Source organism: Streptomyces sp. NPDC048211, from assembly GCF_043202315.1.
Classification (GTDB): domain Bacteria; phylum Actinomycetota; class Actinomycetes; order Streptomycetales; family Streptomycetaceae; genus Streptomyces.
Map to the genome: position 1 here is coordinate 1 of NZ_JBIDAD010000029.1, position 40,912 is coordinate 40,912.

Annotated in this window: 30 protein-coding genes; 16 read left to right on the plus strand and 14 right to left on the minus strand. The window is 72.2% G+C overall.

Annotated elements, in window-relative coordinates; all coding sequences use genetic code 11:
* Positions 1-451 precede the first annotated feature (451 nt).
* Together ACGFZA_RS41120 and ptsP are read left to right on the plus strand one after the other, a co-directional pair.
* On the plus strand, positions 452-901 hold the full coding sequence (locus ACGFZA_RS41120) for a PTS glucose transporter subunit IIA (protein WP_385285407.1): 450 nt from the start codon (positions 452-454) through the stop codon (positions 899-901).
* A gap of 76 nt (positions 902-977) precedes the next feature.
* Complete coding sequence (gene ptsP, locus ACGFZA_RS41125) at positions 978-2,648, plus strand: phosphoenolpyruvate--protein phosphotransferase (RefSeq protein WP_393686124.1); 1,671 nt, start codon at positions 978-980, stop codon at positions 2,646-2,648.
* 81 nt (positions 2,649-2,729) lie between these two features.
* Here ptsP and ACGFZA_RS41130 read toward each other — a convergent pair whose 3' ends face one another.
* Positions 2,730-3,647 (minus strand): hypothetical protein, encoded by a 918-nt coding sequence (locus ACGFZA_RS41130; protein ID WP_385285410.1) that lies wholly within the window; start codon positions 3,645-3,647, stop codon positions 2,730-2,732.
* A 67-nt stretch (positions 3,648-3,714) separates the two neighbouring features.
* Positions 3,715-5,691: an acetoacetate--CoA ligase gene (locus ACGFZA_RS41135; protein ID WP_393686127.1), complete on the minus strand. Its 1,977-nt coding sequence runs from the start codon at positions 5,689-5,691 to the stop codon at positions 3,715-3,717.
* Positions 5,692-5,932: 241 nt separating this feature from the next.
* On the opposite strand from ACGFZA_RS41135, the gene ACGFZA_RS41140 reads away from it, so the two are divergent.
* On the plus strand, positions 5,933-8,284 hold the full coding sequence (locus ACGFZA_RS41140; protein WP_393686129.1) for a glycoside hydrolase family 31 protein: 2,352 nt from the start codon (positions 5,933-5,935) through the stop codon (positions 8,282-8,284).
* A gap of 21 nt (positions 8,285-8,305) precedes the next feature.
* Here the strand turns inward: ACGFZA_RS41140 and ACGFZA_RS41145 are convergent, their stop codons facing one another.
* Entirely contained in the window at positions 8,306-8,848 is a 543-nt protein-coding gene (locus ACGFZA_RS41145) for an NUDIX domain-containing protein (protein ID WP_385285415.1), read from the minus strand.
* A gap of 57 nt (positions 8,849-8,905) precedes the next feature.
* Between ACGFZA_RS41145 and ACGFZA_RS41150 the strand changes: the two genes are divergently transcribed.
* The 6 genes from ACGFZA_RS41150 to glpK all read left to right on the plus strand — a co-directional run bounded on the left by ACGFZA_RS41150 (position 8,906) and on the right by glpK (position 14,455).
* Positions 8,906-9,712: a M15 family metallopeptidase gene (locus ACGFZA_RS41150; RefSeq protein ID WP_393686131.1), complete on the plus strand. Its 807-nt coding sequence runs from the start codon at positions 8,906-8,908 to the stop codon at positions 9,710-9,712.
* A gap of 127 nt (positions 9,713-9,839) precedes the next feature.
* On the plus strand, positions 9,840-10,187 hold the full coding sequence (locus tag ACGFZA_RS41155) for a DUF962 domain-containing protein (protein WP_362556979.1): 348 nt from the start codon (positions 9,840-9,842) through the stop codon (positions 10,185-10,187).
* Between the two features lie 48 nt (positions 10,188-10,235).
* Positions 10,236-10,715, plus strand: a complete 480-nt coding sequence (locus ACGFZA_RS41160; protein WP_385285419.1) for a Zn-ribbon domain-containing OB-fold protein — start codon at positions 10,236-10,238, stop codon at positions 10,713-10,715.
* On the plus strand, positions 10,712-11,902 hold the full coding sequence (locus tag ACGFZA_RS41165; RefSeq protein WP_385285421.1) for a lipid-transfer protein: 1,191 nt from the start codon (positions 10,712-10,714) through the stop codon (positions 11,900-11,902). Before ACGFZA_RS41160 ends, ACGFZA_RS41165 begins: the two co-directional genes overlap by 4 nt.
* A gap of 235 nt (positions 11,903-12,137) precedes the next feature.
* A complete protein-coding gene (locus tag ACGFZA_RS41170; RefSeq protein ID WP_385285423.1) occupies positions 12,138-12,899 on the plus strand; it encodes an MIP/aquaporin family protein in 762 nt (253 codons plus the stop codon).
* Between the two features lie 38 nt (positions 12,900-12,937).
* Complete coding sequence (gene glpK / locus ACGFZA_RS41175) at positions 12,938-14,455, plus strand: glycerol kinase GlpK (protein WP_385285425.1); 1,518 nt, start codon at positions 12,938-12,940, stop codon at positions 14,453-14,455.
* Positions 14,456-14,539: 84 nt separating this feature from the next.
* On the opposite strand, the gene ACGFZA_RS41180 is transcribed toward glpK, so the two are convergent.
* Genes ACGFZA_RS41180 through ACGFZA_RS41195 form a run of 4 tightly spaced genes read right to left on the minus strand, consistent with a single transcriptional unit; the run spans position 14,540 to position 18,877 of the window.
* A complete protein-coding gene (locus ACGFZA_RS41180; protein WP_385285427.1) occupies positions 14,540-15,145 on the minus strand; it encodes an ATP/GTP-binding protein in 606 nt (201 codons plus the stop codon).
* The gene (locus tag ACGFZA_RS41185) at positions 15,126-15,548 is read right to left on the minus strand and encodes a DUF742 domain-containing protein (protein WP_385285428.1); all 423 of its coding nucleotides are present in this window, start codon (positions 15,546-15,548) and stop codon (positions 15,126-15,128) included. The genes ACGFZA_RS41180 and ACGFZA_RS41185 overlap by 20 nt, the downstream gene beginning before the upstream one ends.
* A gap of 9 nt (positions 15,549-15,557) precedes the next feature.
* On the minus strand, positions 15,558-16,001 hold the full coding sequence (locus tag ACGFZA_RS41190; protein WP_385285430.1) for a roadblock/LC7 domain-containing protein: 444 nt from the start codon (positions 15,999-16,001) through the stop codon (positions 15,558-15,560).
* Positions 15,998-18,877, minus strand: coding sequence for a nitrate- and nitrite sensing domain-containing protein (locus ACGFZA_RS41195; protein ID WP_393686136.1), 2,880 nt, complete (start codon positions 18,875-18,877; stop codon positions 15,998-16,000). The genes ACGFZA_RS41190 and ACGFZA_RS41195 overlap by 4 nt, the downstream gene beginning before the upstream one ends.
* A gap of 434 nt (positions 18,878-19,311) precedes the next feature.
* Here ACGFZA_RS41195 and ACGFZA_RS41200 point away from each other — a divergent pair, with 434 nt between their 5' ends.
* Positions 19,312-19,773, plus strand: a complete 462-nt coding sequence (locus ACGFZA_RS41200; RefSeq protein ID WP_393686150.1) for a hypothetical protein — start codon at positions 19,312-19,314, stop codon at positions 19,771-19,773.
* A gap of 60 nt (positions 19,774-19,833) precedes the next feature.
* Here the strand turns inward: ACGFZA_RS41200 and ACGFZA_RS41205 are convergent, their stop codons facing one another.
* The 6 genes from ACGFZA_RS41205 to ACGFZA_RS41230 form a co-directional block, all read right to left on the minus strand.
* The gene (locus tag ACGFZA_RS41205) at positions 19,834-24,654 is read right to left on the minus strand and encodes a hypothetical protein (protein ID WP_393686138.1); all 4,821 of its coding nucleotides are present in this window, start codon (positions 24,652-24,654) and stop codon (positions 19,834-19,836) included.
* An 89-nt stretch (positions 24,655-24,743) separates the two neighbouring features.
* The gene (locus ACGFZA_RS41210; RefSeq protein ID WP_393686139.1) at positions 24,744-25,697 is read right to left on the minus strand and encodes a hypothetical protein; all 954 of its coding nucleotides are present in this window, start codon (positions 25,695-25,697) and stop codon (positions 24,744-24,746) included.
* 178 nt (positions 25,698-25,875) lie between these two features.
* Complete coding sequence (locus tag ACGFZA_RS41215; RefSeq protein WP_393686141.1) at positions 25,876-27,402, minus strand: hypothetical protein; 1,527 nt, start codon at positions 27,400-27,402, stop codon at positions 25,876-25,878.
* Between the two features lie 71 nt (positions 27,403-27,473).
* Entirely contained in the window at positions 27,474-31,127 is a 3,654-nt protein-coding gene (locus ACGFZA_RS41220) for a hydantoinase B/oxoprolinase family protein (RefSeq protein ID WP_393686143.1), read from the minus strand.
* Positions 31,128-31,411: 284 nt separating this feature from the next.
* Positions 31,412-32,833 carry a HEAT repeat domain-containing protein gene (locus ACGFZA_RS41225; protein WP_385285441.1) on the minus strand — a complete coding sequence of 474 codons (1,422 nt, stop codon included), beginning with the start codon at positions 32,831-32,833 and terminating at the stop codon, positions 31,412-31,414.
* Positions 32,834-33,052: 219 nt separating this feature from the next.
* Positions 33,053-33,445, minus strand: coding sequence for an ankyrin repeat domain-containing protein (locus ACGFZA_RS41230; RefSeq protein WP_385285443.1), 393 nt, complete (start codon positions 33,443-33,445; stop codon positions 33,053-33,055).
* A gap of 313 nt (positions 33,446-33,758) precedes the next feature.
* On the opposite strand from ACGFZA_RS41230, the gene ACGFZA_RS41235 reads away from it, so the two are divergent.
* Positions 33,759-33,953 carry a hypothetical protein gene (locus tag ACGFZA_RS41235; RefSeq protein WP_018103962.1) on the plus strand — a complete coding sequence of 65 codons (195 nt, stop codon included), beginning with the start codon at positions 33,759-33,761 and terminating at the stop codon, positions 33,951-33,953.
* Positions 33,954-33,991: 38 nt separating this feature from the next.
* Positions 33,992-35,584 (plus strand): hypothetical protein, encoded by a 1,593-nt coding sequence (locus ACGFZA_RS41240; protein WP_385285444.1) that lies wholly within the window; start codon positions 33,992-33,994, stop codon positions 35,582-35,584.
* Between the two features lie 66 nt (positions 35,585-35,650).
* On the opposite strand, the gene ACGFZA_RS41245 is transcribed toward ACGFZA_RS41240, so the two are convergent.
* Entirely contained in the window at positions 35,651-37,150 is a 1,500-nt protein-coding gene (locus ACGFZA_RS41245; RefSeq protein ID WP_385285446.1) for a PLP-dependent aminotransferase family protein, read from the minus strand.
* A gap of 102 nt (positions 37,151-37,252) precedes the next feature.
* Here ACGFZA_RS41245 and ACGFZA_RS41250 point away from each other — a divergent pair, with 102 nt between their 5' ends.
* From ACGFZA_RS41250 to ACGFZA_RS41265, 4 genes are all read left to right on the plus strand, one after another.
* Positions 37,253-37,915 carry a YitT family protein gene (locus ACGFZA_RS41250; protein ID WP_385285447.1) on the plus strand — a complete coding sequence of 221 codons (663 nt, stop codon included), beginning with the start codon at positions 37,253-37,255 and terminating at the stop codon, positions 37,913-37,915.
* Positions 37,912-38,676: a glycerophosphodiester phosphodiesterase gene (locus tag ACGFZA_RS41255; protein ID WP_393686147.1), complete on the plus strand. Its 765-nt coding sequence runs from the start codon at positions 37,912-37,914 to the stop codon at positions 38,674-38,676. Before ACGFZA_RS41250 ends, ACGFZA_RS41255 begins: the two co-directional genes overlap by 4 nt.
* Before the next feature lie 45 nt (positions 38,677-38,721).
* Positions 38,722-40,098, plus strand: a complete 1,377-nt coding sequence (locus ACGFZA_RS41260; RefSeq protein ID WP_385285451.1) for an MFS transporter — start codon at positions 38,722-38,724, stop codon at positions 40,096-40,098.
* A 274-nt stretch (positions 40,099-40,372) separates the two neighbouring features.
* Positions 40,373-40,747, plus strand: coding sequence for an RNA polymerase-binding protein RbpA (locus ACGFZA_RS41265; RefSeq protein ID WP_003959706.1), 375 nt, complete (start codon positions 40,373-40,375; stop codon positions 40,745-40,747).
* Positions 40,748-40,912 lie beyond the last annotated feature (165 nt).

The window sequence follows — 40,912 nt, forward strand, 5'->3', positions numbered from 1 at the left end:
GGGGCTTTCCTCCGGGCGCTTCCCTTCGGTCTTGCGTTTCCGACTCTATCAGACTCTTTCGTGTCCGATTCCCGGTCGAAGCGGGCCTCGCATTTATCGCTTTCGGGAATTCGCTTTCGCGTTTTCCTTTCCGGCGGGTCAGACACTATCAGGCCTTTTGACTCTCCCTGACCGGCCCCCCGCAAGCATGCGGGTGCCCGATATCGGGTTAGGGTTTGGGCTTAATAGACGCCGCCGACCCCCGACTCAAAGTCGCGTTGGGGCCAGGCAGGAGTACGACAGTACAGGCTGCTCGTAGTCGAGGCAAATCGTTTCCGGTACACCCCTAGGTCCTCGAACCACCAGGACTCGGGCGGAACCGGGACTTCTTATGACTTACGCTGCTGAGCAGTACGCCGTCCCCTACAAGCCGCGGCGGCGCCATTGAAGCTCCACTCTGGGAGGCTCCCCCATGACCACTGTGACGTCCCCTCTTGCCGGACGTGCCATCGGGCTCGCTGCCGTACCCGACCCGGTCTTCTCCGGGGCGATGGTGGGCCCCGGGACCGCCATCGACCCCGTGCGCGAGCCGTCCGAGGCCGTCTCGCCCGTCGACGGAATCGTCGTCTCCCTTCACCCGCATGCCTTCGTGGTCGTGGACAGCGAGGGCCACGGCGTGCTGACCCACCTCGGCATCGACACGGTCCAGCTCAACGGCGAGGGCTTCGAGCTGCTGGTGAACAAGGGTGACACCGTCACGCGCGGCCAGGGCGTCGTCCGCTGGGACCCGGTGGCCGTCGAAGCGGCGGGCAAGTCGCCGATCTGCCCCATCGTGGCGCTGGAGGCGACTGCCGATTCACTGTCCGCCGTCATCGAGGACGGCGACGTGAAGGTCGGCGACGCGTTGTTCGGTTGGCAGTAACGCGTTCGGCGCAGTGACAGCCGACTGGATATCCACCGCGGAGGCATCGGCCGCCGCACGACCGGAGACGGGTGAAATGCAGACAACGCTGCGAGGCGTAGGCGTGAGCCACGGTGTGGCGATCGGCGAGGTACGGCACATGGGCACGGCAGTGCTCGAACCACCGGCCAAGCAGATCCCGGCCGAGGAGGCCGAGCGCGAGCAGGGGCGGGCCCGGCAGGCCGTGGAGGCTGTGGCGGCCGACCTCGTCGCGCGCGGCAACCTGGCCGGGGGCGAGGCCCAGCACGTGCTGGAGGCCCAGGCCATGATGGCCCAGGACCCCGAGCTCATGGCCGATGTGGACCGCCGTATCGCTGTCGGCAGCACCGCCGAGCGCGGTGTGTACGACGCGTTCGCCTCATACCGTGCGCTGCTGGCCGGTGCCGGTGAGTACCTGGCCGGCCGTGTCGCCGACCTCGACGACGTACGCAACCGGATCGTGGCCCGCCTGCTCGGCGTCCCGATGCCCGGTGTGCCGGACAGCGACGAGCCGTACGTGCTGATCGCACGCGACCTGGCTCCCGCGGACACGGCGCTGCTCGACCCCACGCTGGTCCTCGGCTTCGTCACCGAGGAGGGCGGACCGACGAGCCACAGCGCGATTCTGGCCCGGGCTCTCGGTGTGCCCGCCGTTGTGGCGCTCCCCGGCGCCGGTGAGCTGGCCGAGGGAACCGTGATCGCCGTGGACGGCAGCACCGGCGAGATCTTCGTCGAGCCGAGTGCCGAGAAGCGGGCGGAGATGGAGAGTTCCGCCGCCGCGCGCAAGGCGGCGCTCTCGGCGTCGACCGGTCCGGGCGCGACGTCCGACGGGCACAAGGTGCCGCTGCTCGCCAACATCGGCGGGCCCGCCGACGTGCCGGCAGCCGTCGCCGCCGGGGCGGAGGGCGTCGGGCTCTTCCGTACCGAGTTCCTCTTTCTGGACGACAGCAAGCAGGCTCCGTCCGAGGAGAAGCAGATCGCCGCCTACCGTGCGGTGCTCGAGGCCTTCCCCGAGGGCCGTGTCGTCGTGCGGGTGCTGGATGCCGGGGCGGACAAGCCACTGGACTTCCTGACACCTGCCGACGAACCGAACCCGGCGCTGGGCGTGCGCGGGCTGCGCAGTCTGCTGGATCACCCCGATGTGCTGCGGACCCAGCTGACCGCGTTGGCGAAGGCGGCCGAGGGGCTGCCTGTCTACCTCGAGGTCATGGCGCCCATGGTGGCGGACCGGGCGGACGCCAAGGCCTTCGCCGACGCGTGCCGCGCGGCCGGGCTGCAGGCGAAGTTCGGTGCGATGGTCGAGATTCCGTCGGCCGCGCTGCGGGCGCGTTCGGTCCTGCAGGAGGTGGAGTTCCTGTCGCTGGGCACCAACGACCTGGCGCAGTACACCTTCGCCGCCGACCGTCAGGTGGGTGCGGTGTCCCGGCTTCAGGACCCGTGGCAGCCCGCGCTGCTGGATCTGGTCGCGATGTCGGCCGATGCGGCCAAGGCCGAGGGCAAGAGCTGTGGTGTCTGTGGCGAGGCCGCCTCCGACCCGCTGCTGGCCTGTGTGCTGACCGGTCTCGGTGTGACGTCGCTGTCGATGGGTGCCGCGTCGATTCCTTATGTCCGCAGCACGCTGGCGAAGTACACGCTCGCCCAGTGCGAGCGGGCCGCGTCGGCCGCGCGTGCGGCGGACTCCGCCGAGGAAGCGCGCGTCGCCGCGCAGGCGGTGCTGTCGGGCGAGTAGGACACCGCGCGGGACCGCCGGGTCGCGCGACGCGTGAGAAGGGGCTTCCCGCCCATGGTGGCGGGGAGCCCCTTCCGGCTGTCAGCGGTGCTCCTCCGGAGCGTCGGCACCGACGTCGAAGCCCGCGCAGTACTCCACGCCTGATTCCGGGGCGACGGGTTCACCGGTGTCGGCGTCGGTGCAGTAGGCGCTGAACACCTCCCCCTCGGTGAGCGGAACAAGGCTGCCGCCGGTCAGGCGCCAGCCGTGGACCCGGTCCGCGGCCCCAGCGGCGCTCGTCCGCAGGACGACTCCCCCGCGGGTTTCGAGCGCGATCCCGACGGCGAGCACGGTCACGAACTCTGCGCCCTCCGCCGAGTCGAGGTGTGCTGGCCCGGTGGTGTCGCGCTCGGTGTGCAGGGCGGCGAGCAGTTGCTCGTTCTCCGTGGGCGTGCTGCAGACCAGATGGTGCGTGCCGGGGCCGGCCGCCTCCAGGGTGCGCAGCAGCAGGTGGGATGCGCGGTCGAAGGCGGCACGGCCGATGTCCTGTCCGCAGTCCGCGCAGTCCCCCAGCCCGGCCAGGAGCATCGTGGCGTACTCCCAGGTGGCCTGCCGGACCGCCCGGGCGACCAGGAGCGGGATCAGGGTGTCGATGGGCTGTCCGGTGTAGGCGACGGTGGCGCCGCAGGCCGCGACCTCCGCGGTGAACCGGCTGCGGCCGGCCGGGGTGTCGGGGGCGATTCCCGACTCGGTGCAGAACTCCGCGTACTCCTCGGGATCGAAGAGGGCGACGGTCGTGTGCATGCCCTGGGCGGCGAGCGTCCTGAGCAGTCCTTCCACCTGCTGCAGATAGACGGTGTGGTCGTCGAAGGTGAAGGTGCGGTAGCGCCGCATCGCCGCGAAGTCCTGCTCATCGGTCAGGAGGCCGATGGTGCTCGGTGCTTCGCGGCGCAGTGTGCGTCGCATCGTGGTGCCGGTCCGGCCGCGGACGGTGGCCCGCTTGTTCCTGGTCTGCGCCATGATTCCCCCAGTGCGCTGTCGAACATTGCTCACTCAGAGTAATCGCGGGTACTGACAGTGGCGTCGGTCAGCGGCGTTCGCGGGCCAGCTCCTCGTAGAAGTGGAGGAGTTCCAGGTTGTCGATGGAGCCGGGGTTGACGGCCTTGGCCAGGGCGGTTCCCTGGAGCAGGCGTTTGACCGGAACCTCGATGCGCTTGCCGGTGAGGGTGTGCGGGATGCCGGGGACCTCGATGACCTCGTCCGGAACGTGGCGGGGCGAGAGGTTCTCGCGGATGGTGCGCTTGATGCTCTCGCGGAGGTCGTCGTCGAGGGCGGCGCCCTCGGCGAGGTGGACGAACAGCGGCATCCAGTAGCCGCCGTCGGGTTCTTCCAGGCCGATGACCAGGGATTCGCGGATCTCCGGGAGGCGCTCGACGGCTTCGTAGATGTCCGCGGACCCCATGCGGACACCCTGTCGGTTGAGCGTGGAGTCGGAGCGGCCGTGGATGACGACGGAGCCGCGGTCGGTGAGGGTGATCCAGTCCCCGTGGCGCCAGGCGCCCGGGTACGTCTCGAAGTAGCTCTCGCGGTAACGGCTGCCGTCGGGGTCGTTCCAGAAACGGATCGGCATGGACGGCATGGGCTGGGTGACGACGAGTTCGCCGACCTCTCCGGTCAGCGGCTGTCCGGCCGGGTCCCAGGACTGGAGGTCCGTACCGAGGCAGGCGGCCTGGAGCTCGCCGATGTGGACCGGGAGGGTGGGAACCGCGCCGGCGAAGCAGCTGCAGACGTCGGTGCCGCCGCTGACCGAGGCGATCCACAGGTCGTCGGCCACCTCGTCGTGGAGCCAGCGGAATCCGTCGGGCGGGAGTGGCGAGCCGGTGGTGGCGACGCACTGGATGCGGGAGAGGTCGAAGTCCCGCCCCGGGTGGATACCGGCCTTTCGGCAGGCCATGACATACGCGGCGGAGGTGCCGTAGAGGGTGGCGCCCGTCTGTTCGGCGACGCGCCACTGGGCGCTGACGTCGGGGTAGCCGGGGCTTCCGTCGTACAGGACGAGGGTGGTGCCGGTGAGGAGGCCGGAGACGAGGAAGTTCCACATCATCCAGCCGGTGGAGGTGTACCAGAAGAAGCGGTCCTCGGGGCCGAGGTCGCAGTGCAGGCCGAGCTGCTTGAAGTGTTCGAGCAGGATGCCGCCCTGGGACTGGACGATGGCCTTGGGGAGGCCGGTCGTGCCGGAGGAGTAGAGCACCCACAGCGGGTGGGCGAAGGGGACCTGCTCGAAGACCGGTTCCGTGTCCGCTTCGGTGAGGGCGGCCCAGTCCAGGGTGCCTTCGGGCGCGTCGGTGCCGAGCAGGGGGATGTGTACGACGGCGCGCAGGGTGGGCAGTTCCCGGCGCAGTTCGGCGACGGTGTCGGCGCGGTGGTGCTCCTTGCCGCCGTAGCGGTAGCCGTCGACGGTGAACAGGACGACGGGTTCGACCTGCTGGAAGCGGTCGAGGACGCTCCGGGCGCCGAAGTCGGGGGCGCACGAGGTCCAGACGGCGCCGACGGCCGCGGTGGCGAGGAAGGCGACGACCGCCTGCGGGATGTTGGGGAGGTAGCCGCTGACGCGGTCGCCGGGGGTGACCCCGAGGGCGCGGAGTTCGGCGGCGAGGGAACCGACCTGACGGCGCAGCGCGGACCAGGAGACGGGGACCTGGGTGTGGGTCTCGTCGACGTGGAGCAGTGCGGGCGTGTCGGCGCGCAGGGGGTCCTCTGCGGTGCGCAGCGCGTGTTCGGCGTAGTTGAGGGTGGCGCCGGGGAACCACTCGGCGCCCGGCATGGCGCGGTCACCGATGACGGTCTCGTACGGGGTGGCGAAGCGGATGTCGAACCATTCGGCGACGGCCTGCCAGAAGGTGTCGAGCTCGTCGACCGACCAGCGGTGCAGGCTCGCGTAGCCGCCCTCGGCCGGTGCTCCGTGGCGCTCGGCCGCCCAGTTCTGGAAGCGGGTGACGGCTGCGGCCGCGATGCGGTCCGGGCCGGGCTGCCACAGGGGGGCTTCGTCGGCTGCTGAGGTCATGGGGCGGCTCCCTGGCTGTACGGGTACGCGGGGTGTGTGCGTGTGTCGCGCGCACGGGCTGGGGTGTGCGCGTGAGGCGGCTTCACGGACGATGCCATGTGATCGTCTTTCGCACCAGGGTTGCCCGCCCATGGTCGCGTGTCCCGATATGTGGTGCGGCCACGTCTGTCCCGGCCGGTCACGGGTGAACGGAAGTTGAACAGAACCCGATACCGGATCACCGGGTGGCAGGGTGAGCCGCATGGACGGTCGTGACCTGGTGCGCTCGGTGAAGTTGGTCGGTTCGAAGCAGGGGCTGCGTACGGTGCGCTCCGCGTGGCGGCGGGCGCGGGCGGACGCGCGGGCCCTGCCCGCACGCGGCCCTGAGCGGGCGCGGGTGCCGGGGGCCGTGGTGGACGCGGAGCCGGAGCCGGGCGGCGGAGTGGTGAGGTTCGCCCGTTCGGAGCTGCGGATCCGGGTGGCGGTGGGCGGGGCCGTCTTCTGGGGGTGGGACGGCGCGGAGCCGTTGCCGTCGTACGCCCTGCCGGGGGCTGAGCCCGACGCGGATCCGCGGGCGCTGCTGGAGCCGGACAAGGACGGCGGCTGGCAGGTGGTGTCGGAGCGGCTGACGGTGGTGGTGTCGCGGCTGGGGGCGGTGGAGCTGCGGACGCCGGGCGGAATGGTGCTGAGGCGGGAGTTGCCGCCCCGGTGGTGGGAGCCGGTGGCGGGCGGTCCGGCGCGTTGGGTGCAGCGGTCCGAGGTTCCGGCGGACGCGCGGTTCTTCGGACTGGGCGGGCGGGCTGCGGGTCCCCGGCTCAGGGACGGCGTGTACGGACTGTGGAACACCGATCCGGGCGGCCGGTTCGGACCCGGGGACGATCCGCTGTATCTGACCATGCCGGTGCAGGTGGTGGTCTCGGACGCGGGGACGCATCTGGCGTTCCACGACAACTCCTGGGCGGGGCGGGTGGCGCTGCGCGAGGGCGAGGAGGGGGCGGGCTCCGGTCATGACCGGCCGGGGACGTCCGAGGTGCGGATGGACGGGGGGCCGCTGCGCTGCTGGGTGGTGGTGGGTACCCCGGCCCGCGTGCTCCGGGGCTGGTCGGCCCTGACGGGCGCGCCGGCGCTGCCGCCCTCGTGGGCGCTGGGTCCGCAGCATGCGCGGTGGGGGTTCGGGAGCGAGCGGGAGGTGCGACGGATCGCCGCGGGGTACCGGGAGCGGGGGCTGCCGTTGTCGGTGCTCCATCTGGACATCGACCACTTCGACGCGCACCGGGTGTTCACGGTGGACCAGGAGCGGTTCCCCGATCTGCCGGGGCTGGCGAAGGAGTTGCGCGAGGACGGGGTGCGGCTGGTGTCGATCGTGGACCCGGCGGTGGCCGCGGTGCGGGGGAACGCGGTCTTCGACACCGGTACGGCGGTGGGCGCTTCGGGCGCGTTCGTCCGGGACGCCCGCGGGCGTCGCGTACGCGGCGAGGTGTGGCCGGGTGAGTGCGTGTATCCGGACTTCACTGATCCGCAGGTGCGCGCGTGGTGGGGCGGACTGTACGAGGAGCGGCTGGCGCAGGGGTTCTCCGGTGTCTGGCACGACATGAACGAGCCGGTCTCGTTCGCGGCGTTCGGTGAACCGACGCTGCCCCGTTCGTCCCGTCACGTGCTGGAGGGCCGGGGCGGCGATCACCGGGAGGCCCACAACGTGTACGGCCTCGCGATGGCGCGCGCCGGGTACGAGGGGCTGCGCCGGCTGCGGCCTGACGAGCGGCCTTTCCTGTTCTCGCGGTCCGGCTGGGCGGGGATGCAGCGCTACGGGGGCACCTGGTCCGGTGATGTGACGACGGGGTGGCCCGGGCTGCGAGCCTCGCTCGCGCTGGTGCTGGGTCTCGGGCTGTGCGGGGTGCCGTATTCGGGCCCGGATGTGGGCGGGTTCGACGGTTCCCCGTCGCCGGAGCTGTATCTGCGGTGGTTCCAGCTGGGGGCGTACCTCCCGCTGTTCCGCACGCATGCGGCGATCGACGCGGGGCGCCGGGAGCCGTGGGAGTTCGGCCCGCGGGTACTCGACGCTGCCCGCGAGGTGCTGGTGGAGCGGGAGCGGCTGCGTCCGTACTGGGTGACGCTGGCGCATCTGGCCCGGCTGACCGGGGCCCCGTATGTGCGTCCGCTGTGGTGGGCGGTGCCCGGTGACCGGGCGCTGCGGGAGTGCGAGGACGCGTTCCTGCTGGGTGACGCGCTGCTGGTGGCGCCGGTGCTGGCACCGGGGGGCGAGGAGCGGTCGGTGCGGCTGCCGCCGGGCCGGTGGTACGACACGGTGAGCGGTGCGGTGTACGAGGGGCCCGGTCAGGTGGTGGTCGACGCGCCGCTGTCGCGGGTGCCGGTACTGGCGCGGGCCGGTGCGGTGATTCCGGTGCGGGGAGCGGACGGCGGGGTGGAGCTGGAGGTGTGGGCTCCGGTGGAGGGGCTCGCCGGGGGTGGTTCGGTGGTCCGCGACGCGGGTGACGGCTGGGAGCCGGCGGTGGTCGAGCGGTACACGACGCGGCTGGTGGGCGGACGGGTCGTGGTGGAGCGGGACGGTGAGGAGGGGCTGGTGGACCGTCCGGTCCGGGTTCGCGGGATCTGAGCGCCGGAAGGGCGGGCGCGGTCAGCGGTAGCGGCCGGCGAACCAGGAGCGGACCGCCTCGGTGTGGAGGGGGAAGGCGAGCGCTTCGGGGGTGAGCAGCACCTCGTATCCGGAGGTCTCGTCGGTCGGCACGGACGGCGGGAGTGCGGCGGCCGGCCGGGCGGGGAGGAGGCCGAACAGGAGCAGATGGCCGTCGGGGTCGCTGAGGGCGTCGGCGAGGCGGACGTCGTCGCGTTCGGCCTCGATGCCGGTCTCCTCGCGGAGTTCGCGTACGACCGCGTGTTTCCAGTCCTCGTCGTGGTCGATGAAGCCGCCCGGGAGTGCGGTGCCGCCGAGGCAGGGTTCGATGGTGCGGGTGATGACGACGAGTCCGGTGCCGTCGCGGCCGGTGACGGGGAGCAGGGCGACGGCGACCGGCAGCGGGTTGCGGTAGGCGGTGGCTCCGCAGGCGGTGCAGGTGCGGGGCCATGCTCCGGGGGACGCGAGTGCGGTGTACGGGGCGCCGCAGCTGCCGCAGTGGGAGTGCTTCACAGGTCTGACCGGCTTCCTCGTCGTCGCGGACACGCGCGGACTGTATCCGATCGCCCGCCCGGAAGGGTCCGGCTCATGGACGATGTGTTCATGACAGTCATGGGTTCCGTTTTCCGTGTCCTGGCGGCGACTGCCGCCACTCTGCTCGCCGTCACCGCCGCCGCCCCGGTGGCGCAGGCGAAACCCGAGCCGAATGCTCCCTCCGGGTTCGTCGCGCTGCGCTCGGTGGATCCCACGATCATCCAGGAGATGCGCTACCCCACCGGTCACGACTTCATGGGCGTACCGGTCGACGGATACCGTCAGTCGCTGTGCATCCTGACCCGGCCGGCGGCCGAGGCCCTGCACCGGGCCCAGGTCCGGCTCCTGGCACAGGGGTACTCGCTGAAGGTGTACGACTGCTACCGGCCCCAGCGGGCCGTCGACCACTTCGTGCGGTGGGCGAAGGATCTCGGCGACGACACCATGAAGGGCGAGTTCTATCCGCAGGTCGACAAGACCCGCCTGTTCGCGGACGGTTACATCGCGGAGAAGTCCGGGCACAGCCGCGGCAGCACGGTGGACCTGACCCTGGTACGGCTGCCCGCCCTGCCGACCAGGCCGTACCGTCCGGGCGAGAAGCTGGTGCCGTGCTACGCGCCGCAGGCCGAGCGCTTCCCGGACAACTCGGTGGACATGGGAACCGGTTTCGACTGCTTCGACACGCTGTCGCACACCGACGACCCGCGGATCCAGGGCGTGCAGCGCGCCAACCGCCAGTTCCTCAAGCAGATGCTCACCGACGCCGGATTCGTGAATCTGGCCGAGGAGTGGTGGCACTACACGTTCAAGCCCGAGCTGTTTCCGGACACCTACTTCGACTTCCCGGTGGCCCGCAGGTCCGTCGCCGGCCACTGAGGCGGCCGGTCCGGGAGAAGAGTGAGCGGGCGGCCGGGACCACCCCCGTGGGTTCCGGCCGCCCGTTCTCCCTCTCGGACGCGGATCCGCCGTATCCGGTTGCCGATCCAGCCATTACGGTGCCCGTATGTCACAACAGACGTTCGATTCGTACGAAGAGTTCTGGCCCTATTACGTCGCGATGCACTCGCGCGCCGCGACCCGCTGGGTTCATCTCACCGGCACCCTGACCGGTCTCGCGATCACGGCCTACGGACTGGCGCGCGGCCGCAAGCGGTATGCGGCGGCACTGCCGCTGATCGGGTACGGGACCGCCTGGCCCGCCCATTTCCTGATCGAGAAGAACAACCCGGCCACCTTCGGTCATCCCGCCTGGTCGCTGCGCGGCGACGCGCAGATGATCGGGATGATGCTGGCCGGCCGCGACCGGGAGCTCGCGGAGACCGCTGCCAAGTGGCTCGCCGACAACAGCTGACCGTGGCACACTTCTGACGTTCCGTCAGATCCAGTGCCGGGAGGGGCTTTGCCGCGCAAGCGCATACCTGTGGTGGCCGGGTGGTTCACCGAGGACGGTACGGAGGACGACTTCCGGCTGCTGGGCACCCGCTGCCCGGTCTGCTCGTCGGTCTTCTTCCCGCCCCAGAAGGGGCTCTGCCGCAATCCGGGCTGTACGGGCGGCGAGCTCGTCGAAGTACCGCTGTCCCGGCGCGGCACGGTCTGGTCGTACACCGACGGGCGCTACCGCCCGCCCGCCCCCTACCTCTCGGATCCGCAGGTGCCCTGGGAGCCGTACACGCTGGTGGCGGTGGAGCTGGCGGCCGAGCGGATGGTCGTGCTCGGACAGGCAGCGCCCGGAGTCGGCATCGGGGATCTCGCGGTCGGCATGACGGTGGAGGCCGTACCGGGCGTGATGGACTCCGGCCCCGGTGACGAGGACGGTGTGGTGCGGACCACCTGGCACTGGCGGCCGGTCGCCGCCGGCTCCGTGGGCGGTGCGGCATGAGCGGGGACGTGGCCGTCCTCGGGACGGGGATGCACCCCTGGGGCAAATGGGGCCGCAGCTTTGTGGAGTACGGCACGGTGGCCGCGCGCAACGCGCTCGGGGACGCGGGCATCGAGTGGCGCGACGTGCAGTCGGTCGTCGGCGCGGACACCGTGCGCGGCGGCTATCCGGGGTACGTGGCCGGGGCGACGTTCGCCCAGGCGCTGGGCTGGCAGGGTGCCCGGGTGACCAGCGTGTACGCGGCCTGCGCGTCGGGCGCCCAGGCGGTGAACACGGCCAGGGCGCAGATCCTGGCCGGCATGGCGGACGTCGTCCTCGTGGTGGGCGCGGACGCCGCACCGAAGGGCTTCTTCGCACCGGCGGGCGGCGAACGGCCCGACGATCCGGACTGGCTGAGATTCCGGGTGCTCGGCGCCACCAATCCCGCGTACTTCGCGCTGTACGCCCGTCGCCGGATGGCCCTGTACGGGGACACCCAGGAGGACTTCGCGCGGGTCAAGGTGAAGAACGCGGCGGCCGGTGCGCTGAACCCGAACGCCCGCTACCGGGCGCCGGTGAGCGCGGAACAGGTCGCGGCCTCCGCGGTGGTCGCCGATCCGCTGCGCCTCCTGGACATCTGTGCCACCTCCGACGGTGCGGCGGCCCTCGTGCTGTCCAGCATGGAGTTCGCCCGGCGCCACGGAGCGACGGACCCGGTCCGCATCCGTGCCGTGTCGACCGTGACGCCCACGTATCCGAAGGCGGTGCTCGACCTGCCGGACATCGCCACGGATTCGGCGGTCGCCGTCGCACCGGCGCCCCTGAGTTTCCGTGCCTCGATCGCCCGGGCCGCGTACGAGGAGGCGGGCATCGGTCCCGGGGATCTGTCCCTGGCCGAGGTGTACGACCTCTCCACGGCGCTGGAGCTGGAGTGGTACGAGGACATCGGGCTGTGCGCGCCGGGCGAGGGGGCTGCGCTCGTGCGCGCGGGAGCGACGGCGCTCGGCGGGCGCATTCCGGTGAACCCGAGCGGCGGACTCGCGTCCTTCGGTGAGGCGGTGCCGGCCCAGGCGATCGCCCAGGTCTGCGAGCTGACCCGGCAGTTGCGGGGCACGGCGGGGGAACGGCAGGTTCCGTGGGCGCGGGTTGGAATCACGGCGAACCAGGGGCTGTTCGGTCACGGATCCGCCGTCGTGGCGGTGCGCTGAGGCAGCGTCCTTCACGGCATCTGTCCGCCAACAACGTTTGCTGCACGCCTTCTTGACGGCTCATCAGCCACGGTGAACACTCCATTCCCAGCCGATGCCGTCCTCCCACACCACGGCGGCCGGCTGGTCCCACGCTCGTCACGGTCGCCGGGCGGGGCACGGCTCCTGCCTGCTCCCGGCCTCCGTAGCCATGGAAGGGCCCGGCGAAACCCGCCGGACAACCACTGGGAGCGCCATGAGCAATGGAGACATCTTCGCCGGGGAAGTCCTCGGAACGGCCATCCTCATCCTCTTCGGCGCAGGCGTCTGCGCCGCCGTCACGCTCCATCACTCGAAGGCCCGGGCCGCGGGCTGGGTCGTCATCGCCTTCGGATGGGGCTTCGGCGTCCTCGCCGGGGCCTACACCGCAGCCCCGCTGTCGGGCGGGCACCTCAATCCGGCGGTGACTGTCGGCATCGCCGTCGACACCGGCGAGTGGGACAAGGTCCCGCTCTACATCCTGGGTCAGCTGACCGGCGCCGTCATCGGCGCCGTGCTGGCCTGGCTGACGTACTACGCGCAGTTCCGCGCCAACGCCGACGAGGAGACGTCCGGGCCCACGCTCGGGATCTTCGCGACCGCGCCGGAGATCCGGAACCCGGTGGCCAACCTCGTCACGGAGATCATCGCGACGGCCGCTCTGGTGCTGCCGATCCTGGCCTTCGGGAAGAACGAGGGGATCGGCATCGGCCCGGTCGCGGGGGCCGGTGCCGGCATCTACGGCTCCGGGATCTCCGTACTCCTGGTGTCCCTCCTCGTGGTGGGCATCGGCCTCTCGCTGGGCGGACCCACCGGCTATGCCATCAATCCGGCCCGTGACCTCGGTCCCCGGCTGGTTCATTCGCTGCTGCCGATACCCAACAAGGGCACGTCCGACTGGGGTTACGCCTGGATACCCGTCGTGGGACCGATCGCGGGCGGGCTGCTGGGCGGGCTCGTGTTCAACGCCGCGTTCTGAGGTCTCGGCCGGAAACACCCGACGGACAAGGGGACACCATGACGAACAGATTCGTCGCCGCCATCGACCAGGGCACCACCTCCAGCCGCTGCATCATCTTCGACCAGGACGGCGCCGCCGTCGCCGTCGACCAGCGCGAGCACCGGCAGATCTTCCCCCGGCCGGGCTGGGTCGAGCACGACGCCTCCGAGATCTGGACCACCGTGCAGGCCGTCGTCGCCGGCGCCCTGGACCGGGCCGGGCTGCGGGCCGACCAGCTCACCGCGCTCGGCATCACCAACCAGCGCGAGACGACCGTGCTCTGGGACCGGGCCACCGGGGTCCCCGTGCACCACGCCATCGTCTGGCAGGACACCCGTACCGCCGCTCTCTGCCACGAGCTCGGCGGCGCCGACGGGCAGGACCGGTTCCGGGCCACCACCGGCCTCCCGCTGGCCAGTTACTTCTCCGGCCCGAAGGCGGCCTGGCTGCTGGACCACGTGCCCGGGCTGCGCGACCGGGCCGAGCGGGGTGAGATCGCGTTCGGCACCATGGACTCCTGGCTGATCTGGAACCTCACGGGCGGCACCGACGGCGGCGTCCACGTCACGGACGTGACCAACGCGTCGCGCACGATGCTGATGGACCTGGAGACGCTCCGGTGGGACCCGTCCGTCCTGGCCGCCATGAACATCCCCGCGGCCGTGCTGCCGGAGATCAGGTCCTCGTCCGAGGTGTACGGAACGGCCGTGGGTGCGCTCGCCGGAGTCCCGGTTGCCTCCGCCCTGGGCGACCAGCAGGCCGCCGTCTTCGGCCAGGCCTGCTACGACCCGGGCACGGCCAAGAACACGTACGGCACCGGCAGTTTCCTGCTGCTGAACACCGGGAACCGGCCTGTGGCCTCCAAGAACGGGCTGATCACCACCCTCGGCTACCGGATCGGCGACGAACCGCCCGTCTACTGTCTGGAGGGGTCGATCGCGATCACCGGCGCACTCGTGCAGTGGTTCCGCGACCAGCTCGGGATCATCGGGAGCGCCGCGGAGATCGAGACGCTGGCGGCGAGCGTCGAGGACAACGGCGGGGCGTACATCGTGCCCGCGTTCTCCGGCCTGTTCGCCCCCTACTGGCGCTCCGACGCCCGGGGGGTGATCACCGGGCTGACCGGTTACGTCACCAAAGCGCATCTGGCACGCGCTGTTCTGGAGGCGACCAGCTGGCAGACGCGTGAGGTCGTCGACGCGATGTACCAGGACTCCGGCGTGCCCATCACCACGCTCAAGGTGGACGGCGGCATGACGGCCAACCAGCTGCTGATGCAGCACCAGGCGGATGTGCTGGGCGTTCCGGTGATCCGGCCGAGGATCGCGGAGACGACCTGCCTGGGCGCGGCGTACGCGGCGGGGCTGGCGACCGGCGTGTGGTCGGGGCTCGACGAGCTCAAGACGCACTGGCAGCGCGATGTGGAGTGGCAGCCCCGGATGGAGCCGGAGGTCCGCGAACGCGAGTACGGCAACTGGCGCAAGGCGGTGGAGCGGAGCCTGGGCTGGCAGGAGGAGGGCGGCGGCGGACAGTAGGTAGCCCGCGCTCCCGGACCGCCCCACGACGCGCGGCCCGTACCCTCGTCGGCGGGGGTACGGGCCGCGTTCCGTCCTGTGGCCCTACGTGGTGACGGGCTCGCGAAGCCGGTCCACCCGGGCCACCGCGTGCTCGACGACGGCCACCAGGACGTCCCGCACGGACGCCCTGTCCCGCGCGTCGCACAGCAGCACCGGCACCTGCGGATCCAGGTCCAGCGCCGCCTGCACCGTCCCGGTGGGGAACCGGTCGGCGCCCTCGAAACAGTTGACGGCCACGGCGAACGGGATCCCGCGGCGCTCGAAGTAGTCGACCGCCGCGAAGCAGTCCTCCAGCCGTCGCGTGTCCGCGAGCACGACCGCGCCCAGGGCGCCCTGGGCGAGTTCGTCCCAGAGGAACCAGAAGCGGTCCTGGCCCGGGGTCCCGAAGAGATACAGCACCAGGTCCTCGCGCAGGGTGATCCGCCCGAAGTCCATCGCCACCGTCGTCGTGGTCTTCGCCTCGACACCTTCCAGGTCGTCCACCGGACGTCCTGCCTCGCTGAGCATCTCCTCCGTACGCAGCGGTCTGATCTCACTGACCGCGCCCACCATGGTCGTCTTGCCCACTCCGAAGCCGCCCGCCACCAGGATTTTCAGGGTAACGGGCTCAACGGGCCGCCTGTTGCGGCTAGAGCGCCCGAAGGCCATTGATCACCTCGCGAAGAATGTTCACGTCCGGCAGCTCGGCCGGCGGAACGGGACGGGTTACGTGCACCAGCTCGTCCTCGACGAGATCCCCGACCAGGACCCGGACCACCCCGACAGGGAGGTCCAGACCGGCAGCGAGCTCGGCGATCGACTGGGGCATGTCACTGCAGAGTTCGACGATCTCCACGTGTTCCGGGGAGAGCATCTGGTCCCTGCCGGGATCGTCGGCCGCGGGTTCGGGCATGACGATCGCGATCAGGTCGAGGCGGTGACGGGACGCACTGCTGGTACGGCCCCTGGTCATCGCGTACGGGCGGACCACCGGCCCCGCGTCGGCGTCGTACCAGCGCGAGGACTGCGGATCGCCGGGGTCCTCCGGGGTACGGGGCGTGTCGGCGCTCATCCCGTCCACTCACCCTCCGGAGGACTGACCGGTCGTCCGTGGGGCGTTGGCCAGGTGGGCTCCCACGCGCTTGACCATGAGCGTCATCTCGTACGCCACCTGTCCGACGTCCGAGTCGGAGTCGGCCAGCACGGCGAGACAGCTGCCGTCACCGGCGGCCGTGACGAAGAGGAAGGCCTCGTCCAGCTCGACGACGGTCTGCCGGACCCGGCCCGCGTCGAAATGGCGGCCGACACCCTTGGCGAGGCTGTGGAACCCGGAGGCGACGGCGGCCAGGTGCTCGCCGTCCTCCCTGGTCAGGTCCTTGGACGCGCCGGTGGGAAGGCCGTCGCTGGAGAGGACCAGCGCCTTGCGGATGCTGGCGACGCGCTCGACGAGTTCGTCGAGGAGCCAGTTGAGTTCACCCGACCCCTGACGTGCGGAGTTGAGTGCTGAGGCGTGCGGTGCGGTCATGGACCGTCCCCTCCCGGAGTGGTTCCTTGTGCTGTGTCGCCGGGGCCGGTCACGTCCTCGGCGTTCTGCAGGCGTCCGCGCTGCCAGCCGCGCTGGAGCGAAGCCATGCGGTTGCGTACTTCGTCGGCGTCCCGCTCGATGTCCTCGGCGCCGTCCACCGGGTCCGGACCGCTGCCGCCGGGGCCCTCACGGAGCTGCGGGGCGAGGCTGGCCTGCCGGACCCTGCGGGGCAGTCCGCCCACCGTGTCGGCAGCGTCCGGCAGGGACCGGGCGGCTGACGGGGACGACCGGGGCCCCGGAATCGACGGCGTGGCGGGCGAGGGCTCCGCGGGCCCGCTGGGTGTCCGGAAGGCGGAGGGCCGGCCCGGTTCCGTGGGGCTGCTCCGGTCCGCGGTGGGCGCGGGGCCGGTGGCGGGGTGCCGGACCGGGGTGCGCGTGGGCTCCGGATCGGCGGTCGTGGGGTGGGCGCGGCCGTTCTCGTCGACGCGGCGGCCCCGGTCGGTGACCAGGGTCGGCGGTTTGCGGCGGGGCAGCGGGCGCGCGCCGTCCGGGCGCAGGGCCCGGACGCCGTCCGGCTCCGCCGCGCGGTCGGCCGCCTGCTGATGCTGGTCGTCGTCGCGCCGGAGCTCACGGGCGCGGAAGATGCCGCCGCGCTCGCTCTCGGTGTCGTCCAGGTCGGAGACGCCGTCGAGCACGGGGTCCAGGGCCCGCTCCGCGACGGCCTCCAGATGCGGGTCACGGTCGAAGTCCCGGGGCGCGAGCGGTCCTTCGAGCTCGACCGGGCCGTCCAGCAGGGACGGGTCCGCCAGCCCGCTGGGGACCGGGGAGAGGCTTCCGGGCCGGTCCTGCGGACGGGCGGCGGCAAGACGGCGGTCCGGCGTCGTCTCCCCCGGTCCCTCCTTCGGCTCGCTGCCCGGCCTGCTGCTGGCGATCGCCCTCTCGGACCTGCGGTCGAGGCGGAATCCGGTGCCGTGCGAGTCCGGGGCGTCCGTGAGCAGCGCGGCCGGGATGAAGACGACGGCGGTGGTGCCTCCGTAGGGGGAGGTCTGGAGCGACACGCGGACGTTCTGGCGCTGGGCCAGCCGGCTGACGACGAACAGACCGAGCCGGTCGGTGTCGGACAGCTCGAACTCGGGGGTCTCGGCAAGCCGGAGGTTGGCGTCCAGGAGTACTTCCGGGGGCATCCCCAGGCCTCGGTCGTGGATTTCGAGGGTGAAGCCGTTGGCGACCTGTTCACCGTGCACCTGGACCGCGGTGTGCGGGGGCGAGAACACCGTGGCGTTCTCCAGGAGTTCGGCGATGAGGTGGGTGAGGTCGGCGACGGCGGGGCCGCCCACACCGATCCGCGGGAGCCTGCGGACCTCGATCCGTTCGTAGTCCTCGACCTCGGCAACCGCGGCGCGCACCACGTCCATGAGCTGGATGGGCTTGCGCCACTGCCGGGACGGGGCGGCTCCGGAGAGGATCACCAGCCCCTCGGCGTGGCGGCGCATCCGGGTGGTGAGGTGGTCGAGGCGGAACAGGTCGGCGAGTTCGTCGGTGTTCTCGGTACGGCGCTCCATCGTGTCCAGGAGCGTCAGCTGCCGGTGCAGCAGTACCTGGTTGCGGCGGGCGAGGTTGACGAAGACCTCGGAGACACCGCGTCGCATGTCCGCCTGCTTCACGGCGGCCTCGACCGCGGCCCGCTGCAGCGTGTTGAGCGCCTGGCCGACCTGGCCGATCTCGTCGCGTTCGTAATGGAGGTGCGGGGACTCGGTCTCGACGTCGACCTGTTCGCCGGCGGCGAGCCGGCGCATCACGCTCGGGAGCCGTACGCCTGAGACCTCGTGGGCGTCCTTGCGCAGGCGGGAGAGGTCGCGGATGAGCTCACGGCCGATGCGTACGGAGACGAAGACGGAGACGAGAAGGGCCAGGAATCCGAGGACGCCTGCGGCACCCGCCTTGATCAGGACGCCGTAGCCGGCGGGCCTGCCCCGGTCCTGGAAGCGGTTGTTCATCTCGGTCGAGTCGTTGGCCAGCCGGTCCAGGACCGGCGGCGCCACCTCCTGCCAGCGGGCGGCGTCCACGGCACGGGAGTCGCGGGTGGGCCCCTGGGTGAGGAGTGCGTCCTCGGCGGTGCGCAGCGGTTCGCTGTCGGGTCCGCTCCAGTACTGCTCCACCCGGCGGCGCTCGGACGCGGGGAGCACCTGGAGGTTGATCTCGTACAGCAGCCCCCGGTTGGCCACGAGGTCGGAGATCTGCCGGAGCTCGGGGGCGGTGAACCGCCCGGCCAGAAGGCCCGAGGCCACCAGTGCGTCTTCCCTGGAGAGCATCTCGCGGGCACGTGAGACACCGGTCAGTGCCCGGACCTGCTTGTCCATGGACACGTTCTCCATCGTGTGGAGGCCGGTCAGGAAGCTGTAGCAGGGGTCGATGAGGCGGTTGTAGTAGTCCATCGCCTTGGTCCGGTCGATGGTCCGCCGGTCGACGGAGTCGCGGAGGGCGTCGAGTTCCTCGACCGCTCCGAGGATCGAGCTGAGCTGGGTCTCGGCGTCGGAGCTCAGTGCGTCGCGGATGTCCTTCTGCTGCGCACTCGAGGTCACGCGCTTCACGACCCGGTCGGTGACCGCGCGCTGCGTGCGCAGGATCGGCAGCGCGTCGGAGGCCCGTGGGTCGGCGAGGAACACGAGGGTCTGGCGGCGCTCGTTCTGGACCGCCCTGACGGTCTCCTCCAGGGGGTGGCCGACCTTCTCCACGATGGTGCTCGCGCTGAGCAGCTGGCCTGCCTCGCGCCCGGTCAGATAGGTGGCGAAGCCCCAGAGTGCGGTGAGGGAGACGAGCGGCACCAGAAGCAACGCCACGATCTTCCTGCGGATGGACTTTCCGCGAAAGCGCATGGCCTCCCCCAGCTCGGCCCCGCGGGGCGGGAATGGTGTTCCGTCAACAAACGGCGCGAGCCTACTACCGACACACAGACAACTCGAAGGCACGTCCGGACGATTTTCGGCCGCCTTACTGGGAGTTGACCATGACTTGTCCCGGTATTCCGGGAGATGAAATTCGCGAATCCGACAGAAGACGCCTACCAGAGCGGCATATTCCTCCCCCTGTCGGTTGGCTGGATCTCTTCGTTCCGCACCGGACCGAGGGAATCTTCATCTTCCGGCACTCGTCTGTCTGTACGGGGGCAGGAGAGTCGCAGGAGTGCACTGGGCAGGACGGGACGTCCCGTCCGCGTAGAAAGGGTGCATGCGGGGCAGCAAACCTGAAGTCGGACAGTGGTGGGAGTTGAAAGTCCTTGGACACGCAGGAGCGTCGAGGTGCGGTGACAGTGCCACCGGCCCGGGCGGTGAAGGAGGAGGACACGGCCGCGACAGGTGACCGGAGTCGGCCGGAGGGTCCACGGCAGCCGCTCTGGGTCGAGGAGCCGGCCACACGACGGCGGATGCCGGATCCGGTGCGCACGGCCGCCGTACGGGCCGTACTCATCACGTCGCTGACACTCATCCAGGCCATGGTCGCCTTCCTGTCCGAGCTGGCCGGGTCCTGGCTGGCCTTTCCGATGGTGCTCGCCGGCGTGGGCAGCACGGTGGTCGCGACCTGGTCGGTGCTGGACGTGTGGGTCACCCGGCAGGTGTGGAACCAGCGCAACGGTGTGGTGTCGATGCCCAGCAGTTCGGCCCGCCAGCTGCGCCGCGAGCGGCGTGCGGCACGGCGGGCGGCGCGGACCGCCGAGCGGGACGGGGCGCGGATACGGCGGCGGGACGCGGGACGCCGCCTCTCCCGGGCCTGACCCCCGTCTCCCGCCGCCCGCTTCCTCTTCCGTTCCCTCCGCGGGGCCGTGTTGTTGCCTCTACGGCGCGGTGCCGGGGTCCGGAACCACGCGGTGGGTGTCCTCGGTCCGGAGCGTGGGCGCCTCCGGTGCCGGTGCGGACCGTTTGAACATACGGGTGGCGGTGATCTCTCCGTGCACCGTCTCGCTGCCCGGGTCCTGCTGGGGCAGTCCGGGACGCAGATGCTCCTCGACGCTGATGTACTTCAGCCCGGCCCTCAGGTCCGCGTCATTGCGCAACCTGATCACCAGCGGGAACTCGGCGAGCGCCGTCGTGTCGAAGAGTCCCGTGGTGTACAGCAGCTGGACGCCGAGCGCGTCCGCGACCGCGCGCTGGAGCTCCAGCAGATACGTGGCGTTGGCGCGGCCGATGGGGTTGTCGAGGAACAGCGTCCCCGCGTGCCGGTGCTGGTGCCGGTCACGGCCGCGGTCGTTGCTGCGCAGGGCGGCCATCGTGCAGTAGAGGGCGATGGCGGCGGTGAGCAGCTGGCCGCCCGAGAAGACGTCGCCCATCTGTCCGACCGGCACCCGCTCGGCGCGGAGCACCGCGTCCGGCTTCAGGATCTCCACGGCGATGCCCCGGGGCTCCAGCGCCGCCTGTACGCCGCGCAGCAGCAGGGACATCCCGTCCCTGCGCAGGTCGGAGTTCTTCTTCAGGGCCGCCCTGGTCGCCTCGTCGATGACCTCTCCGAGCCGTTCGGTGAGGGTGGCCTGGTCGGGCTCCTCGAAGCGGATCCGGAGGAATTCCTGACCGGACCACTCCCCCAGGCCCTCGGGCAGGCGGGAGAGCCGCTGGGCGGAGCGGAGGGTGGTGAGCGCGGAGTCCACCAGGCCGCGCAGCCGGTCGACGATGGACTCGCGGTTGCGCTCCAGCTGGGCCAGTTCGTCGGTGAGGACCCGCAGCCGGGGCGCGAAGGCCGTCGCCCACTTCTGTGCGTGCTCGGGCAGCGCCGCGGCCGGCAGCTCGCGGATCTGCTGGCGGGCCGGGGTGCGGACCTGTTCGTAGCGGGTGGAGTTGGCGTGCCGTACGAGGACGTCGCTCGCCTCCCGGACGGCCGCTTCCGCGGTGGAGAGGTCGGCGGCGCAGCCGCGCAGGGACCTGCGGGCCTCGGCCGCGGACTGCCGGGCCTCCTCCAGGCTGCCGGGGTACGGCTCGGGGTTCTCGGGGTCGTCCTCGGCGCCGTGGTCCCGCAGGAGGTCGCGCAGCAGGGCCGCGGTCTCGTCGAAGCCGCCTGCCGAGTCCTCGGCGGTGCGGTGCGCGTGGAGCAGCTCGGCGTGGGCGGCGCGGGCGGTGTCCAGCGCAGCGGTCGCGGCGGAGAGCTCAGCCGTGGCGGTACGCAGCAGCGCCTGGGCCTGTTCGGCGTCGGCGGGAACCCTCTCGTCGGGGAGTTCGGTGTGCAGGCTCTCGCCGTCGGCCGGGGCCAGCCGCTCGGCCTCGCCGCGGTACCGGCCCAGTTGCTCGCTGGCCGCCGACGCGCGCGTCTCCAGGAGCTGGACCAGGGACTCGGCGCGGGCGGCGGCGGCCTGCCGGGAGGGCCCGTCGGCGCCGTCCGTGCCTTCCAGAAGCTGGGCGGCGCGGGTGCGGACCTTGTTCGTGAGCCGGTCGAGCTCGGCCAGTGCGGCGCTCTCGTCGCTCTCCGCGCGCGCCTGCTCGGCGCGCAGGTCGGCTCCGACGCCGACCTTCTCGTACAGCTGGGACGCCGCCCGGTACGCCTCGCGCAGGGCAGGCAGGGCGTGGCGCGGGGCTCCCGCCTCCGGCTCCGGGAGGTGCTCCGGGGCGCCGGCGATCTCGGCCCGCTCGGCGCGCAGGGCACGGGCGGTGCGGCGCGCGTCGTCGGCGGCGCGCTGCGCGGCCCTGCGGTCCTCGTCGGCGGCGCGGGCCCGCTCCAGGCAGACGGTGGCCCGGGCCTCGGACTCGGCCGCCTCGTCGACCAGTTCGCGCAGTTTCGCCTGCCAGCCCGCCCGTTCACGGAGCCGGAAGGCGAGTCCGGCGAGCGCGTCGGCGGCCCGGCGGGCACGCTGGGCGGCCTCCTGGCGTTCGTCGCGGACGCGCGCGGTGTCCGCCGCCGCCTCGTCGGACTCGGCCCGCACGGTGCGGGCCTCGGCGAGTACGGCCTGTGCCGTCTCGGCTGCCGTGCGGGCGGTGTGGGCGGCTTCCGCGAGTTCGGTGAGCATGCCGGGCGGGCAGTCGGCGCGCCAGGAACCGATGCGGGCGGCGAGCGAGCGGTCCGCGGTGAGGCGGGCCGCCAGCGTGCGGATGTCCTCGTCGCGTGCGGCGGTACGGCTCCTGAGCGCCTGCCGTTCCTCGTCGGCCGCGTGCTCGTCGTGCATCGCCGGGTTCGGCGGGACGAGGAAGACCCCGTCGGTGCTCGTGGCGGATCCGGCGGCGGGGTCCGGCACCGGGGCGAGCAGTGCGGCGGCGGTGCCCACGGCCACGGCGGAGCGCGGCAGCAGTGCTGCGGCTCCGAGGACTTCACGGGCGCGGGCGTGCGCGTCCGGGTCCGTGATGACGACGCCGTCGACGAGTTCGGGGCGGGCCGCGAGCACGGCCGCGTGGTCGGCGGGGTCGACGGCCTGGGCGAGGTAGCGCCACCCCGGCAGCGCCGGGATGCCGTGTTCTCCGAGGTATTCGACGGTGGCGAGCACGTCGGGCCCCGGCGGCAGCAGTCCGCCGTCACCGAGCGCGCCCAGGATGCGGGAGTCGTCGGCTGCCGCGGTGCGCAGTTCGAAGAGCCGCCGTTCGGCGGAGGCGACGCCCTGGTCGAGGAGATCCCGCAGCTCCTCCGCGCTGCGGTCGAACTCGTCCGCGGTGAGGGGCTGTTCGACGGGCCTGGGCTGTGCGGCCGTGGCCGTCTGGGCGCCGTGGGCGGCCGGTTCGGTCCCGTCCGGGGCAGCGGGACCGGACTCCGTGCCCGCACCCTCGTCGTACTGCTGCGGGTCCTCGGCGCCGTCCTGCGCGCCCCGCGTGCCCTGCCGGGGCCGGGGAACACCTCCGGCGGTGGGCAGCCCCAGGAGGTCGGCGAGGCGGTGGTCGGCGGCGATGGACTCGGCGGCCCTGAGCTCGGCCTCGTACGCCTGCTCCGCGGCACGTGCGCCGTCGGCGGCCCGCGCCGCTGCCAGTTCGGCCCGGCTCTCGGCGGCGGCGGCCTGCCTGGACCGGTCCGCCGCGGCCCCGGCGGCCTCACGGGCGGTGTCCCAGGCGGCCACCGCCGACTGCTCGGCGTCGTTCGCTGCGAGCGCCGCGCGGGCCGGGTCCGCGTTCGGCGCGGTGTCGTCGAGCCAGCCCGCACGTACGGCTTCGGCGGTCTCCTGCTCCACCTCGGCGAGGCGCTGGCGCAGGTGGCCGGCCTCGCTGCGGGCGCGCTGCGCCTCGGTGGCGGCGGTGGTGGCGTCCCGGTGGGCGGCCTCGCCCGCGGTCTGGAGCGTGTCGGAGCGCTCCTCCTCCTCGTTGGCCACGCTCTCGCCCGCCTCGGCGGCGGAGTGCAGGGCCCGTACGAGATCACCCGCCGCGGTGGCGCGTGCGGCCAGGGCCGGGGCGGCGTCGCGCTCGGCCTCGCGGATCGCGACGGCGACGCGGGCGGAGCGGTCGGCGGCGGCGCGGTGGCGGAGCACGGCCTCGGCGGCCTGCCAGGCGGAGTGCAGGGTGCGGGCGTCTCCGAGCTCGCGGCGCTGGGCCGCGGCGCTCTTCTCCGCTGCGGTCAGGGCCAGGGAGGCGTGCCGGTAGGCGAGTTCGGCCGCGATCAGGGAGCTGCGGCTGCGGGTCTCCTCGGCGCCCGTGACGGTGTGGGCGGCGCCGGTGACCTGCTGGGCGAGCTCGGTGGTCCGGCCGCGCTCCACACCGGCGCGCGCGGAGAGCCTGCGGGCCAGCGTGCGGGTGCGTCGCTCGGCACCCGCGTGGATGTCCCGGGTCCTGGAGCGGGCCTCGGCGGCTTCGACGATGCGGCCGAGCAGGTCGACGGAGCCCGCGGTGAAATCGCGCTCGGCGGTGAGCTCGGCGCGGCGGCCCAGCTTGTTACCGAAGCCGCTGACGAGGTCGGCGAGGCCGTCGGTGTCGCGGGTGTCGGTGACGGCCCGCAGCAGCAGGTCGGTGAAGTCGGAGTCCTTCTTCACCGCGAAGAGCCCGGCCGCCTCGCCCTCGTCGGCGTTCATCTCGCGCTGGTAGCGGAAGAGTTCGGGGTCCAGGCCCAGGTCGCCGAGATGTTCGTTCCAGCGGTCGTGGATCTCTTCCCAGTGCACGTCGAGGTGCTGGTAGAACTTGCCCGCCTCGGTGAGCGCGTCGCGGAAGCCCTTCATGGTGCGGCGCCTGCCGCGTGCGCCGGAGACGCCCTCGGCGGGGCGGCCGACCGAGGTGGCCTCGGCGACGGGCAGCGAGTCGAGGCTGAGCCCGGGTCCGGGGCGGAAGGAGTACCAGGCCTCGGCGAACTTCCTGGGGTCGTTGGAGACCTGACGTCCGCGCCATTCGCTGACCTTGCCGACGACCACGCACTCGCCGGTCAGTGTGTGCTGCCACTCCAGCGCGACGTGTCCGCAGTCCTCCGCGAGCAGGAACTTGCGCAGCACGCCGGAGCTGGCGCCGCCTAGGGTGTTGCGGTGACCGGGCAGCATCACCGAGAAGATCAGCTTCAGCAGAACGGACTTGCCGCCGCCGTTCTCCAGGAAGAGCACCCCGGCGGGCGCGGGCCGGCGCGGCGGCCCGACCGGCTCCTCCTCGAAGAACTCCGCCTGGGCCGGTGCGGGGTGCGGCACCGGCTCGCCGACGCCGCACAGATCGAGCACGGTGTCGGCGTAGCGCGCGCCGGCAGGCCCGATGGAGTAGAGGCGGACCCGGGACAGCTCGTACATGGCGGCGGACTCTCGTCGTTCAGGCGGCGGGAAGGAGACGTCGGTGGCGGGGGCCGGTCAGGAGCCGGCCGGTGGCGGGAGGGGGCCGGTCAGCCGTGGAACGGCAGACCGGCGCCGGCCGCCAGCTCCAGGTCGTCGGGGTCGGGTGGTGGCAGCAGGGTCGCCGATCCGTCGGTGACCGGCACCACGCCCAGTTCCAGGAGTTCGGCCATGGCGGCACTGCCTGCCATGTCCCGGACCTGGAGCTGGTAGCGGGCGGTGGTGCGGAAGGCGCCTCCGGCGTCGTCCCCGGTGCGCTGGAGGAAGCCGGAGTCGGTGAGGAAGGCCACGGCCTTGCCGACGATGCCGGTGGTGGAGCCGGCCAGCCGGCGGGCGTCCTTCGTGGCTCCGGTGGCGCTGCGCCGGGCGTAGACGCGCCAGCCGGCCTCCAGACCGGGGGCGTCACTGGCCGGGTCGGTGTTGTCGCCGTGTTCCTCCGCGCGCTCCTCCAGCCGGTGGCACGCCTGGCGGACGAACGCGTCGACGCCGTTGACCGTGATCCGGCCGATGTACGCGTCGTCGGCGACGTCCTCGGGGCGGGGGAAGGCCATCGCCGCGACGGCGAGGTGGGCGAGCCCGTGGAGGAAGCGGTCGGCGGAGTCCGAGGAGGCCCGCCGGGCGTAGTCGCCCATGCGTACGGCGAAGACCGAGTCCTCGCCCGCCGTGACGGCCATGCCGGCCCGGGTGGACACCTCCAGCACGATGAGGCCGAGTCCGGTGGCCACGGCGTCGGCGAGCCGGGCGAAGGCCGGCTCCTCCCGGTAGCGGCGGAGCAGCTCGGCGTACTCGGCGTCGCGGGCGGGCAGCAGTTTGGGCTGGAGGCCGAAGGCGACGAGCCGGGAGGCGTCCGCCGCGTCGGCCGGGGTGACCCCGGCCGACGCGGCCGATTGCCCGGACGCGGGCCGGTCGGCGGGGTGGCCGGCCAGGGGGGCCGACCGGTCGGCCGGGTGGGCGGTCGGCGGCTCGCTCCACGCTTCGGCGTGCTCTGCGCGGTGGTCGCTCACGACGGTCGCTCCTTGTTGCGGAAAGTCTTCGGTACGGGGTGGCAGGCCACGTTGCGGAAAGTCATCGGTACGCGGTGGCAGACCGCGCTGCGGAAAGTCATCGGTACACGGTGGCAGGCCACGCGGCCTTTCGCTGCGGCAGCGGCTCGCGCGCGAGCGGCCGGGGCGGGGCGCGTCCTCATGTCGCCTCCGAGCGGTCCGCCGCCATGCCGACGGCGTCCAGCAGGGCCATGCCCACGATCAGATCCGCGCCGCCGAACTCGGGATCGTCGAGCGGGGTGCCGTCGTCCACGGAGAACAGCAGGCGGCGCTCTCCCTGGCGGTAGGCGGTGCCGACCGGCGGGCTGGCGGCGTGCACCGCGAGCAGGGCGACCAGGTACGGCAGGTCGGCGTCGCGCCGCCGGGCCTCGGCCAGAAGTCCGGAGAGGCGGCGCGGCGCGTCGTGTTCGAGGTCGAGAAGCTCCATCGCGGACGCCAGCTGCTCCTCGCTGAACCGGCTGTCGTCCGGGGTGGCGATCAGATCCGGTTCGGGCATCTCGGCGCCCAGGTGTTCGCGTTCGAGTGGGGGTGTGAGCAGCATGTCGACCAGGTCGCCCACGCGGACCGAGGTGGGGGTGCGCAGCCCGGTGCCGTGGGCGAAGAAGGCGTCGGTGGCCCGGATGCCCTGTTCGACGGGGAGCGGGAGCAGCGGGGCCAGGAGCTGTCCGTACAGGTCGAGCCCTGCGCGGACGGCGGGTGCGGCGAAGGCCTGGCGGTCCTGCTCGGCGCGGAACAGCGGTCCGGCCTCCAGGAGGCGGGACTGGAGCTGGGTGTGGCGGCGGATGCAGTCCTTGACGATGTCGACCAGCTCGGCGGCGCGCCTCTTGTGTTCGGGCTCCTCGGCCTCGTCCCGGGCCTTGCGGATGTTGGTGAGGATGGCGTTCTCGTGGCGGTAGCGGTCGGCGACGTGGTCGAGTGCCTCGGCGATCATGTCGGGCACGGCGTTGAGCCAGTCGACCGCGCGGACGTTGCGCCGGGTCGCGTCGAGCGTCTTGCGGAGCGTCTCCGCGTACTGCACGGTCCGGTAGCGGGCCTGCTCGGCGGCGAGCTGGGCGTCGGCGAGGCGGCCGCGGCTGATCAGGACCTCCAGTTTCACCTCGGCGGCGATCTGGGCGCTGGTGACGTCCGTGTCGAGCGCGCCGACCAGGACGTTGACCGCTTCGTCCGTGGCGCGCAGATAGACGCTGCCGCCGTATCCGGGGACTTCCTCGATCAGCTTGAAATCGTAGTCCCGGCGGACGTAGACGCCGTCGGGTCCGAAGGTGCCGTAGACCGCCCGGAAGCCCCGGTCCACACTGCCGACGTTGATGAGGTTCTCCAGCACCCAGCGGGCGACCCGTTCGTGCTCGGCGACGGGGCGGCGCGGGGCCTGCGCGGCGACGCGGGGAAGCAGCCTGGCCACTATCTGGTCGTGGTCGGCTCCGGTGTCGAAGTCCATGTTGAGGGTGACGTGGTCGATCGCCGCGAGGGCGACCTCCGCCATCGCGTACACGGTGTACTCACCGGCGAGGTTCGCCTTGCGCACGTCGAGGTCGTGCAGCGGCGCCGTGCAGGCGAGCGCGCGCAGCCGTCGCGAGAGCCCCTCGTCGGCGGCCGGGCCCGGTGCGGGCCGCGGCCCCGCGCTGAGCTGGGGCGCAGCGTTTTCCGTGTAGGCAGGCGAAGTCACGCTGCACAGATTAGGTCCTCGGACTGACAACGGTCGAAACGGCGCAGAAGCGGCCGGTTGCCCCGAGTCGGTCATGCCCCGCCGCGGGTGCCTCCACGAGCCCGGTCGCCCGTCGTGTCCGGGGCTCCGAACCCCCCGCCGCCCGGGGTGCGGATGACCAGTACGTCCCCGGCGTCCAGGCGTGCGGTGTCGCAGCCCTTCAGCGGGGCGAGGCCGCCGTCGGCACGTTCGATGTGCTGGCTGCCCCGTGCACCCGTCCCGCCTCCCGCCATGCCGTACGGCGGGACGCGGCGGTGCCCGGTGAGGAGCGCGACCGTGACGGGTTCGAGGAAGCGGATGCGGCGTTCCACCCCGCAGCCGCCGTGCCAGCGGCCGGGCCCGCCGCTTCCCTCGCGTACCCGGAAGCTCTCCAGCCGCACCGGGTAGCGCCATTCGAGGATCTCGGGATCGGTGAGCCGGGAGTTGGTCATGTGGGTCTGTACGGCGTCGGTGCCGTCGAAGCCGTCCCCGGCGCCAGAACCGCTCGCCACCGTCTCGTAGTACTGCACGCGGTCGTTGCCGAAGGTGAGGTTGTTCATGGTGCCCGAGCCCTCGGCCTGGACGCCCAGGGCGGCGTAGAGCGCCCCGGTGACGGCCTGCGAGGTCTCGACGTTGCCGGCGACCGTGGCCGCGGGGTGCGCGGGTGCCAGCATCGAGCCCTCCGGGACCCTGATCTCCAGGGGGGTGAGGCAGCCGCTGTTGAGCGGGATGTCGTCGGCCACCAGGGTCCGGAACACGTACAGCACGGCGGCCGTGACCACCGACTTCGGGGCGTTGAAGTTGCCCGGCTGCTGGGGTGAGGTGCCGGTGAAGTCGACGAGGACGCTGCGGGCTTCCCGGTCCACGGTCAGGGTCACCTCGATCACGGCGCCGTTGTCGGTCTCGTACCGGCAGTGGCCGTCGTGCAGTCCGGCGACGATGCGGCGCACGGACTCCTCGGCGTTGTCCTGCACGTGGCCCATGTAGGCGTCGACGACGTCGGGGCCGAACTGCTCGACCATGCGGCGCAGTTCGGCGATTCCCTTCTCGTTGGCGGCGATCTGGGCGCGCAGGTCGGCCAGGTTGGTGTCCGGGTCGCGGGAGGGATGGGCGGCGGTGGTGAGCAGGTCTCGGGTCTCGGTCTCGCGGAGGGTGCCGTCCCGCACCAGGAGCCAGTTGTCGAAGAGCACGCCTTCCTCGTCGACGGTACGGCTGAAGGCCGGCATCGAGCCGGGCGTGATGCCGCCGATCTCGGCGTGGTGACCGCGCGAGGCCACCAGGAATCTCAGTGCGGGAGCGGCGTCCGTCTCGTCGAAGACCGGTGTCACGACGGTCACGTCGGGCAGGTGCGTACCGCCGTGGTAGGGGTCGTTGATGGCGTACACGTCGCCGGGCCGCATCGTGCCCTCGTTGCGGCGCAGTACTTCCTTGATGGACTCCCCCATGGAGCCGAGGTGGACCGGGATGTGCGGTGCGTTGGCGATCAGGTTGCCGTCCGCGTCGAAGAGGGCGCAGGAGAAGTCGAGCCGCTCCTTGATGTTGACGGAGTGGGCCGTGTTCTCCAGGCGCACGCCCATCTGTTCGGCGATGGACATGAAGAGGTTGTTGAAGACCTCCAGCATGACCGGGTCCACCCTGGTCCCGACGGCCGCTCTCGCGGGACGGGGAAGGGCGCGGGTCAGGATCAGATGACCGGCGGCGCCGAGGACGGCCTGCCAGCCGGGGTCGACGACGGTGGTGGCGTCGGCCTCGGCGATGACGGCCGGACCGGTCACGGTGTCCGCGGCCCGCAGGTCCGCTCTGCGGTGGAGGGCGGCGTCCTGCCGGCGGCCCCCGGCGAACATCCGTGCCGTTTCGTGGGGTTGGGGTGCGGTGGCTCTGCCCCGCGCCGGTCCGGACGGGCGCGGGGCGGCGTGTTCCCCCGCTGTCCCGGTCGCCTCGGCGGAGACCGCCTCGACGACGAGCGGCCGGTCCATCGTGAAGCCGTACCGCGCGCGGTGCTCGCCCGTGAACGCCTCGGTCATGGCGGCCACCGTGTCCAGGTCGACGGAGAGGCTCGCGTCGGTTCCCTCGTACCGCAGGAGTACGCGCGCACGGGTGCTGATCGCACGGTCCGGGACGCCGTCGGCAAGCAGTTCGTCCCGGGTACGAGCGCCCAGCTCGTCGCAGAGTTCGCCCAGACGCTCCCGGGTGGCGGCGTCGAGCGGCGCCTCGACGGACTGCTCGCGCATGGCGGTGGCGTCGGCCAGCCCGATGCCGTAGGCGGACAGCACACCGGCCAGCGGGGGCACGAGGACCGTGTCGATGCCGAGGGCGTCGGCGACGGCGCAGACGTGCTGACCGCCGGCACCGCCGAAGCCGGTGAGGGCGTAACGGGTGATGTCGTGCCCGCGCTGCACGGAGATCTTCTTGACCGCGTTCGCCATGTTGAGCACGGCGATCTCCAGGAATCCGGCGGCCGTTTCGGCGGCTGTGCGCCTCGTCCCGGTGGCCCGTGCGACCTCGTCCGCGAGAGCCTCGAAGCGTTCGCACACGATGTCCGCGTCGAGAGGCAGGTCACCGTCCGGCCCGAAGACGGCGGGGAAGTGGGCCGGCTGGATCCGGCCGAGCATCACCTGGGCGTCGGTGACGGTGAGCGGACCGCCTCCGCGGTAGCAGGCCGGGCCCGGCACCGCTCCGGCCGAGTCGGGACCGACCCGGTAGCGCCGGCCGTCGAAGTGCAGGACCGAACCGCCCCCCGCCGCGACGGTGTGGATGTTCATCATGGGCGCGCGCATCCGTACGCCCGCCACCTCGGTGCCGAGCTCGCGTTCGAACTCACCCGCGTAGTGCGAGACATCGGTGGACGTGCCGCCCATGTCGAAGCCGATCACCCGGTCGTACCCGGCCTGCCCGGAGGTCCGGGCCATGCCGACGACCCCGCCGGCCGGCCCGGACAGCACCGCGTCCTTGCCACGGAAGTGGGCTGCCTCGCGCAGGCCGCCGTTGGACTGCATGAACATCAGGCGGATGCCGTCGAGCTCCGCGGCGATCGTGTCGACGTACCGGCGCAGGATCGGCGAGAGATAGGCGTCGACGACGGTGGTGTCGCCGCGCGGCACGAGCTTGATCAGGGGGCTGACCTCGTGGGAACAGCTGATCTGGGTGAACCCTGCCGCGCGGGCCTCGGCGGCGACCGCCTTCTCGTGGTCCGGGTGGCGGTAGCCGTGCATGAGGACGACGGCCGCGCTGCTCAGGCCCTCGGCGCGGGCGGCACGCAGCCGCTCCGCGACGGCGGCCCGGTCCAGGGGCCGGACGGTCCGTCCCCGGGCGTCGACCCGCTCGGGGACCTCGATCACCCGCTCGTACACGGCTTCCGGGAGCAGGATGCGGCGGTCGAAGAGCCGGGGCCGGTTCTGGTACGCGATGCGCAGAGCGTCCCGGAATCCCTCGGTGATGACGAGGACGGTGGGTTCGCCGCGCCGCTCCAGCAGGGCGTTGGTGGCGACGGTGGTGCCCATCTTGACGGCGGCGACCCGGTCGGCGGGGACCGGTTCGTCCGGTGCGAGCCCCAGCAGCAGCCGGATTCCGGCGACGGCGGCGTCCCGGTGGCGGTCCGGGTCGTGCGAGAGGAGTTTGCGGGTGACCAGCCGGCCTTCGGGGTCCTTGCCCACCACATCGGTGAACGTGCCGCCTCGGTCGATCCAGAACTCCCAGCGTCCGGTCATCCCTCCATAGTGACGCGCGGCCCTTCGGTACGGGCGCAGGGCGCGACGGGGATGCGGTGGGGCCGGGGTGCGGCGGAGGCCCCGGGTGGTGGGGGCGGTAAGGCGCGGCGCGCCCCCGACGCGCTGCGTTCCTGCGATTCCCGGCCGTGCGGTCCCGTGCGTGGTGCCGGCCTGTGCCGTTTCCCGGCCATGGTGTCCGGCCTGTCCCGCTTCCCGGCCGTGCGGTCCCCGGGCGGCCTGTCCACTTCCCGGCCGTGCGGTCCCGGTCCGGGTGTCCGGCCCCGTCAGACCGCCGGTGCGTCCGGCCCGATCCTGCTGCGTACGGCCGACTGGACCTCGGCCTCCTCGGCGGGATCCGCCGCGAGCCGGCGCAGGCGCTCGGCCACCCTGATGTCACCGGTCTCCGCGTGGCGTGCGGCGACCTCGCGGGTCGTCTCCTCGCAGTCCCACAGGCATTCGACGGCGAAACCGGTGGCGTAGGAGGGGTCGGTGGCGGCGAGGGCCCGGGCGGCCCTTCCCCGCAGGTGGGAGGAGGACGTCTCCCGGTAGACGTGGCGCAGTACCGGAGCCGCGCAGACGATGCCGAGCCGGCCGGCGCCGTCGACCAGGGACCACAGGCGAGGCGCGTCCGGCCCCTCGCCCCGTACGGCGTCACGCAGCGCGGCGAGGACGAGCGGTGCGTCCTGCGCGCCGCCGCGGCCGGCCAGCACTCCGGCCGCCGAGGCGCCGAGCGCGTCGGGCCGCCGTGCCCAGCGGCGCGCACGTTCCACGGCGGGTTCGCCGCACATCCGCTCGAAGGCGGCGACGGCCGCTTCGGCGACGGTGCGCGAGGCGCTGACCGCCGCGGCCTCGATCAGGTCGAGCACGGCCGGATCGCGGACCTCGGCGGCGAGGTAGTGCAACGCGGCGCCGCGGGCGCCTTCCGGGCCACTGCGCGCGGCCTCGATGATCACGGGCCGGTCCTCGGGCCCCGCCACGGCGGAGAGGCAGCGGGCGGCCGGCACGTGGAGGAGGCTGCCGCGGTCGAGCCCTTCCTGGGCCCAGTCGAAGACTGCCTGGACGCTCCATCCCGGGCGGGGTCCGCCGGGCCGCATCTGCCGCTGCCAGCGGTCGAACGAGCCCTGCTCGGAGGCGGCTCGCACCCGGGCGCCGACCGATGCGCGCGGATCGTCGGCCCAGAGCCGCCAGGGGCGCGGCTCGTAGGCGTCCCGCACGGTGGCGGCCAGCTCGGCGCGGCCCTCGGCGTCCTCGGGGAACCGGGCGAGTACGGGCACGGCGAGCGAGCGGAGCCCGGCGTCGTCGTCACGCAGCGCCAGCTCGTCCAGGGCCCAGGCCCAGTTGGCACCGGTCGCGGCGTAGCGCCGCAGCAGGGCCAGGGCGTCGTCGCGGCCGTACGAGGCCAGGTGTCCGAGGACCGCCAGGGCCAGGCCGGTCCGTGAGTCGTCCGTGTCGAGGTGGTCGTCGGCATCGCACAGGTGCCGCTCGATCTCCTCGATCCCGCCGTCGAGGTCGAGATACAGACGTGCGTAGTAGAGGGAGCGGTTCTCGACCTGCCAGTCGTGACGCGGATCGCTCAGGACGCAGTGGTTGAGAGCCGCCAGGGCCTCGGGGCGTGGGGCGGCGAGTGCGTGGAGCGTGCCGTCGCCGCGGCCCCTCTGCAGCAGGCCGAGCAGGGTGCCGCTCGGCGCTATGAACGGATCAAACATGGGAAAAGCCTCACATCAAGCTGTCGACGCAACCGGGACTGTGCAGTTCCATGTGCCGGGTGGGCACTAGGCCGCGCAGCAACATGATCGGCCGACTGCCGTCTTCTGCCTGGTGTAGACCATCTTCCTCTGCCTCTCGTCGGTGGCCCGAATCGGGCCCGCGACGTCATGATGACCCAGCCATTTCGCCACCGCGACCACATTTACGGCGAAGCCCCTTCAGCGGGCGCCGAAGAGTTCCAGCAGGTCGGCCTTGCCGAACATGCGCGCCGTGTCCAGCGCGGAGGGTGTTCCGGCCGCCGGATCGGCCCCCGCGTCGAGCAGTGCCTTGATCACCGCGTCCTCGCCCTTGAAGACGGCTCCGGCGAGGGGCGTCTGCCCCCGGTCGTTGGCGCGGTCCGGGTCGGCGCCGCGGCCCGTGAGGGCCGTGACGGCGGGAGCGTGCCCGTGGTAGGCCGCGAGCATCAGCAGCGAGTCGCCCCGGTCGTTGGTGAGGTTCACCGGGACACCGGCGTCGACGTAGGCCGCGAGGGCATCGGCGTCGCCGTGGCGCGCCAGGTCGAAGACCTTGGTCGCCAGCTCGACCACCTCGGGATCAGGGGTGTCGCTCATCGGGGGACCGCCTTCCTTTAACCGTTCGTATGGCCGCCCGCCCGCCGGGGCGTGCGGCGCGTGGGCCGTACGAGTGAATCGACAGGGTACTGCCCAAGGGCGCACATACCCCGGCCCGCCCACGGCAAAAGATCACGTCGAGTGACGACGGAGCGATGCCGGACCCCGGAAATCCCTCCTGCCCATGTCTTCGCGTCCGCCAGTCCAGTGAAAAAACCGACTTTTCACCCGATTGCAGCTTTTATCATATAGATACTTCCGGTGAGCTTGGAAGGACTCATGGTGACTGTCCCCCCAACCAGGAGAACCACTCATGATCCTTTCCATGTCAGGCGTCGTCATCCTCGGCATCATCGTCTTCCTGTTCTTCAGGAAGGACGGCCTCAAGGCGTCGCACGCCCTCGTCACCGCCCTGTTCGGCTTCTACCTGGCCGGCACCGCCATCGCACCGAGCATCACCGCGGGCGGAGCGAGCCTCGCCGGCCTCTTGGGCGGGATCAAGTTCTGACCCTCCGCCCCCGCTCCCACCCCCTTCAGGAGACCGACGTGGCCCGGCGACCACTCCCCCGCATTCTGAGCAGCGGCAGCGCTTCGATCACTCGCAGTCGCGAGTTCGCGCGCACGGCCGCCGACAGCGCCACCGACGTGCTCCATCCGCTGATCATGATCACTCGTGGTCTGCGGCTGCTGGCCGGTGCAGGACGGCAGAAGTGGGCCGCGACGCCCAAGGACCGGCGTGGTCCCACGCTGTTCCTCGTCGCGGCCTGCGTGCTCGTGGTAGCGCTCATCCCGTACGGGCCGCTGCTGGCCCTCGTCCTGGTGATGGGCGCCGCCGCATGGAAGGGACGGGAACGCACCCCCGTCAAGACCGGCCCCGACGAGGCGGAGACCGGGCGCCTGCAGGCTCTGTACGAGGCGCTCGTGCCGTACTTCTCGACGGCCGACGACCCCAGTCCGCTGTTCACCCACGGCGGCGACTGGGACAAGGTCTTCAGCGGCTACACGTTCGACGGCGACGGCCGGGTCAGCAGTCTCCGTGTGACCTATCCCGCCTACTTCACCGACAGCGAGGCCGCTTCCCGCACCCGGATCGAACAGCTGCTGCACGCCAAGTCGGGCCGGGGCCGGGAGTACCTGTTCAGCTGGGACGAGGAGGGCAACCAGCTCGTCATGAACGTGCTCGACGCCCTGCCCACCTCCCTCACCGCCCAGCGCTTCGTCACCGCCCCGGGCGAGACCGTCCTCGGGTTCACGGACGACGACGCCGTGCAGCGCACGGTGCCGGTGAGCGACGGGGACGAGACCCGGGACGCGCCCGGAGTCGTCTGGCGGACCGGCGCACGCTCCACCGAGCCGCACCTGCTGATCGCCGGGCAGCCCGGCAGCGGCACCACCACACTCCTGCGCTCCATCGCCCTGCAGGCGCTCCACCAGGGCGACATCCTGATCGTCGAAGGCAGCGGCACCGGCGAGTACGCCTGCTTCACCGGGCGCGAAGGAGTCCTGGCCGTCGAGTGCGGACTGGCCGGCGCCCTGTCCACCCTGGAATGGGCGGCCAACGAGACCGAGCGGCGGCTGATCGACGCCAGCCGGGCACGGCAGGCCGGGCAAGCCGCCCCCGAGGACACCCGGCGCCCCCTCTGGATCCTGCTCGACCGGCCGAGCGCGCTCGCCCACCTCGCGGCGGCGGGCGGCGGACCCGATCCGCAGGAGCTGCTCCAGGTGCCCCTGCGGCACGGCAGAGCCGCCAACGTCACCGTGGTGATGGCCGAGCAGTTCGACTGCCTGGACGGCCTGAGCGACACCGTCCGGTCCCACACGAGGGCCCGGGTCGTGCTCGGCCACTGCTCGCCCGGCCAGATCGAGTCCGTCCTCGGCCTCGAACCGCACACCACCCCCACCCCCGACGTCCCGCCCGGCCGCGGGTACGCGCGGTTCGGCACCGGCCAGGTGCTGCGGATCCAGGTGCCGGCCACGCCCGACCCGTACGACGACGCGACGAGCGAGGCGCAGCGCCGGGCGGTGCTCGACCTGCTCCCCGAGCGGCGCACCGCGATCGAGGCGAGCGTGCCCGATCCGGTGCGGGCGGACACCGTGACCGCGTCCGTCTCCGTCGAGGGCCTGGCCCTCAGCGACTGACCCGGACAAGGGTGAGGGGCCCGCGGATCGACGGATCGCGGGCCCCTCACCCTGTGCGGAGGCCGTTCAGGCCACGAACGTGCGGGGCGCCTCGGCCCCCGCCCCGGCCCCCGAACCGACCAGCCGGGCGGCGGCCGCGAGCCGCAGGGCCGCCTCGTCCGCCACCGGACCGCCGACCGTGAACGGCAGCCGCACATAGCCCTCGAAGGCCCCGTCGACCCCGAACCGGGGTCCGGACGGCACCCGCACCCCGACCTGCTCCCCGGCCACCGCGAGCCGCGATCCGGAGAGCCCGCCGGTGCGGACCCAGAGCGTCAGCCCGCCGCGCGGCGCGGCGAACTCCCAGTCCGGCAGCTCCCGGCGCACCGCGGCGACCAGCGCGTCCCGGTTGTCCCGCGCCTGCTCCCGGCGGATCTGCACGGCCTGCTCCCAGCCGCCGGTACGCATCAGCCAGTTGACGGCCAGTTGTTCGAGGACCGGGGTCCCCATGTCCGCGTAGGCGCGGGCGGCCACCAGGCTGCGGATCACGTCCGGCGCGGCACGGACCCAGCCGATGCGCATGCCGGCCCAGAAGGCCTTGCTCGCCGATCCGACGGTGAGCACCGTGCTGCCGGCCGGGTCGAAGGCGCACACGCGGCGGGGCATGCGCACGTCCTCGTCCAGATGCAGTTCCTGCATCGTCTCGTCGACGACCAGAACCGTGCCGGCCGAGCGCGCGGCGTCCACCAGCGCACGGCGGCGGTCCTCGTCCGCGAGGGCGCCGGTGGGGTTGTGGAAGTCCGCGACGACGTACGCGAGCCGGGGGGCCGCGTCCCGCAGCACCTGGCGCCACCGGTTCATGTCCCAGCCGCCGAGCCCCTCCTCCATGGCCACCGGCACCAGACGGGCGCCGGCCTCCCGCATCAGCTGGAGGATGTTGGCGTAGCTCGGGGACTCCACCGCGATCCGTTCGCCGCGGCCGGCGAAGAGGTGGCAGATCGCGTCGATGGCGCCCATCGCCCCCGTGGTGACCATGATCTGTTCGGGCATCGTCGGAATGCCGTCGGCGGTGTACCGGTCGGCGATCATCCGGCGCAGCGCGGGGAGGCCGGCCGGGTAGTCGCCGTGCGTGTGGGCGTACGGGGGCAGCTCCTCCAGGGCGCCCTGGACGGCCCGGGTCAGCCACGGCTCGGGGGCGGGCAGCGACGCGCAGCCCAGGTCGATCATCGATCCGAGCGCCTCGGGCGGCAGCGGTTCCAGGCCTCGGGCGGGCAGCGGGTTGCCCGCGGGGACGGCCGTCCAGCTGCCGGCACCGCGCCGCGACTCCAGGAAGCCCTCGGCCCGCAGCGCCTCGTAGGCCGCGGCGACCGTCGTACGGCTGACGGAGAGGGCGAGGGCGAGTTCACGCTCGGCGGGCAGCCTGGCGGCGACCGGCACGCGGCCTTCCAGCACGAGCAGCCGGATACCGTCGGCGAGCGCGCGATAGGCGGGCGGCCTGCGGCTGCCGGGGCCGGCGGGCCGAGGCTGCTGGGCATGGAGCTGCCGGGCGAGCTGCGCCGCGCCGACAGCCGAAGTCCACTGCGCCATGAGAATCAGTCCACCTTCCTCGGATTGGCCATGGTTGGCAGCCAATCCCCTGCCACAGAGTGACATGCAGCAGTCCACCACCACCACTCCAGGGGGCACCACTTGTCCATCACCGCCGTGCCGCGCGGGTCGCACCTCTGCCGACGGCTGATCCAGCTCTACGCGGGCCTGGCGCTGTACGGCGCGAGTTCGGCGCTGCTGGTCGTCGCCGGGCTCGGACTGGAACCCTGGGGCGTGCTGCACCAGGGGCTCGCCGAGCGCACGGGGATCAGCATCGGGGTCGTCTCGATCATCATCGGCGCCATCGTGCTGCTGCTCTGGATTCCCCTCCGGCAGCGGCCGGGCCTGGGCACCGTCTCCAACGTCTTCGCCGTCGGTCTCGCGATGGACGGCACGCTCGCCCTCGTCCCCGAGGCGCACGGGCTCGCGGCCCGGGGCGGGGTGATGGTGGCGGGGATCGTCCTCAACGGCGTGGCGACCGGGCTCTACATCGCCGCCCGCTTCGGTCCCGGTCCGCGTGACGGGCTGATGACCGGACTGCACCAGCGGACGGGCCGGTCGATCCGGCTCGTCCGTACGGCGATCGAGGTCGCGGTCGTGGTCACCGGGTTCCTGCTCGGCGGCTCCCTCGGCGTGGGCACGGTCCTGTACGCCCTGGCCATCGGCCCGCTCGCCCAGTTCTTCCTGCGCTTCTTCACGATCACGGACGGCCGTGGCACCACGGTCGCCGCCGCGTCACCCGGGCAGGCCATACTGCCGCAGTGACTTCCGTACGCCATCCCTATCTGGACCACCCCGCACCGCTCGCGTTCGCCCACCGGGGCGGGGCGGCGGACGGGATCGAGAACACCGCGGCCGCGTTCCGCCGGGCCGCCGACGCCGGGTACCGGTACTTCGAGACCGATGTGCACGCCTCGGCGGACGGCCGGCTGGTCGCCTTCCACGACTCCACCCTGGACAGGGTCACGGACGCCCGGGGCCGGATAGCGGAGCTGCCGTGGAGCGAGATACGGCGGGCCCGGGTGGCGGGGCGGGAGCCGATGCCGCTGTTCGAGGAACTGCTGGAGGCGTTTCCCGAAGCACGCTGGAACGTGGACATCAAGGCCGGGCCGGCGCTCGAGCCCCTCGTGGAACTGATCCGCCGGACGGACTCCTGGGACCGGGTGTGCGTCGGTTCCTTCTCCGAGGCGCGGGTCGCCAGGGCGCACCGGCTGGCGGGAGAGCGGCTCGCCACCTCCTACGGCGTCCGCGGCGTCCTCGGACTGCGGCTCCGCTCGTACGGCATCCCGGCGGCGCTGCGCGCCGGTGCGGTCTGCGCACAGGTCCCGGAGAGCCAAGGGGGCATCCGGGTCGTCGACCGGCGCTTCGTACGCGAGGCCCATGCGCGGGGGCTCCAGGTGCACGTCTGGACGGTGAACGAACCGGAACGGATGGCCGCACTCCTGGACCTCGGAGTGGATGGCATCATGACCGATCACATCGAGACGCTGCGTACGGTGCTGAGCGAGCGGGGGGCCTGGGCCTGACGCCGGCCCCGGTGACGTCTCCACGGGGAGAGACGAGGGTGCGCAATGAGCGCCGAGACCGCGGACACCGCAGAGCCGGCGGACGGCACGACCGGCGGGGCGGCAGACCCCGTCGAACGACGCCGCGAGCAACGCGGCTGGTATTTCTACGACTTCGCCTGCTCCGTCTACTCGACGAGCGTCGTCACGGTGTTCCTCGGGCCCTATCTGACCTCGGTCGCCAAGGCCGCCGCCGACGCCGACGGCTACGTCCATCCGCTGGGCATCCCGGTCCGTGCGGGATCGCTGTTCGCCTACACGATCTCGGCCTCCCTCGTCCTCGCGGTGATCCTGATGCCGATGGCGGGGGCCGCGGCCGACCGCACGGGCCGCAAGAAGCCGCTGCTGGCGGTGGCGGCGTACACGGGCGCCACCGCGACGGCGGCGATGTTCTTCCTGGACGGTCACCGCTATCTGCTCGGCGCCTTGCTGCTCATCGTGGCGAACGCCTCGATCTCGGTGTCGATGGTGCTCTACAACGCCTATCTGCCGCAGATCGCAGAGCCCGACGAGCGCGACGCGGTCTCCTCCCGAGGCTGGGCCTTCGGCTACACGTCGGGGGCGCTGGTCCTCGTCCTCAACCTGATCCTGTACACCGGCCACGACTCCTTCGGACTCTCCGAGTCGGACGCCGTACGGATCTGCCTCGCCTCGGCCGGCGTCTGGTGGGGCGCCTTCACCGTCATACCGTTGCGGCGGCTGCGCGACCGGAACACGGGGACGGGCGGCACCGAGGCGGTCGGCTCCGGGTGGCGGCAGCTGAGGGCGACCCTGCGGGACATGCGCAGCCACCCCCTCACCCTCTCCTTCCTGCTTGCGTACCTCGTCTACAACGACGGTGTGCAGACCGTCATCTCGCAGGCGTCCGTGTACGGCTCCGAGGAACTGGGCCTGAGCCAGACGACGCTGATCACGGCGGTGCTGCTGGTCCAGGTGCTGGCCGTCGCCGGTGCGCTCGGCATGGGGCGGATGGCCCGGACGTACGGTGCGAAGCACACGATCCTCGCGTCGCTCGTCGTCTGGACCCTGATCCTCGTCGCCGGCTACTTCCTGCCCGCCGGCTCGCCGGTCTTCTTCTACGCGCTGGCCGCGGCGATCGGTCTGGTCCTCGGCGGCAGCCAGGCGCTCTCCCGGTCCCTCTTCTCGCATCTGATGCCGCGCGGCAAGGAGGCCGAGTACTTCTCCGCGTACGAGATGAGCGACCGCGGGCTGAGCTGGCTGGGGCCACTGGTGTTCGGGCTCGCGTACCAGCTGACCGGCAGCTACCGGGATGCGATCATCTCGTTGGTGGTCTTCTTCGTGGTCGGTTCGGTGCTGCTCGCGAGGGTGCCGGTCCGGCAGGCTGTGGCGGCGGCCGGGAATCCCGTTCCCGAACGGATTTAGACGTTGAAGTGAAAGGCCGGTAGTGTACGCCTTTGGCCTGCCCGGAGGACCGTTACTGCGAGTGGAAGCATCCGAACCGTTGGGTGACAACTTCCGCCAGATGTGACAAACCGGGCATTGGCGGGTACCTGAACACTCGCAAACCTGAAAAAGCAGCGGCACGACGGGCGACGCATGACCGGCAACGGGAATCTTTGCCGCCGACCGGACGTTGACCGGATGACGACGACAGCGACATTTGTCCTGTGGGCGACAAGCCCGGGAGGCACGATTCATGAGTGAGCGAGCTCTCCGCGGCACGCGACTCGTGGTTACCAGCTACGAGACGGACCGCGGCATCGATCTGGCCCCGCGCCAGGCGGTGGAGTACGCATGCCAGAACGGACATCGATTTGAGATGCCGTTCTCGGTAGAGGCGGAAATTCCGCCGGAGTGGGAGTGCAAGGCGTGTGGCGCCCAGGCACTCCTGGTGGACGGGGATGGCCCCGAGGAGAAGAAGGGCAAGCCTGCGCGTACGCACTGGGACATGCTCATGGAGCGACGCACACGCGAGGAGCTGGAAGAGGTGCTGGCCGAGAGGCTGGCGGTTCTGCGCTCCGGCGCCATGAATATCGCCGTGCATCCGCGGGACAGCAGGAAGTCTGCTTGACCGCGTAGCACCGCACCGAGACAGAGCCGTGGGGGGGGGGGGCGCGGCGGGGGGGCGGGCCCCCCCCCCCCCCACGCCGCCAATCGGGGCCCCTTGCCCGGCGACCGCCCCGGCCAGTCGGGTTACCCGCACTCGACCACAACCTGTCGCCGCTCCCGGCAGATC

Bases quoted from the DNA above. Each gene is read 5' to 3' on its own strand.
- ACGFZA_RS41205 (WP_393686138.1), bottom strand. From the start codon at position 24,654: ATGTACGAGCTGTCCCGGGTCCGCCTCTACTCCATCGGGCCTGCCGGC.
- ACGFZA_RS41225 (WP_385285441.1), bottom strand. From the start codon at position 32,833: ATGTTTGATCCGTTCATAGCGCCGAGCGGCACCCTGCTCGGCCTGCTG.
- ACGFZA_RS41155 (WP_362556979.1), top strand. From the start codon at position 9,840: ATGTCACAACAGACGTTCGATTCGTACGAAGAGTTCTGGCCCTATTAC.
- ACGFZA_RS41170 (WP_385285423.1), top strand. From the start codon at position 12,138: ATGAGCAATGGAGACATCTTCGCCGGGGAAGTCCTCGGAACGGCCATC.
- ACGFZA_RS41165 (WP_385285421.1), top strand. From the start codon at position 10,712: ATGAGCGGGGACGTGGCCGTCCTCGGGACGGGGATGCACCCCTGGGGC.
- ACGFZA_RS41195 (WP_393686136.1), bottom strand. From the start codon at position 18,877: ATGCGCTTTCGCGGAAAGTCCATCCGCAGGAAGATCGTGGCGTTGCTT.
- glpK (WP_385285425.1), top strand. From the start codon at position 12,938: ATGACGAACAGATTCGTCGCCGCCATCGACCAGGGCACCACCTCCAGC.
- ACGFZA_RS41190 (WP_385285430.1), bottom strand. From the start codon at position 16,001: ATGACCGCACCGCACGCCTCAGCACTCAACTCCGCACGTCAGGGGTCG.
- ACGFZA_RS41140 (WP_393686129.1), top strand. From the start codon at position 5,933: ATGGACGGTCGTGACCTGGTGCGCTCGGTGAAGTTGGTCGGTTCGAAG.
- ACGFZA_RS41120 (WP_385285407.1), top strand. From the start codon at position 452: ATGACCACTGTGACGTCCCCTCTTGCCGGACGTGCCATCGGGCTCGCT.
- ACGFZA_RS41220 (WP_393686143.1), bottom strand. From the start codon at position 31,127: ATGACCGGACGCTGGGAGTTCTGGATCGACCGAGGCGGCACGTTCACC.
- ACGFZA_RS41230 (WP_385285443.1), bottom strand. From the start codon at position 33,445: ATGAGCGACACCCCTGATCCCGAGGTGGTCGAGCTGGCGACCAAGGTC.
- ACGFZA_RS41150 (WP_393686131.1), top strand. From the start codon at position 8,906: ATGACAGTCATGGGTTCCGTTTTCCGTGTCCTGGCGGCGACTGCCGCC.
- ACGFZA_RS41260 (WP_385285451.1), top strand. From the start codon at position 38,722: ATGAGCGCCGAGACCGCGGACACCGCAGAGCCGGCGGACGGCACGACC.
- ACGFZA_RS41130 (WP_385285410.1), bottom strand. From the start codon at position 3,647: ATGGCGCAGACCAGGAACAAGCGGGCCACCGTCCGCGGCCGGACCGGC.
- ACGFZA_RS41135 (WP_393686127.1), bottom strand. From the start codon at position 5,691: ATGACCTCAGCAGCCGACGAAGCCCCCCTGTGGCAGCCCGGCCCGGAC.
- ACGFZA_RS41245 (WP_385285446.1), bottom strand. From the start codon at position 37,150: ATGGCGCAGTGGACTTCGGCTGTCGGCGCGGCGCAGCTCGCCCGGCAG.
- ACGFZA_RS41265 (WP_003959706.1), top strand. From the start codon at position 40,373: ATGAGTGAGCGAGCTCTCCGCGGCACGCGACTCGTGGTTACCAGCTAC.
- ptsP (WP_393686124.1), top strand. From the start codon at position 978: ATGCAGACAACGCTGCGAGGCGTAGGCGTGAGCCACGGTGTGGCGATC.
- ACGFZA_RS41180 (WP_385285427.1), bottom strand. From the start codon at position 15,145: ATGGCCTTCGGGCGCTCTAGCCGCAACAGGCGGCCCGTTGAGCCCGTT.
- ACGFZA_RS41235 (WP_018103962.1), top strand. From the start codon at position 33,759: ATGATCCTTTCCATGTCAGGCGTCGTCATCCTCGGCATCATCGTCTTC.
- ACGFZA_RS41185 (WP_385285428.1), bottom strand. From the start codon at position 15,548: ATGAGCGCCGACACGCCCCGTACCCCGGAGGACCCCGGCGATCCGCAG.